Raw genomic sequence first — 57,671 nt, 5'->3', positions numbered from 1 at the left:
GGGATGTCAGTGTCGTCATAATAACGCATGATAAAGACGTTGCAAGCGTCGCAAAAAAACAAATAAAAATAGTGGATGGTACGGTCGTATGAAGATGAGAGGATATAAAAAAGTAGATCGCACTGGCGAAACAAACCCAAGATCCAGGGGGAATAAAGGAGCTAGGATACCTGTCATCAGCATCCTCCTAATGGTTGCATTCGTCGGGATTTTTGCGGCGATGGTTGCAACATATGTGCTCGTGCCAGAGCCGACGCCCATGCCCACCCCAAGACCTACCCCAAAGCCCACACCGCCACCAACGACAGGTGAAATAGAAAGTCTACGCTTTGAAAATCTGGTGGTATATGCAAGTGAACAAAGTACAACAGAACGGAGCCGTGATACCGCTCTTATGGACGTCACTGGCGTTGGAGCAGTAAATCAGTTAGAGGTAGTGGCTACGGTTGATGGTATCGCAACTTATCTTCGTTCCACTGGTGGAACCCCTATACAGCCAGGAGAGCAAGTATTGCTCGTCAGTGTTGAGAGGATTGCGGCATGCGGCTGTCCACAGCCCATAGTTACGATAGACCCTGGCCAGGAGGTCCGCGTAGTGGTAAGGCATATGCCAACCCGCCACGTGTTTGTAGACACCACTGTGACAGCTATAGCGGGAGATCAATTTGATCTAATGTGAAGTTATATAAAAACCGTGGCAGATAAATATAATGGCGTTATTTGAGCCCCTCTCATTTTTTATATACCTTGAAATAACGTTCTGTCTACTCATTAATGGTGTACTATACCTCATCAAGCCTAATACGCTTTATTGCCTCCTCCATTGTGAGCGTTTCCTGTTCGCCCGTCTTCATGCCTTTGAGGGTTACAAATTCTTCTCCTTTTTGCAGTTCTCTCTCTCCGACTATGACCACATGGGTAGCCCCGATTGCATTGGCGCGTGACAATTGACCGTTTATATCACGATCCATTAGGTCTACTTCTGTGGGAAAGTATTTTCTAATGCGGGGTGCAACCTTCGTGCGCGCCCACTCTCTCTGCTCCTTCGTAGAAACGATCATGACTTTTGTCTGCTGAGGTAATTTTATATCTCCCAATGCCATGATCACTCGATCGAAACCAAAGGCAAAACCCGTGGAAGGGGTGTCCTCCCCCCCGAACAGATGTGCCAATCGATAGGATCCCCCACCGCAGATCTGATTTTCCGTACCTAAACCCTCTGCATAGATCTCGAAAACCATGCCTGTATAATACTCCAAGCCTCTGGCAACAGAGAAATCTATTTTGTGTGATATGCCATACAGATCCAACTGGTCCGAGATATCCTCCAGCCGCTCCAACGCGGGAACATCGCCAACTGTTTCACGTGCCTCCTTGATATCTTCGCTTTTGATCAAAGCACGTATGTTTTCCTCCAGTGCGGTAGCTCCGATCTCATCTAAATAGGTTCTTAGCCCTTCATAATCTCTTTTGTCGATAGATCTAATGATCGCATTCTTCTGTTCATCGCTTAGATCTCCTATAAGTGAGCGGAGAGCGCCAAGATGCCCCACATGTAAGTCACCTTTTAGCCCAATATTATCAAGCACAGATGATGCAAGTGCGATGACCTCCACCTCTGCCTCAGGTCTATCGCTGCCTATCAGCTCAACCCCAAACTGCCAGAACTCTCTAAAGCGTCCTTTCTGGGGCCTTTCGTATCTGAAGCAATTAGAAAAATAATATAATTTTAGCGGCTTGGGGTCTGCTTGCAGTTTTTCCACGTACAATCTCGTAACTGGTTCGGTTAACTCGGGGCGAAGTATCAGCTTCCTTCCACCTTTATCATCAAAAATATAGCTCTGGTCTATGATTGTATCTCCTGATCTAAGCGTGAATAAGTATAAACTCTCAAAAATGGGCGTCTGAATCTCTTGATAGCCCCAGCTTTCCACTGTTTTTCGCATTTTGCTCTCGATAAAACGCCTCTTTGCCATCTCCTCTGGTAAAAAATCTTGCGTACCCCTGGGCCTTTGAATTTTCATGTTTTATCCTCTCGACTTCTTTGTTTGCTTTACATATGATTTAATACTTCTGAAGACACTAAACAAATCGGGAAAAATGAGACCTTCGATCGACGACTACTTCCTGGAAATAGCATCTGTTGTGGCCAAGAGGTCAACCTGTTTGAGAAATCAGGTTGGTGCAGTGATAGTGAAAGACAAAAGGATCTTGGCGACTGGTTATAATGGTGCACCTCGTGGTTTAGAACATTGCTTGGATATAGGGTGCATCCGAAAACAAAACGACATTCCGTCAGGAGAGCGGCATGAACTATGCAGGGGGGTTCATGCAGAACAAAATGCGATCATACAAGCTGCCATTCATGGCGTTTCCATAGAGGGGTCAACCTTGTATTCAACGCATCAACCTTGTATTTTATGCGCCAAAATACTCATTAATGCGAAGATTGGCAGAGTGTTATTTATAAATTCTTATCCTGACGACGCCGCCCTGAAATTTTTGAGGCAAGCCAATGTGGAAGTAGAGCAAAAAGCGATTGATTAGAGCTAAATAACCAATTTGCCTCTTACCTTTGAATAAAAACTCTCCCCGGTTTTTACGAACAATGCTGGCTCCTTTGATTTTGTGAACTTGATGACATCGCCCTTTTTGACCACTTTATTATACTGCCCATCTATGACAATCGTCGCCTCCTTTTTTAGACGCAATAATTTGACCACGATTTCACTATTAGCCGGAACAACCCATGGTCTGGCAGATAGTTTAAATGGCGCCAGAGGAACTATCACAAATGCGTCCACCTTTGGATCGACGATGGGGCCTCCCGCACTCATCGCATAAGCGGTTGATCCAGTGGGAGTTGCCAATATCAAACCATCTGCTCTTATGGTATCCAGCTCATTTTCGTCGATGATTATCTGAAATTGAAGAATTTTTGCTGGTCTGGATGTTATAATAGCTGCTTCATTCGTTGCAGTTGGGAGTTTTTCCCCATTAACGCTTACGTCGAGCCTTGCTCTTCGGTCTACCTCAAATCCTTCCAGTGCCTCACATATGACCGTCTCCGCCTTTTCCGGGGTCACTTCTACTAAAAATCCGACCTCTCCAATGTTTATTCCTAAAATGGGGGTCGGCTTGCTTAACAATTGGATCGCTCTCAGTATTGTGCCGTCCCCCCCCACCGTGATGATCAGGTCTACATCCATTTTATCTGTAGGGGTGGAGTACTTTAGCATGCCGAGTTCGGTTGCGCTTCTCGGATCAAATACGACTTCAACCTTGCCTTGAATCTGCTTCATGACTTTTTCCACTATTTCAATTGCATCAGTCGTATCACATCTTGAGATAATACCGACAGTCTTGGGTTTCATCTACACTCCTTCAATTTACCAAGCAATTCTTCGTGTATGCGCCCATTGGATGCAATTATCCTCATTTTTTGTCTTACATCAAGCGGCAATTTCAGTGTCTCACTCATACAGTCCGTTACCATCCCGCCAGCTTCTTCAACGATGAGTTTTCCTGCTGCGATATCCGTTACTCTTAGATTGTTTCTATTGTCAATGACTGCATCTAGTTTTTGGGATGCTACATAGCATAATTCAAGCGCTACACTACCAAAAAGACGAATTTTGCAGTTTTTTTCTAGGGAAATTTGACTGCTTGTGGATACGCAATACTCCTTCGTATTGTTAGAGACATGAATCCGCCTTCCATTTAGATATGCACCTCTGGCTTTTTCCGCCAAGTACACATCCCCTGTCACTAAATCTCTTATATAACCATAGTATGTCTGCGAAAGATCGTTTCCGCATATTGCCATCGAAAAAGAATAAAAGGGTATGCCATGAATTGCATTATGCGTCCCATCCACTGGATCAAGCACGATGGTGAATTCTGCTCCCTCTCCGAGGTTCATGCTGCCCATTTCCTCGCTTATGAGATTAAATGGTTTTCCATCCTCCTTTAAAACTCGAACAGCTGCCCTCTCTGCAACATCATCGATCTTTGTAGTGGGCGTCCCATCTGCACCCATGTAGAGAACAGTTCCACTCTCTATTTTGCCGACGATGTTGGAAACTGCCTCTTGGACGGCATTTGAGACATCCTCACACAACTTTTTCATATATACCATCTTATATTAATTATTGATCGAGATACATTTAAACTATGGTGTTATTAAGAATACTGAATTTGTGGAGGGTATTTAATGAAAGAACAAGTTGAAGTTCGATCCCTTAAACAAGGGCGCTATGTACTCATCGATGATGAGCCGTGTACTATAATCGGCATTACTAGCTCAAAACCAGGTAAACATGGTTCTGCTAAAGCAAGGATAGATGCAATCGGAATATTTGACTCCCAGAAAAGATCGATAACACAGCCTGTCACCGCTAAGATATATGTGCCCATCGTGGAAAGAAAAAGTGGGCAAGTACTATCTTTATCCAATGAGGCCGTACAACTCATGGATACGGTGGATTATTCCACCTTTGAGATGGGGGTTCCCGCTGAGTTCAGGGAAAGGTTAGAGATTGGAAAAGAGGTCACATATATCGAGTCAATGGGTCGCAGGAAAATCGATATGCGGTGATGCTATTGTCCACCGAACTCTTTGCTGATGCCAATTCTGAATATGCAGATGCAGATTTCGTGATTTTTGGAGTGCCATTCGATAAAACGTCCTGTTTTCGGAAAGGCTCCAAGCGAGCATCATCAGCGATAAGAGAAGCATCTTACAATTTTGAAACCTACGATCCTCATTATGATGTCGATTTATGTGATGTGGCTTTTTGCGATCTGGGCGATATCGATGGAAGCGTCTCGGTTGACGAGATGTTAAAAACCACTCGGAATGTGGTAGAGGGAATCTTAAATGACGGCAAAATCCCGATAATGATGGGCGGTGAACACTCTTTAACATATCCGTGCATCCAAGCGTTTCACGATATCGGCACAGTCGTCTTGGATGCGCATCTTGATCTCAGGGACGAATATGAAGGCTGTAAACACAGCCATGCCTGTGTTTCGCGACGCATCATTGAAGTGGTTGGCGCCATGAACTATGTTTCGATCGGCATCAGAAGTGGGGCCAAGGAGGAATATGATTTTGCCAAGGAGAATGACATTCATTTTTACACCATGGAACAGATACGATCAGAGGGCATTGCTCAAATCGTGCGCGATGCAATTGAATATTTAAACACAGATCAAATCTATCTGTCCATAGATGCAGATGTGATCGATCCAGCATATGCGCCTGCTGTTGGAAATCCAGAGCCCTTTGGGATGAATCCCATTGACATCAAATACGTCCTTCAATCACTGGCTCCATATGCCTCCGGGTTCGATTTGGTCGAGATATCTCCAGAATATGATCATGGGCAAACTGCCTTATTGGGTGCGAAATTGATTAGAGAGTTTATTGCAGCAAAGGGGAGCGTCTAAAATGAATGAGCTAAAGCAATCGATCAGACATATGAAAATAAACTCCACCATGACAGTGAACCAATTGGTCAATGAAATGAGTGGAGCTGCTCTAGGTGCGGGACGACTGGCTGAAGCAGTTGACATTTATGAGGCGATGCTACTTGATGAAACCACAAAGTTCTTTGGTCTCTCTGGTGCCATGACTCCTGCGGGAATGCGCTTAATTATCCAAGACCTGATACGGGCGGGTTATATCGATGTGCTTGTCACAACAGGCGCGAATCTGGTCCATGATCTAATCGAGGCTTTTGGCGGATTTCATTATAAGGGAACTTCGGAAATAGATGATGTAGACCTGAGGCACCAGGAAATCAATCGGATATTTGATGTATTTTTGCCAGAGCACCATTTCACCATCTTTGAAAATAGGATTTTGGATATAATGGCGGATATCGATAAAAAGGGCATGGGCATCAGGGAATTTTTGACAGAAATTGGGCTGAGAGTTGAAAATTCGATCCTGGGGGTTGCAGCAAAAAAAGGCGTGCCTGTGTTTTGTCCCGCTATCTCAGACTCAGCGATAGGGCTGCAGGCGTGGCTATACACTCAAACTCAGAAACTAAGCGTTGATACCTTTAAGGATATGCGCGAGTTCATGGACATCTGTTATAACGCACAAAAGACTGGAGCGGTGCTCATAGGGGGCGGCGTTCCAAAGAATTTCATCCTCCAGTCGATGATTGTAACTCCAAAAAGCTTCGACTACGCGATACAGCTCACCACAGATAGTCCAGAGGCCGGCGGTCTTTCTGGAGCGACGCTCAGCGAGGCAAAATCCTGGGGCAAGGTTGCTGAGGAGGCCAGAGAGGTCACAGTCTATGGAGATGCGACAATATTGCTACCGATCATTGTTGCTGCAGTGCTGGAGCGAATGGGGCAGTAGTAATGCTTCATCAAAAAATTAGGGGAATTGCGAGAGATACCCTTCATTTCCTACTCGAAGTCAGCAAGTCATCACATCCAAATGAGTTTGCAGGATTGTTGAGGGCTGAGGAAGGGGTGATTACTGACGTAATCGTTCTTCCAGGTACTGTGGCCTCTTCATCCAATGCAGTCATGCAATTACATATGATGCCCCTCTCACATTGCGTAGGGTCGGTACATAGTCACCCCTCTGCTGATATGCATCCATCTAATGAGGATTTAATGATGTTCGGGCGCAAAGGAGACTACCATATAATAGCGGCTTATCCTTACGATGAAAATAGTTGGGCCTGTTACGATGCAGCCGGCCGTGTCAGGAATTTGCCCGTGTTAGATGTCGAGTTTGAGGAGGAATGATGACAAGAGTGCTTGCAACAGGAACTTTTGAGATACTCCATCCAGGCCACTTGACATATCTTAGGTGTGCTAAATCCTTGGGAGACGAATTAATCGTCATAGTCGCTCGAGATAAAATGGTGAAACATAAACGAGAACCAACGATTCCAGAGCAACAGAGGCTTGAAATGGTCCAATCGTTGAGCATCGTTGATAGGGCCATCCTGGGTAGCGAGAGGGACATCTTTGAGCCGTTGTATGAGATCAAGCCAGATATCATCGCTCTTGGATATGACCAATGCTTTGATGCTGACGAGTTGTTGAGGCAGTTGCATAAAAGGGGCCTAAAAGCAAAAGTGGTTCGCATAAAAGAGTCTCATCCGGGCAAGTTATGTAGTTGTAGTCATATCATGGAACAAATCACCAAGCGACAGGAATCCCATTAATCGACCATGGCCTTTTCTTCAACCTATGCAGACTTTTTCCAATAAAAAACGGAAAGATTAAGAAAAGAGTTGAACTAGTTAGGTAAGATACAAAAGTGAAATAGAAAGTTGCGGTCTTGAAAGGAAAGGATGATACCATGGAATTGATGCTCTTCAAAATGTTACCTCCAACCCTCGTCCATCTTATTGCACCATGTGCTTTGATTCTTATTGGTTTGATCGTAGAGAGAAAGTTTGTAGGGAGAGTTGCCACGTTCTCCAATGTTATGGCAGCCAATGTTTATTTTTATTATTCGCCATCAATTCATCCACTTTTAGCCATATATCTTACCGTTGGATTTATTTTTATCATTATTGAACTTCTTCCAAGTGGATTTAGGGGACCATTATCTAGACCCTACTCTATTGTTAGATATGCTTATTCCTCTCTTGTTATAGGCGCTTTAATTGTACTTAGTATTGAAAGTATGGTCTGACCGATAGTCGCTTTATGCAATATATACCTACATATCAAAGAGACAACAAGTTCTTAACTAATCAATGAAATGAATGACCAAAGATGTCCTATTTAGTCCAAGTTCTTTTTTGATCTTCCCCTTACTTATTCCTATTTTTGTTTTGTCCTATGCATCTGTTAACCTGTTGGCATTAGACAAATATCTACGCAAGCTATTTGTGATTTGAAAGTGTTATTAACCTTGGACGTAATTAAATATGAATCCTACTTATATCGCACGATGCGCACAGCTTGCAATGCTTTTAGAAGTTTCTGCCACGCCAAAGCCCGGGAACGTAGACCGAAATCATGATTTTGATGATGTTAAGTATGAGCACTTTCTGGCATCCGCTATTGGGGTAGGTCCCATATTTGAGAGGGCTGCGATAGCCAAAAAGGGCATCGGGTCTTTCATCAGAGAGTCGGTCGAGGAGAGTATTAGATGGCAGATCGGAGGTAACACCCATTTTGGCGCATTCCTGCTTTTGATTCCCTTGGTGATGGCGGCTGGAAACGATGGTGCCAAAAGCGTAACTAAGGTAGTGCAAGACACCTCCGTGGAAGATGCTGTCGAGTTCTACAAAGCATTTCGCTGCGTCAAAGTCCGCGTAAGCTCCGTAAAAGAACTGAGCATAGATGATCCCAATTCGGTCAACGAGATTAAAAGAAGGGAATTGACATTATATGATCTCATGCACATCTCTGCCAAATATGATGCGATAGCTCGTGAATGGGTCAGTGGTTTTCAGAGGACGTTTAGAGGCGCCTCTGTTCTAGAAGGGGAGTTGGGTCAGATGAGCATGAACGATGCGATCGTGTTCACATACCTGACATTGCTCTCAGAGCGACCAGATACCTTGATCCAGAGGAAGTTCGGAGTGGAGAAGGCAATAAAGGTCTCTGATAAGGCATCTCGGCTGATGGAAACTTGGGACCTTGATGCAATACGTGATTTCGATGAGGAGTTGATCCGAGAAGGAATCAACCCAGGATCCACCGCCGATATGGTGATCGGGTCCTTATTCATGGCTCTTCTAAGGGGAGTGAAACCGTGATGATAAAGGAGTTTGGATTCCGGGGTATATCTGAGGTAATAGCTACCACGATATCCGAATCAGGAGAGCCAAACGCTGCGCCCATCGGGATAATTTCTGACGGCAACCTTTCAGCCCGAATATATACGAACACTCAAACGTATGCCAACATCAAGGCCACAAAAAAAATGGTCGCAAACATAGTGGATGACCCACTGCTATTCGTGTCGTCTGCACTTATGCATCCCTTTCAGGATGAGATTCGCATGGATGGGGGATATCCAGTGCTAAAGGCTGCAAAGGCATGGATTGTATTTGAGTGTAGTATAGTGAACGATCCAAAGTGTGCCACTGTGATCCTAAGACCTCTGAAAAAAAAGATATTAAAAAGGTCCGTACAGCCTGTAAATCGGGGTTTCAACGCCGTCATCGAGGCAACGATATATGCCACGCGATATCTGGCCATGAAAGACCCAAAGTATCTTCGGTGGATCGAACACTGCGAGGAGATTGTGGTGAAATGTGGCGGAGAGCGCGAAAAGGAGGCGATGTGCAAATTAAAGGAGTTCTTGGGGGCAGATGAGGAGAATTGCGGTTAGCGATATCGTTTCGTATGGGTTTTATTTTTTTTTGTAAATTAGAATTTAATTTTTGATGAGTCAATCTCCTAACTTTGGAAATAAAAGGTAACTTTTGGGGATTTGAGCGTAGCGTATGAACATGATAAATCAAAAATCTGGGAATTGTCAGAGAATTTGATTGTGCTAACAGCAGGAGACGCTTTAGATTATGTAGATTTATTTGAGCAGGTAATGACCAAAATACCCCTCAGAGCGAGATTACCTATATTAGAAGTGACAGAAATAGTCAAAGAAGAATATCTTGAGTTGAGGGGAAAAAAGATTGAGGATGAATTTTTCAAACCAAAAGGATTAAGCATGGAATGGTTTTATGAAAATCAAAATATCTTAAACGAAACTTTAGCTCTAACACTGGATAGAAAGATAGAAGAATATGACTTTGATTTATTTCTAATTATAGCTGGAGTGGATCAAAAAGGAGCCCATATTTACTTTGTTCACACCCCTGATATGGAAGAATTGATGGGAACCTATAGTTGTTACGATTCGATGGGCTATTGTACTGTCGGGACAGGCGATAGACATTCAGATATGGTTTTTGTTGCTAGTAGGTACACCTCCTCTTTTTCTTTGAAGAATGCACTTTATGTATGCTATGAAGCGAAGAAGAAAGCGGAACTTGCTGTTGGTGTTGGAAAGAATTTTACAGATATTATTGTTATCGACAAGGAGGGTGTAACGCATTTAAATGAGACAGTGAAAGAACTTGATGAGATATATAAACAGAGCCTCGAATTGGATAATTCAAAACAAAGTGAGCTACGAACATCAATCAGTTCCTTAGATGTTAAAGAACTACAGAAGGAGTAAAAATACGTGATGGAAAATATTATTGTTGGTAGGAAAAAAAGAAAAAAGTTATGCTGATGAAATCTTAGATGCGAGAATTGACGCAATGATTGCTAAGGGTGAATGTAAACCCCAGAAAAGTAAGCGTAAACCCAAGAAATAATGGTCAAAGCTTCTTTTTTGGTCTAATAATTAATCTTCCACCATTTGCCTCTGAACTTAATTCTTGTCCCTCCATCCACCCTAATTTTTCTATCTTTTTTGGGGGGATGACAACCGTATATTTAGGGTACTCTTTGCCTTTATGTTTCCTTGATAGTTGCCTTTGTAATTGCATGGTTTTACTATATTGTCTTACTCCCTTATAAATCTTTAGGTACCGAAAGCTTTATTATACTTTAGGTACCTAATATATATGGTGAGACAAATGCAAATCACAACCACAAGAGAGGAAAGAGGGCTTGAAATCGCCAATGTAGAAGGTCAGATAAAAAGGGTGGATGACTTCACTTATAAGGTAAAATCGCAATCCAAGAAGGACTTTTACAACCTAAAATCAACTGAAATAGGATGGAAGTGTTCATGCCCTGACCATGTTTGTCGTGGTGCAAAATGTAAGCATATATGGGCTGTCGAGTTCAGCTCGGCTATAAGAAAGCAAGTAGAGAGAGTAAGGATTGAGCCTATCGTAAATGTAAATCCAACTGAATGTGTCTTTTGTGGTTCATCAAGCATAGTAAAGGATGGATTGAGACATAACAAATATGGCAATATTCAGATATTCTATTGTAAAGGTTGCTCACAACACTTTACCGCAAATCTCGGTTTTGAAGGGATGAAAAACAATTCAAAGATTGTAACAACTGCAATGCAACTGTATTTCAGCGGTGAATCCTTTAGAGGCGTTGCCAAGTCCTTAAAGCTCTTAAACGTAAAAGTCTCTCATGTCGCTGTTTATAAGTGGATTGAAAAATACACCAATCTGATGAAACAGTATGTAGAGCAGATAAAACCCCAAGTATCAGATACTTGGAGAGCGGATGAACTCTAAGTAAAGATAAACGGTGATATGAAGTATCTGTTTGCATTGATGGATGATGAAACAAGGTATTGGATTGCTCAGGAAGTTGCAGATAGCAAGTATAAGCACGATGCAAGGGCTTTATTCAACAAAGGTAAGGAGATAGCAGATAAAAGACCGAATGTCCTTATAACTGATGGATTAAGGGCATATCACGATGCATTAGTTTTACACGAATACAAGCCCACAATCCAAGCATATTAACACCATTAAACTAAAGGGAGACAAGAATAACAACAAGATGGAAAGGCTAAACGGAGAGGTTAGACAGAGGGAAAAAGTAATGCATGGATTAAAGAAGAAAGATACGGTGATACTCAGTGGCTATCAGATATTCCACAATTACATAAGAGGTCATCAAGGGTTAAACGGTAAAACACCCGCCGAAGCTTGTGGAATAGATGTTGTAGGAGATAATAAGTGGATAACATTAATCCAAAATGCCACCTATCCCACGCAAGTTAACACTCATCCCCATCTCTCGAGAAGTTAACAGAACCAGCTAGTGGAGTTGAGAGGGAAGGTTTTTCTACAGAGCCAGTTAATCATATATATGTTCTTTTTACACCCAATCTAAAATAGAGGGATACCATGGCAGAGGAACAGAAAGAAGAAAAATTTGAAAAGTTAACGAGAAGGGAACTACTTGTGGGTACGGGCGGGTTCGTGGCTGGAGTAGCTGTCGGATCTGGAGGCGTATCTCTCTTATTGCCCCCAAAAGAAGTAGAGGTACAAAAAATAGTAGAGGTACCTGTAGAAGTAATAAAAGAAACAGAAGCAGTCAAGGAAGTAGAAATAAACAGATACGCCTGTCCATACTGCGATGGGACATTCAGTACGTTGGGTGCCTTGAGAGTCCACGTCGATTCAGAACATCGATCCACACCGACATCCCTAAGGGAGAGTGAGGGCAGACCCACTTACATCAATAAGGTCGATAAACCCACCTATGATGATTTTGTGGTAGAGACAATTGAGCAATTTGATCAGAAGAATGAAGTGTTTAGCAGATCTGTGTGGGACGAGGAGTACAAAAAGAGACGTGCAGAGGCTCCTTTAATAGAGGTTGATGAACTGGTGAGGCAGGAGGGAAATGCCCTCAGTGCTGGTGCCATATACGTGGACGATAAGGCTGGCAGTCTTGCCCCTAATTATTCCGGATACCAAGGATACCAGATGGGTTTCGGCGGGCTATACGACAGGGACGAGCCCGTAGCTGAAACAAAATTCCCTGTTTTATATCCCGTAGAGATGTCCAAGAGAATCAAGAAGGTAGCAAAATTTTACGGAGCAGACCTTGTTGGAATATGTGAGCTCGACCAACGCTGGGTGTACTCCAACTATTTCGATAGGTCGACTGGCAACTTTGGTGAACTTGGTATTCCCTATAAATACGCGATAGTGCTTGCGGTCGAAATGGACTGGGAAGGAATCAAAAAGTCTCCTGGCTATGAAGCCTCCGCAGCAACAGCTCTTGGATACTCCGAAATGGCTGAGGTGGCGCCCTCACTTGCCAGGTACATACGTTCACTGGGATACCCTGCCATACCCAGCGGCAACGACACGGCACAGAGCATCCCACTTGCCATTGACGCCGGCCTGGGGGAACTTGGGCGGCTCGGTCTACTCATAACTCCTGAGTTCGGGCCACGAGTTAGGCTCTGCAAGGTGTTAACCGACTTGCCCTTGAAGCCGGACAAGCCGATCGAATTCAGGATACAAAGATTCTGCGAGTCATGTGTCCTCTGCGCCAAAAGCTGCCCTATGGGAGCCATCAAGTTCGGAGAGCGCACCACTGAACCTACTTCCATTTCTAATCGAACAGGCCTACTGAGATGGCCCGTCGACGTTGTAAAATGCCACATCTTTTGGCAAATGAACCGTACGTCTTGTGCCAATTGCATAGCGGCTTGTCCCTGGTCAGACATGGGCATTCGAGGCGAGATAAAGTATAACCTTTGAATGGGAAAATTCCGCGGTTTGGGCTAAGTCTTTAATGGCTTCGTCGATTTAAAATAATATCAAAACCCCAAGACTTTTTCAAATTTCAACATCAATTTTATAATTTTTAATCTCTAATCTTTCTCTAAATTCAAGTAACTCTTCCCCGTTCTGATTCCAGAAATCATGATCCGAATAATGATAGTCTAACTCTTGTCTATTACTGATGATATATCCTAAGATTACAGTCGTTGGTTCAAAATGACTTGTATCTGAATTGCTCGCTACTCTCTTAATATTCTTCAAATTTTTCTGAAACCTTCTTTTCGAAATCTGGTAATGATTTAATATTATTTGCAAATTTATCCAGACTTTCTTTCAGCTTTTCCACTTCTTCGTCATGCTTTTCTATTTTTCAGCTATCTTTGGAGATTGTTTCTTAAAATCATCATAGACGATCTTTGTTCTCCTATACGATGGGTCACTTCTCCCATATGATGGGTCACTAATAAGTGTGAGCTTGGTAGGATGACGTAAAGAAGATGTTTGATTTTCTATTTAGCACCAAACTACTTCTCCTTTTTTAAGTATTTTTTCATGCTAAGTCTTCTAGCTTGGGTCTATCCTCCATTGTTTCGTAGCTGATTCCGTATTTATTATTATATGTCTTACAAACACCCTCTAAGTCTCCTAAAATCTCATCAGTCAATTCAAGTAACTTTTTACAGCTCGTTTCAACAGCAATGGTATAATTTTTAATTTCTGGCCTTTCCCTTATCTCAAGTAACTCTTTTCCGTTCTGATTCCAGAAATCCTGATAGACATTAATCCGATAGACACTATCCCCGCCTAAATCTTGTTTATTACTTACGATACATTCTAGGATATATACTAAATTTTCAATCGTTGGTTCAAAATGACTTGCATCTGAACTGCTTGTCACTCTTTTGTATTCCTCAAATTGTTCTGACACCTTCTTTTCGAAATCCGGTAATGACTTAATTTTATCTGCAAGTGTATTCAGGCTTTCTTCCAACTTTTCCATTGCTTCGTCATGCTTTTCTATTTTTTCAGTTATCTTTGGAGATTTTTCCTTAAAATCACTATAAACTAATTTCATTTTTCTATTTACTAAGTCCCAATCTCCAATGAGCTTCTGAGGATATATTAAACAGGGTGGTTGATGTAGTATTGCCCGTGACCATTCGACTTCCACCTTTTTTAGGTACTCTTTCTGAGCATCTAACTGCTCAAATAATGGACGAATTAAAACGTCTGCAATTTCCTGAAAACGTTTCTTATTTCTTTCTGTTCGTTGTTCACGTAGTAGAAAATAAGTTAAAGTTGCATAGGTTACAGTAGCGGCAGCTATAATCACTGAAGATATGATTTGCACTAATGTTTCCATTCCAATTGCCATCTACTTTTCCCCTTTATGTAAACTTCCTAAATATTTTAAATCATATATGCTAATCAACCTTTCCAAAAAAAATCATGATGTAATGGGGCCTTTGATTATCGCAATCGCAAGAATAATACCCTTAGAGACCTAATTGTCTCTCATCATGAAATTTATCGAGTTCGCTGAGATATGCGAGAAGCTTGAAAGCATTACGAGCAATCTGGAGATAACCAAAGTAGTTTCCCAACTTTTGCAGGATACGGATGAGCTAGATATCGTGCCCCGTTTCATCATGGGTCGCATCTTCCCAGCGTGGAGTGCCGAAGAGCTTGGCATGGGCCCCAGTCTTCTCTACGATGCCATAGCCATGGCAACGGGCACTAAGAGGGGGGAGATCAAAGGGGTCGTCAGGCAGAAGGGTGATGTTGGCATGGCCTGCGAGGACCTATGTGCAAGAAGAGTGCAGCAACCACTTTTCTCCGGTGAGTTGACAGTAAAGCAGGTTTACCGAAATTTCAAGAGCATTGCTCAACTTGATGGCAAAAAGTCTCAGAAAAGAAAAGTTAGGATGCTAGCGGAGCTGTTTATTTCTGCAAAGCCAAAGGAGGCACGATATATAGCCCGACTAGTTTTAGAGGAGTTACGCATAGGGGTGGGGGAAGGCACCGTTCGGGATGCAATCGCAAATGCGTTTGGCATTCCTGTTGGCTTAGTGGAAAGAGGGTATATGCTGACAAACGATTTCGGACTGGTTGCAGTGACCGCAAAAGAAGGAGTGGAAGGGCTAGAGTGCTTGGACATAAAACCCGGTCGGCCAGTCAAGATGATGCTGGCGCAAGTGGCCGAGAGCAAAGAGGCGGCAATAGAAGAAATGGGTGAAGCTGCCATAGAATGGAAATACGATGGGGCACGTATGCAGATTCATAAAATGGATGATGAGATACAGCTATACTCCAGGAAGTTGGAAAACATCACCAAATCCCTACCAGACATTGTGAATTTGATCAAAAAGGATGTGACCTTTAAACGAGCCATTCTCGATGGGGAAGTGATCGCAATAGGCGAAGATGGTAAACCGAGACCTTTTCAGGATATTTTGAGGAGATTTAGAAGAAAATATGACGTGGAGCAAATGGCAAAGGAAATCCCATTTCTACTGAGCTTATTTGATGTTTTGTACGATGGCAAAGGTTTGATCGATTTTACTTTGAGCGAAAGGCGCAAAGTCCTCGAGGGTAGCCTAAAAACGAAACACTCATCAAAGATCATCGTAGCGCCGCAGACCATCACAAGTGATCTCGCTGTCATCGAGAGCATTTATCAAGAGGCACTGTCTGCTGGACACGAGGGCGTGATGATCAAAAACCCCAAATCAACATACACTCCTGGCAAGAGAGGAAAAAATTGGTTGAAAATAAAACCAGTAATGGAGACATTAGATCTAGCTGTGATAGGGGCTGGGTGGGGGGAAGGCAGAAGGGCAAACCTCATCGGCTCATATTCGTTGGCTTGCAGGGATGAGGACACAAATGAGCTTCTCGGCATAGGGAGGGTCGGAACTGGAATTACCGATGAAAAACTAGCAGAACTAACCGAGCTTTTTAAGGAGCTTATAATATCAGAAATCGGAAAAGAAATCGATATCAAACCAGAAATTGTGTTTGAAATAGCCTATGAGGAGATTCAGAAAAGCCAGAATTACGAATCAGGTTTTGCCCTTAGGTTCCCAAGACTGATCAGCATAAGAAGCGATAAATCAGTGGAAGATGTAGATTCCGTGCGGAGAGTGCAAGAATTATACGGAAAACAGAAAGGTCGCGGAGTCGATAGATAAAATAAAAGAGGTTTCTGCTCAGCCCGCTCTTGGGCAATGTAATGTTACATTCGTTCTATTAGGTTAGATGCCCCCAAAGATGAACAGGGTTATAATGTCTCTGTAGTTATTGTTATGTTATATCAAGGAATCCCATAAATTTTTGGAAATAGCCTTAAAATGCCTGCCAAGGCAGTACATGAGATCAAAAATTAGGTTGGAGATTGTTTGCCTTCCAGCATTCTTATGTATGCAGATAGTCCAACTCCGATGAAGGCTATAATCACTGCACCAACTATAGAGATCATAAGGTATTGAATTGCAGCAGAGCGAAATCCCTGGTTGAGCAATAAGGCACAGGCAGATCCACCCCAAAGAGTCACGCCTGCCGCTGATAGGAAAAATGGTAGAACCCAATATCGCCCGACTCGTTCTTTGCTTAGGTATGAATCGATGATCCTCCCCACCCAAGAGAGAAGCCCGCTGGCTACAAACCACCAGACTGAGGCATTGATGAAAATTACGACGAGCAACAACCCTTGAGATTCAAGCTCCCAACATTTGGCCAGTCCTTGGGTGATGCCTATGAAGACAAGGATCGCTGCAGCTACATAGGTAACAAACGAAATTCTCCCCCCATAGAAAGACCGTTTCAAATTTTCTGTGAAATCCTCTATTATATCCTCCAGCCCAAACCCCCTAAATAGCAGATAAACTCCGACAAAAGCCAGGATGGCTATGATAGCCCCTTGGGGATATCCTGCAAACACCGAAATGGCATAGATGAGACAGGCGAGCCCAAGGGGTATGAAAAAAGGTCTGGAGATCTTGGGGTCACTGAACAACTCCTTGATGATGTAATAAATGCTCTCCAGATTCTGGCTCTGTTTGACTACAACTCTACGCACCGAGTCAACCTTGAACCTGGATTCGATGAGAGGGAGCACAAATTCGTCCTCGGCTCCGTCTGTCACGACGATTGCATTTTTTACACCATATTTATTTGAGAGTTCATCAAGCTGGTCCGCTATGAACGTATCCGACTTTACTCCAATATCCTGATCACCGCAAATGGATACGATCTCAACATCAACCCCCTCTGCCTTGAGTTTATCATAAATCTGGATTGCACCAAAGATGGTGTTGGTATCAGAATCCTCTGGGTCATATAATGCTAACCTAGTTGCAGCATCAAGATTATCAGCTCTACCCACAACTGGACCCTTGATTCCAACTTTATGTCCTATGTCATCATCCCTATCAATACAGATTATGAGGGTATGCATCATGCTAAGATATTGAAAAAAAGGATATAAAAACCTTGGCTCTTCAATCAATAATTCAATATTTTGACATCATCCAAAGAAAGGAGACCGGCATCTTTGGCGGTTCTCTCCATTCCAAGGGGCACGTTCTTTTCCATTACGATTATGTATGCATCCATCGCATCTATACCAAGTCTTTTTGCCGCGATGACCCGATGGTGTCCATCCACAAGCAGCATTTTATTTGGTTTTTTGATAACTACTATGGGTTCCGTCAGCCCTCTTTTTAGTTCATAGATCCTACCCTCCAGTTCATCCAAATGTATTTTTGGCTGCGTTGGAACAAGTTGGTCGATGAGAACCTTATCGTGTTTCACGCTTACCTTTATATCGTGAATGATTTCTAATGTCTTTTTGAGCTTCCACACTTTTTGAGGGTCCGCTCTCTCTATCTGGGAACGTATGACATCCGCATTAGAAAGAATGCCTTCCAAGTACCCATCATCGTTGACAACCATCAACTTTGAAACGCCCTTTCTGAACATCACTCTTGCTGCATCTGTCAGATACATGTCTGGATGTGCCACCACGAGGTCTTTTGACATGACCTTTGACACCTGATCTGCCTGATCTGAAGATAAAAGGTCCATCGAAGCTATATACCCCTCTACTTTGCCATTTTTGACTACTGGGAAGCCATCATGGTCTGTTTTATGAATGAGATCTATGACTTCCGCAATAGTATCTTCTGGAGATACTGTAATGACGTCTTGGGTCATATAGTCCTCTACCTTAAGTTTGTCTGCCATCGGAATCGTCTTCTATTGAGACATATTACCACTTATTCTTTATGCCTTTTTGTGATTGTGAAGCCAAGCCTCAAGAGGTGATAAAAAGTTTTAAGTCCTAAACTGTTTTATTCAGTGGGAAGGGATATGACCATCAAGATAATACAAGAAATAAGGGCATCTGAGCTAAAGGCGGACGAAGTTATAAAACAGGCTCAACTTGAGGCAGAGGGCATCTTGTCACATGCCAGACTCAAAGCCAGTAAAATTCTTGAAAAAGCTGAAGGAGAGGCTAAGAAAGAGTACACTTCCATAATTAACAAGGCAGAGGAGGAGGCAAGAGAGGAATCCCTTGCCATAAATAGGGATAATGAAAAGGATATCAAAGCCATAAAGCATGTTGCCCAAGAAAACATGGATAAAGCGGTCAACCTAATCGTCAGTAGGATGGTAACCTAATGCCAGTAGCCGATATTAAAAGAATCCATATTATTTCGCATGAATCCCAGAAAGAAAAGATCGTCAGCGAGCTACAAAAAGTTGGGCTCATAGAGGTCACCGACCTACGTGAAAGACTGGCTACTACTGACTGGAGATTACTGTTAAAAGAGGGGAGAGAGCCAGAACTTCGAGAGTTGGACCAAAAACTCTTGGAGCTGGATCATGCAATAGATTTCCTTTCCAATTTTGAAGAAACTGGTAAGGGCTTCATCGATGGTTTTTTTAGCTCAAAGACGCCCATGAAAAGGACAGAATTTGAGAGAGCTGGCGATTTTTCTGAGTATAAAAAAATATGCGATAGATGTAATAGCTTAGAACGCAGGCTAAATGAGCTGAAAAATGAGAAAAATAAGCTTTTGTGCACATTAGATCAGCTTTCAGGTTGGACCGGCTTAGATATTCCCTTGGAAGAGATGGGGAGAACGGAAAAGACAAACATAGTGCTTGGGACCGTAAATGCTTTTGAGGAAATGAGGGAGGACCTCACAGAATTGGCACCTGAAACATACCTCAAAGCTGTGTCGGAAAGTGAGGAGGGGTACCACATCCTTGCAATCTATATGAAGGACAAAGAGGAGGAGGTCACTCAAGCAATGAGAAAATATGATTTTGCTAGAGTGACATTTCCAGAACTAACCGGAACGCCTTCAGAGGTTCAAGCAAGAATAAATGAAGAGCTGTCGATTATCGAGAAAGAAAAAGGAGACATCAAAGCTGAGATCTCAGACCTGCTCAGGCATAAGTCCGGTCTTTTGGCAATGTATGACCACATCCATATCGATAGAGAACGAGAAGAGATAATAAAGAACTTTGCAAAAACTGAGACATCATTCCTGATAGAGGGATGGATCAAGGAGAAAAACATAGAGACCTTAAGAAACCTGCTGAAAAGCGTATCAAATACCGTAGAGATATTTACGAGAGATCCGGAAGATGGTGAAAATCCCCCGATCGCTCTAGAAAATACAACCCTAGCAGATCCGTTTGAGGCCATCATAGATATGTATAGTCTGCCAAAATACAGCGAGATGGATCCCACACCACTCGTGACAGCTTTTTTCATCGTATTCTTTGGCGTATGTCTATCTGATGCTTGCTACGGGATTATGCTCTCAATATTATCAATACTAATGACGAAAAAATATGTCATGGGGCCCACAGGTAAAAAATTTCTGAGGTTGTTGGCAATCTGCGGTATTTCCAGCGTCTTCTTCGGAGTATTGGGTGGAAGTTGGTTTGGAGATTTATTGAAAATGCCAGCACTATGGGTAAACCCTGTAGACGATCCGATGACGATGCTGATATTCGCTCTAATTTTGGGTATAACCCACATCTTCGTCGGCATAGGGGCGAAGATGTATAATAACATACGAAGGGGGAACATCAAAGATGCAGTCTTTGACCAACTCACATGGTTCACTCTCTTAAGTGGATTGGTGCTCATAATTTTGGCAGAGATGAATATCATATCCCTCGGCAAAATACCCTATGGTGTGGCTGGATTGGGTGCGATGACCCTCGTTCTAACGCATGGTCGGTCTCAAAAGGGGATGGTGAAAAAACTAGTTTTCGGGCTGGCAAGCCTCTATGGGATGGTTGGGTATCTTGGCGATGTGCTGTCATACTCAAGGCTCATGGCACTTGGATTGGCTACAGGGGTAATCGCCATGGTCTTCAACAATATGGCATTAATGACAAGAGGCATACCTCTTATCGGCGTCCTTATTGCAGCGATAGTGCTCATAGTTGGTCATCTTTTTAATTTGCTCGTAAGCACACTAGGCGCATTTATTCATACTTGTAGGCTGAACTACGTGGAGTTTTTCAGCAAGTTTTATGAAGGTGGTGGGAAAAGGTTTTCACCCTTTAGAGTTAGTACGAAATATGTCGAAATAGAGGAGGTATAAAGAATGGTAGAGATAGGATTGGGTTTAGCTTTAGCGACATTGGGTGCCGCCTTGGCAGTAGCTCTGCCTGGGACTGGCTCAGCAATAGGAACGCGCATAGTAGGACAGGCAGGCGCTGGTGTGGCAACGGAGTCCCCAGAAAAATTTGGTATGATCCTGCTCCTACAAGCGCTTCCAGGAACGCAGGGCATATATGGCTTGTTAACAGGCTTCCTTGTGATAATGGGCATCGGACTGCTCTCGGGATTGCAACCAGTTGGAGCAGCGCAGGGGTTAGCCATACTTTTTGCGTGTTTACCGGTAGCAATAGCAGGTGGCCTTTCAGCGCCTGCACAAGGAATGGTTGCAGCTGCTGGTGTTAGCCTGATCGCAAAGAGACCAGAAGAAGTTGGAAAAGCGATCATATTTGCTGCCATGGTGGAAACATTCGCAGTTTTTGGCTTGCTAGCTTCGATTCTACTGCTCAGAGGGGTGTTATAGGTTGGGCATCGAAGAGATAAAACAGAAGATCCTCGCTGATGCGAACGAGAGAGCCAAAAAAATAGTGGAAGAGGCTGAAAAAAAAGTCAAGCCAATCGTCGATGAGGCAGAGGATAAAGCTAAGCAAATCAAAAAGGAGTCCAAAGAAAAAGCCGAATCAGAGGCTGAATCGAAAAAGAAAAGAATCCTTGCATTAGCTAGGCTAGAGGCGAGAAAAAGCTTACTAGCGGCGAGGCACGATATGACAGAGGAGGCATTTGTTGAGGCAGTGAATAGGCTAAGTGGACTGGATGATGGGGAGTATCTGGCGATCGTAAAGGGGATGTTTCTCTCAGTGGACATGCCAGAGGGGGATGTTGAGGTAATTCTTTCCCCAAATGATAAAAAAAGAGTGAGCAATAAGTTTCTCAAAGATGTTGAAAAAGAATTAGCCCTGAAAGGTAAAAAAGTGAAATTAACGTTATCCAAAGATACCAGAGACATCTCTGGCGGTTTTGTGCTCAGAAAAGGGAGGATTGAATTCAACAACTCCTTTGATGCCCTCATAAAAACGCAAAGAGATGCGAGGGAGGCAGAAATAGCGAGAATATTATTCGGTGAAGATGTATGGAAGCCAAAGCGGTCAGCAAATATGCCTACTCAGTAGGAAGGGTCAGGGCATTAGAAACGAAGCTCCTCGATGGAGACAAGATAGAGAAGATGATCGAGGCTGAGGATGCAGAGGCCGTTTTACGCATATTGAGCGAAACAGAATATGGAGACATGATTGCAGAGGCCAAAAGTGCCGAGGAGTTTGAGGAGACTTTATACAGGGAGCTAAAGAGGAAATATGCGATTGCCAAGAGATTCTACCCTGATCCAGAACTTGTAGACCTGTTCACGCTCAAGTACGATTTCCATAATCTAAAGGTATTGCTCAAATCCAAATTGAGTGACCAGAGAGCAGAGATGATCGATCTCGGAGCGATCGCAGACGTGGTTCCTGAGCTGATGAAAGAAGACCTTGCTGAGATCCCAAAGAAATTACCAGAAGGCTATGCAAGAGCGATCGAAAGGGTGCTGAATGAGTTTAACATTTCAAAAGATCCACAGGTAATTGATGCGGGTTTAGATGTCGAAATGTTTAATCTGATGTTTGAGTTTGCTTCTAAGAGCGAGTTTTTGCTAAAACTGCTACAGATGCATGTCGATCTGGCTAATATAAAAATGTTGATCAGGTCGAAGAAGCTCGGTAAGAGCAAAAAATTCCTGGGATATGCCCTTTTAGAGAGGGGCAGTTTACCCAAAGATGTTCTGCTTAAGATTTATGACGGAACATTGGATGCCATGGTAAGCGAGCTCTGCAAATCAGAATATGGCGAGATCATAGCTGCTGGGGCTGAGCACTATAAAAAAGAGGGGTCTTTGCTTTGGTTTGAAAAATTGTTTGACGACTTCATAACAGAGCGTGTGAAAAAAGCTAAATATATAACATTCGGTCTGGAGCCCCTGGCTGGATACATCATCGCAAAGGAAAACGAGGTAAAACTGATCAGGACGATACTGATTGGAAAATTGAATGAAATTCCAAGTGAACAGATAAAAAAAATGGTTCGTGAGGGGTATGTATAAAATAGGCATCATAGGCGATAAGGATGAAATCTTATGTTTCAAGGCGTTAGGGGTGGTCACCTATGGGGCCAAAGATGTTGAGGAGGCTTCAAACATGCTGAGTAAAGCATGTGACGAGAATTTTGGCATCATATTCATCTCAGAATATTTTGCTAAAAATCTAGATGAGCAAATCTCAGGCATAGAAATGCCCATCATCATTGAGATTCCAGACAAGAAGGGAATCACGGGATTTGGAATTGAACAGCTTAGGAAAACGGTTGAAAAAGCGGTCGGCACTGATATATTGTCTAAAAAAGGTGAGTAAATGGGGAAGATAATAAAGGTCTCAGGCCCAGTCGTTATCGCAGAAGGGCTGAGCAATGAAAAGATGTACGATGTCGTGAAGGTCGGAGAGAAAGAGTTGGTGGGGGAGATCATAGAGCTTCGAAAAGATAAGTCAACTATCCAGGTATATGAGGAGACCTCCGGCATAGGCCCCGGGGAGCCTGTTTTTCCCACGGGTCAACCGCTGAGCGTCGAGCTGGCACCAGGACTAATGGGAGCGATATACGATGGCATTCAGCGCCCATTGAACGTCATAAGCAGCATTGCAGGTGACTATATGACAAGGGGTATCTCGGCAGATGCAGTTGATAGAAAAAAAGAATGGAACTTTCAGCCTAAGTTGAAGGAGGGAAGCAGAGTAACCCAAGGGGATATCCTGGGAGTGGTAAAGGAGACTGAGCTAGTGGAGCACAGGGTAATGGTTCCAGTTGGTTTAGAGGGAGAGGTAATCGATATTTACGAGGGACCAGCGAAAGTTGAAGACGTCATTGCGAAGATCAAAACGAAAGATGGCCCCAAGGAGGTAACGATGCTTCAGCGGTGGCCGGTTCGCATTCCTAGACCTTCCAAAGAGAAGCTCCACCCAGAAATACCCATGATAACCGGTCAGAGGATTTTAGATACGTTCTTTCCCATCGCGAAGGGTGGCACAGCCTGCGTGCCTGGCCCGTTCGGCTCGGGAAAAACCGTCGTTCAGCACCAATTATCGAAGTGGAGCGACACCGACATCATCGTTTTCATCGGATGCGGTGAAAGGGGGAATGAAATGGCAGAGGTTTTGCTGGAGTTCCCAGAGCTCAAAGATCCTCGCTCAGGCCTTCCGCTGATGGATAGGACCATTCTGGTTGCCAATACGTCAAATATGCCATTCGCGGCGAGGGAGGCAAGCGTCTACACTGGAATAACGTTAGCAGAATATTATAGGGACATGGGATATAACGTCTCTTTGATGGCTGACTCCACCTCGAGATGGGCAGAAGCCCTAAGAGAGATCTCCGGTAGATTGGAGGAAATGCCCGGCGAAGAAGGTTATCCTGCCTATTTATCGTCTAGAGCAGCAATGTTCTATGAAAGAGCTGGCAGGGTGATAACCCTCGGATCAGAAAAGAGAGAGGGCTCATTAACGGTAATAGGGGCAGTATCTCCCCCAGGGGGCGATTTCTCCGAGCCGGTAACACAAGCAACGCTCCGTATAACCAAGGTTTTCTGGGCACTGGACGCCCCCTTAGCATATAGAAGACACTTTCCTGCCATTCACTGGCTTCTTAGCTACTCGCTCTACCTAGATGACGTAGAAAATTGGTGGCGTAGCAACGTTGGGGATGATTGGCGCAGCATGAGGGATGCTGCCATGGAACTCTTGCAAAAGGAGTCGGAGTTGGAGGAAATAGTCCGTCTGGTAGGGGTGGAGTCTCTCTCTTCCAAGGATAGGCTTCTTTTGGAGACCACAAAATCGATAAGGGAGGATTTCCTCTATCAAAATGCATACCATGAAATAGATACGTATTCTTCCGCCAAGAAGCAATATGCGCTCTTAAAACTCATCCTGAATTTCCATGGGTTGGCGATGAAGGCACTTGATGACGGCATCCAGCTAAAAGATATCCTAGCCCTACCCATTCGGGGGGACATAGTAAAAGCAAGATTTGTGCCCGAGGATGAATTCAAGATCACTTTTGGCAAAATAGAGGATGGAATGAAGGCTCAATTCACAAAGTTAGGTGATTAGAATGCTCAAAGATTATCTGACGATTTCCGAAATTACGGGACCCCTCATGTTCGTTGAGGGCGTGGAAGGTGTGAAGTATGATGAACTGGTGGAGATAGAAACTCCCACCGGCGAGGTAAGGCGAGGAAAGGTTCTTGAGATAGCCAGCGACAAGGCATTGTTGCAAGTTTTCGAGGGCACCAGTGGAATAGACGTTTCCACCAGCAGGGTCAGATTCCTCGGCAAGGGGATCGAATTGCCGTTATCATTGGACATCACTGGAAGGATCTTTGATGGTTTCGGAGATCCAATAGATGGTGGACCAAAAATAGTGCCAGAGGACAGAATCGACATTGGCGGAAATCCGATCAATCCCTACTCAAGGAACTATCCACTCGATTTCATCCAGACCGGGATATCTGCAATAGATGGCATGAATCCCTTGATCAGGGGGCAGAAACTGCCCCTCTTCTCTGGAGCAGGATTGCCCCATGCGGACATAGGGGCCCAAATTGCCAGGCAAGCAAAGCTAATTCGAGAGGAAGAGGAGTTTGCAGTCATATTCGCTGCGATGGGCATTACTTTCGAGGAGGCAAATTATTTCATATCTGATTTTCGCCGCACTGGTGCAATAGAGAAAGCGGTTTTGTTCATGAACCTGGCTGATGACCCAGTAATAGAGCGGATTGCAACTCCCAGAATTGCACTGACTGCTGCCGAATATTTGGCATTTGAGCATGATATGCACATACTTGTCATCATGACCGATATGACAAATTACTGCGAAGCGCTTAGAGAAGTCTCAGCATCACGAAAAGAGATTCCGGGGCGGAGAGGGTACCCGGGCTACATGTACACAGACCTGGCGACAATATATGAGCGAGCTGGGAGAGTTAAAGGTAAAAAAGGCTCAATAACGCAAATTCCGATATTGAGCATGCCTGAGGATGATATAACGCACCCGATCCCGGATCTGACTGGCTATATCACCGAAGGTCAAATATTTTTGAGCAGAGAGCTGCATCGAAAGGGAATCTACCCCCCAATCGATGTTTTGCCGTCTTTATCAAGGCTCAAAGACAAGGGAATCGGAGAGGGCAAGACAAGAGAGGATCACGCTGGCGTCCTAAACCAGCTCTATGCAGCCTATGCCAGAGGAAAGGAGGTCAGAGAGCTGGCGATAATCTTAGGGGAAGCGGCATTGACAGATGTCGATAAGAACTTCCTTGATTTCGCAGAGACTTTTGAACGAAAGTTCATATCCCAAGGGAAAAATGAGGACAGAAGCATAGGAAAAACCCTGGACATTGGTTGGGAATTGATGGCCGCCCTTCCTGAGACTGAGCTGAAGAGAGTTAGACCAGAGCATATCGAAAAATACATGCGAAAGGCTTATAGTACCTGATTAATAATGAACATTTGTTTAATTGAAGGTTGAAGGATGATCAACGTCAAAGCAACAAGGATGGAACTCCTCAACATAAAAAAGAGGATAAAAATAGCGAAGAGAGGCCACAAACTGCTGAAAGACAAACGAGACGGACTCATGAAGCAGTTTTTGAGCATTGTAAACGAAAGTATGGAGACAAGAAGACGTGTTGATAGTAAGCTCAATATGGCACATAGGAGCTTTCTACTGACGAGGGCGATGATGAGCGTTGAGGAGATTGAGGGGGCAATCTTTTACCCAAAAAAAGAGTCCCTACTTGCCATCTCTTATCAGAACATCATGGGCGTGAACGTGCCTAAGATAAAGACGCAGATTGAAAAAGAAAGGAATAGTGCATACAGCTTGGTCAGCACCACAAGCGAGCTGGATCATTCACTGGAGCTCTTTGACGAGGCATTGGTGGATATGATTCGGCTTGCAGAGATACAGAAATCGGTCGAGCTGTTGGCGCTCGAGATAGGTAAGACCCGAAGAAGGGTAAATGCACTGGAACATGTGCTCATACCGCAGCTGGAGGATGCTGCAAGATACATCAGCATGAAGCTGGACGAAATGGAAAGGTCGAACTTCTGTAATCTGATGAGGATAAAAGAAATCATGGAAGTATGATGTATGAAAAATATCGTGGACTTATTGAGGAGTAAAAAACCAGAAAGGAGCTTCGACTTCAAGCTATCGGACATGGTCGGAAAGGTTGAATATGTTTTCGCAGATGAAAATATAGAGGTCAAGAAGGGCGATGTACATTATATCAAAATAAAGCCCTTCACGATTCCTCCTGAGTGGCTGGCTGTTCCTTGTTCGTATATACAAAACCCACTTGGTAAAGTCGTCGGTGTGGGAGAGAAATTTGCTAAGCCAGTAGCACTCAAAAGACATGCAACTGATGCAATATTTACTGCATTCGCAGACGGCAAGATACAGATAGGTGAGATAGTGGGTGCCGTTGTTATGCTGTATACCCATATCGAATCATAGGAAATACCTTATAGCCAGATATACAAGAAATACTGCAAATACTATAAATGCTATGAATAGGTCAGAGCTGATGCTTCTAGCGTCTCCACCGGGGGGTCCATGCTCAATTAGTTCCTTATAGAATACTCTTTGTTTCTCGGCCCTATCTCTTGCCTTTTCAATTGCACTGGAGATCTTGAGTAAGCCCTTTGAAACCATTGCAAAAGCTAGATGAAGTCCACCATAAAACCCACTAACAAGTATTGAAACTGGATTCTCAGAGAACCAGATAAAGCCATTGTAAAACATTACGAATGCCGTGTCCATCCACAGGCCAAGCGTTGGGATTGGATTTCTGCAGAACCATATAAAACCCCTTGCTCCTTTTAAGAAAGCCTGATCTATCCACATGTTAAATTTCGCAGCAGGATGATTGCAGAACCACATGAAACCCCTTCCAGCTTTCCTATAGAACCAGTCTGTATCGAGATTAGTAGACCTTTCTTCCTTAGGATAGAAACCATATGTTATGAGGAACAGAAATGCCAAACCAGCGAAGAACAGTAGCTGGAGTTGACTCAGAACATGACCTGACGTGTAGGGAACAAAATCAACTGGATATGGAAGAATCCGATAAAGTACACCAGGAAATATGCCAATAAGAATGCATAAAAAGGCAACAATTCCCATAGAAAGGAGCATATTAAATGGTGGCTCATCTGGTCTTTTACCAGAGTCCTCGGCAAAAAATATGAAATAGGGGATTTTGATACCAGCATAGTGGAAGACACCAGCCGAGGCAAATAATAAAGCCAGCCATATGATGAACATATGCCCATCAGCGGCTGCCTGGATAACCATTGACTTACTTACAAAACCCGTAAAGAGGGGGAACGCAGAGATTGAGGCAGCGCCTACAAGACATAACATAAGGGTTATGGGCATAGTCCTATATAGTCCGCCAAGCTCTGTGCACTTGCTTGTTCCCGTCACATAGAGCACAGCCCCCGTACACATGAAAAGAAGACCCTCAAAAAGAATATTGCAGAAGGCGTGAGAAACGGCACCATTCAGAGATAGCTCCGTACCTATACCTATACCTACTATCATGAATCCAACTTGCTCGATGAGACTATAGGCAAGTACCCTCCTCGTGTCATTCTCAATGACGGCATAGAAAATGGGGAATACCGTCATTATTGCCCCCAGAAATATCAGAATCTCAGTGCCTGGGAAAGCTCTCGCCAAAACATACACTGCGGTCTTGGTGGTAAAGATGCTCAAAATTACTGTACCTGTAACAGTTGACTCAGGATAGGCATCTGGAAGCCATGCATGTAGTGGCGGAATTGCTGCATTAATAATAAAACCAAGAAAGATTAGTCTGGAGGCGATTCCATTAATGCCTATAAAACTGAATTCAAGGGACCCTGTGGTATAAAGGTACATCATAATACCAGCCAATAGACATGTACCACCAAACGTATGTACTAAGAGATATCTCAACCCCGCCTTTAATGCCCTCTTATCCTTTTTATACCAGATAAGGAAAGTAGAAGCAAAAGCCATAATCTCCCAGAATATGAATAAAGAGAAGAGGTCACCAGAAAAGACAACGCCAAGAGAGCTCCCGACGTATAAGAAGACGGCTAAATGATGTCCCCCCTCCTTTACATGAATGCCATAGAGAGTGCCCAAAAAGCCCATTATAACGAAAATGTATCCGAAAACCATACTTAGTTTATCAACTCTGCAAAATATGAGATTATAATCTAAGAAACCGACTATCCAGCTTGTGCCTTCCGACAGATTAAGAAGATTTATGATGGCAATAATAGGTAGGAGCAACAAATAGGCTGTTTTTAGCTTTCCTTTTAGAAATGGGATGAGAAATGCACCGATGATAAATATTGCTGCTGGCGGAACACTAGTAATCATAATAATCCTCCTTCCTTTTAATGAATTTGCGCAATAGTTTTGCCATAAAAACAAGGCTTACACATGCCACAAACCCATATATCGCATAAAATGCTGGAATCCTTTCCAATGAAAAATGAGGATGCTTAGGAACGATAAAATCAATAAGAACTAGGATTGCAAGACAGGTAAAGAACACCTTTTTCAGCTTCTTTATGTTCTCTGGATCATCCAAGTATCCCATATCATGTCCTCCAATTAGATTCCAAATCACGTTTCTGATGAATCGACTCTTTTTTGTGCATGTGAAACCCTTCTTAAGTTTTATAGTGAGATTAAAGACCCTTTTATACCCCCAAGAAAGTCCGAGCCAGTTGCAAAGGCGTATAGGGCACCATCGACACCATGCCAAATATCAAAGAGATTAACGCACATAGCAATATCGGACCCAACAGCCACCAAGATGCTTCCTTGCTCTCGATCAGATCGCCCTCCGGCTCTTTGAAGAAGGCATTATATATCGGTGGTATGAAGTATGCCGTATTCAGCAGTGTACTAGCCATTAGCACTGCGATGAATATGGGATGCCCTGCTTCCAGAGCCCCCAGACCAAGATACCATTTAGATATGAACCCGCAAATCGGGGGTGCACCTATCATTCCAAGCGCCCCTATGGTGAACCCAATCATCGTTAGGGGCATCCTGCGACCAATGCCGTGCATCTCGCTCATATTCTTTTTGCCGGTTTGAACAAGTATAGCGCCTGCACAGAAGAATAGTGTAATCTTCATGAACCCTTGATGAGCAATGTGAGCAACTCCCCCTGAGAGGGAGCTAGGACTCAACAATGCGGCGCCCAATATGATATAGGATAGTTGGCTTACGGTAGAATATGCCAGCATCCGTTTGAGATTGTCCTGCGCTAATGCAAAAATTGATCCAAAGATGATTGTGATCGAGGCCACTATTGCGAGTGGCAGTAAAAATCCGAGATCTGCCACTAGCTCTATGCCATAGACGTTGGTCACTACTCGCACAATTCCGAATATGCCAGCGTTAACCACTGCTACGGCATGCAGTAATGCGCTTACTGGTGTAGGCGCAACCATAGCGCTAGGCAACCAAGAGTGTAAAGGTATGATAGCCGACTTGACGCCAAATCCCATGATAAATATCACAAATAGCATCTTTAATATTTGCTCAGAGCCGTGACCTGCCAAGAATCCATGGCTGGCGAAGGTGAGAGTGCCTGTTAGAGTAAACGTTATGGCCACCCCAAAAAGGACAAGTGCACCCCCACTCAGCGTATATGCCAAATACTTCTTCCCGGCCTCCAACGCATCTGACGTTTCCTCGTGCATGACCAGTGGAAAGGCAGACATCGTCAATATCTCATAGAATACAAATAAGGTGACGAGATTGCCTGCCAACGCTATGCCCACTGCAGAGGCAATGCATGCAGCAAAACAAAAATAGTATCTGGTTTGTGCATGCTCTTTTAGAGCCCTCATATAACCTATGGAATAAACAGAGGTTACGATCCATAGAAAAGAGGATAAAAACGCGAAGAACATACCAAAAGCATCCACCCTGAAGCCAAGTTCTACACCCGGCACGATTTGGGTTATGGTGAAGACGTATTTTCCCCCATTATAAATATGCGGAAACATCGATACGACTATCATGCATCCAAGAACAGACGCAGCAAGAGTCCAAAACTCTCTCAAATTCCTATTCTTTTCGCCCGTTACGGCGATCAAAAGAGCACATATAAATGGGATTACTACAGCAAGAATGGGTTTTATTGAATATAATTCCATGTGATGCTCCCTCACACTCCTATCATCGCATTAACCGTTGGTTTTATTATGACCACAGAGGTTGTAGCTGAAATTACTCCAAATACAATGATTCCTATCGCCAGTAGCACCATGGGCACCGCCATGGATAGCGGAACATCATCAGGCCTTACTTCTTTGTGTTCACCGTGCTCAGACTCCTTGGTGAAGAAGGCGTTGATGATTATCGGTATAAAATAGATTGCGTTCATCAAACTGCTCAGCATCAAGACTAACCCGAATCCAATGGCAACTGGTCTTCCTGCTTCAAGGGCACCAAGGACGATATACCACTTGCTAGCGAAACCCACTAGTGGAGGTACCCCTATCATCGAGCAGGCAGCTATCGTAAATACCATCATCGTAATCGGCATTTTCTTTCCTATCCCAGCCAGATGATCGATGTCCCTGATACCTGCCTTATATATAAAAGCACCAGCACAGAGGAACAAGGCGCTTTTAGCCATCAAGTGATGGAAGATGTGTACCATCGCCCCCTGCAGGCCTGCTGGCGTCAGCAAAGCTGCACCCAGAAAGATGTAACCCACCTTGCTGACAGTCGAATAAGCTAGCATCGTTTTCAGGTCGTGTTGTCTGATTGCCATCGCTGACCCGAAGAATATGGATAACCCGCCAAGTAAAATCAACCAATTGCTCACCAACATAGTCTTCAGCAGATTCACGCCAAATATATCATACAGGATTCTTATCATGACATAGCAACCCTCTTTGACCACCACACCAGATAGTACCGCACTAGCCGGAGACGGCGCTATGGGATGCGCAGAAGGCAACCATACATGAAGGGGGAACATGCCAGCTTTGAACAGAGCACCAACCAAAAGAGTGAAGAGCATGACATAAAGAATGTTGCCCTGGACTCCGTCAAGTATTCCTCTTTTGCCAAGATCCAAGGTGCCGACTTGTAGGTATACGAGGAGTATGCCAACAAACATGACAAGGCCTGTAGCAAGACCCAAAAACAGATACTTCTTTCCTGCAGCCATGGCTTCAGGTGTTTCCTCATGGATGACGAGCACATAGGACGTAAAAAGCGTTATCTCAAAGAATATGAACAACACCAACATGTTTTTTGCGAACAGGGTGCCTATCACCGCACTGAGCGTCAGAGACATGAAGAGAGAGAACCTGTTTCTTGAATGTAGATGTTCCATGTACCTGTGCGAGTAGACCGCAGACAGTATCCAAGCGAAAGAGATTACCAAACCTATAAAAAGAGGGAGTGGGCCCACCCTAAATGCCATGGGTAAAGTTGAGACAGCACTATAAGAGAAAATATATTCTATGGTATTGCCCTCCAATATGGTAGGAGCCATTGCCACGATAACAATAAAGGAGATGATGGCTGCTGAGACTGAGATAAGGTCTCGGGCAGTTTCAGATATCTTTCCTGCTTGATATGCTATGATGCCTGCTATTAGCGGTGAAAGTAAAGCTATGACAGGTAAACAAGAAATTACAATCATCTTTCATTCCTCCTCCCAAATTTGTACGAGATGACACGATGTGCTTGCATATATATCCTCTGTTTTCATATTCCCAACAACAATTTAGCTGCTGGCTCCGCCAAAGACAAGGGTATCCTTGGGAATAGGCCGAAGACCACGCACCCCCCAGCTAAGATCAAGATAGGTATGAGCATTCCAAGAGGGATTTCATCTCTTTGGATCTCTTCTTTGAGCAGGGGTTCTTTGAAGTATATGTTGTTAATGACCCTCATGTAGAACACGGCAGTCAAGAGGCTGCCAAGCAGTATGGCCCCAATAAACATCCATCCTGACCGCGTTCCGGTTTCTAGAGCGCCCAGACCGAGATAAAATTTACTGACAAACCCTGCAGTCGGTGGAATTCCAATCATCGATAATGAAGCTATCGTAAATGCAGCCATTGTGAATGGCATTTTTTCCCCTAACCCGGCAAGGTCATCAATATTCCTTATCCCAGTTTTGTAGATGATTGCACCAGCGCAAAGGAATAAACATCCTTTCGCCATCGCGTGATTAAATATATGCAATATGCCTCCTGTTGTCCCATATCCTGTAGTCAATCCTATGCCCAATATTATGAAACCTATGTGGGCTACGCTGGAGTATGCCAACATCCGCTTTAGGTCAACCTGAGATATCGCAAACAATGAGCCCACGATGATTGCTGCTGCAGCCATCCATGAGAGCATAGATGTAACAGGAATCGTTTCGACGACAAATTCTGGGTGAAATATGTTGAATAGCACTCGAATGATGGCTAAGGCTCCCACTTTTATTAATACTCCTGAAAGAACAGCGCTTATCGATGATGGCGCCATGGAATGAGCATCTGGCAACCAGGTATGTAGTGGGAACAGTGCAGCTTTGATGCTGTAGCCCACCATGAAGAAGGCTAACGCCACTAGGAGGGTCCAAGAACTTCTACCGACGCCATATACGCTTGGCAACCTTACTGACAAATCTGCCATATTCAGCGTGCCAGTGAGTATATATAAATAGGCGATGCCGACCAGCGTAAAACTGGTGCCTATTGCCCCTAATAGCAAGTATTTATAACTTGCCAGGATAGCAACTTTTTTCCCCGTGATCGCCACCAATGCATAGGAGGATATCGACAGTATCTCGAAGAAGACGAATAGGTTGAACAAGTCCCCAGTGACCGATGCACCCATCATACCGCCCGTCATTAGCATCAAGAGAGTGTAATAGGGGGTGGTCTTGGATTCATGCAATTCCTTAGCAATATATTCCCTGGAGTATATCGTGGCCATCAAAGTGATAAATGAGATTACGATGCACATGTATACGCCGAAGAAGTCAATGACCAGCTCTATTCCAAACGGAGGCATAAATCCACCCATATGATAAGAGATTACCCCCCCAGTTAGCACCGATCTTGCCAGGAAGAGGGATGCAAGAAATGTGAGAGTCATAGAAACCATCACCAGTGGATTGCAGATCCTCTTGTCCATCCATCCAAGTATGGGAGTTATGTATGCTGTTACCAGTGGCAGCAGAACTACAAGTATTGGTAGATGTGAAGCCCCTACCATCACATCAACTCCACCAATCTCTCTGAGTCAAGCGTCCCATATTCCTCATAGATCCTGATTATTAGGCTAAGCGCAAGGGCTGTCGTGCTAACGGCCACCACTATTGCAGTGAGGATGAGTACGGAGGGCAAGGGATTCACATAGATGGCCTCTGCACCTTCATGTGCAATGATCGGCGAAACCCCCCCTTCAACATCCCCCATGGAGATGTAAAACAGGAAAATCGACGTGTCCATGATGTTTAGTCCCATGAATTTCTTGATCAAATTCTTCTTCACGACCATCGCGTAAAGCCCGATCAGGAAAAGGACAACCACAGCCCAATAATTATAGTGTCCAAGCAAGAACCCAAAGTCGACCACCTAATCACCTGCCATCGAGTAAAAAATCGTTACAATCACTGCCATGACAGTGATTCCGATGCCGATCTCAACTGCCGAGATCAGTATCGCACTGACCACAGGAGGGGGAAACAGAAACGCTATCCCATATTGCAAGTAATATCCCCCGGCCAAAATGCATGTTACCCCAATCGATGCATAGATTAAAGGGCCAGAGCTCTCCATGGGCAACCGTACAGTCTTTTTGAATCTCTCCTTCGACTCAGGCAAGCCAAGTGCCAGAGCGAGCAAGATGAAGCTGGATGCGATGATCACGCCAGCCTGAAAGCCACCTCCAGGAGATACATGACCATGCATGAGAACATAGAGTCCGAACAACTGTATAAAGGGAGCCACTATTCTTGCAATCGTTCTAACGATTACATCCTCTCCAAAAAGCGACTCTGGCAAGCTACTTCCTCCCGAGGAGCGCTATAACTCCCGTTCCGGCTGTAAATATCACCGTGACCTCACCGAATGTATCGTATCCCCTGTAGGAAACAACGATTGCTGTCACTATTTCAGTGACACCCGTCTCTTCGAGGCAATGCTCCTTATAATATGGTACGACATGCGTGTTCGCTGGAGCATTAGGGTCACCAAACTCTGGCATGCCTGCCACAGCTACCGCGAGCATTGCCCCGATGAGCAATATGAATATAGACGGCATGACTTTCAACTTCAGTCCTCCTCCATTCTAGCTGTCCTAGCGATAGTTAGGATAAACAAGACGGTCGTCACCCCAGCCCCAACCGCTGCCTCCGTGAAACCCACATCAGGGGAATTAAGCTGAACGTATGCCACTGCCATGAGCAAACTGTAGCCAGAGAAGATGACCGTTGCGACAAGCAAGTCCTTGCTGATGACTGCTGCCATAGCGAGGACCACTAAGATGGCCAGGATAAAGAGGTCAGGCCCCCATATCATGATAACATCTCCTCTGCTTTTTCTTTGTACATGTCTGGATAGGTCTGGTCACATGGTTTTACCCCATACAGGTATGCACCTTTCGCCAGAGCATGTGCAGCGGTTGGGTTTGTTACTAAGACGAATACTATTATCACGAAGAGCTTGATGCTTACGAGCGTCCACCCCTCATATAACATAACCCCAATCAAGACCAATGCCTGCCCCAGCGTATCACATTTGGTAGTAGCATGTAGTCTTGTATACACGTCTACCATTCTATTCAGGCCTATCGACCCGGCCATGAAGAAGAATACCCCTGCGAAGAGGAAGATAATAGACATGATGTCAAACATAACCGACACGATGCCAGGCAGCATCATCCAAATACCCTCCCCGTCCCCAGGTATCTTGCGGCAACAATCGACAGCATGAAGTTCAGTAATGCATAGGTTAGTGCGATATCGATGAAAAACAACTGCGCATTACTGATGTAGGCAACGAGAACTAACGAGACCAAGGCATAAGTGCCAATCACATTCACGGCAACGATCCGATCTGCGAGGGTCGGCCCATTTAGGACCCTATAGAGGGACAAAGCTGCTGCCAAGGATAGCAACAGGCCTGTCAACTGAAAGGCCTCGATCATCATCTAGGATCCACCACCATAGATAGCGGCTACCCTCGCCTGCATATCCCCTTCTAAAAGCTGGTCTCCCTGTCTTTTTGTGAGACAATGGATATAATACGTCCCATTTTCATCGATATCTATAGTTAAAGTGCCTGGAGTTAGTGTGATTGAGTTTGCCAGCGTGGCGAGTGCAACATCGTGCGGAAGGTCTGAGTTAAACTTTATGATCTGGGGGGATATCGGCAGTTTTGGATCCAACACTATGCGCACGACATCGATGTTGGAGTGGATGACCTGGCCTAGGAGCCAGAAAGTATACATGAAGAATCTGAGAGAATTTCTCAATATATCTGAGACATGTTTGACACTCCCACTAGGTCTCATCAGCAGATCATAAGAAAAGTAAGCTACAAGCAGGGAGCAGAGGACGCCTAAGGAAAGATGGACTATATCAAAAAGCGTTGACAATACCGCCCAAAGTGCGAACATGATGATGAAGGTCAGCAGAATGCCTGCCTTATCTTGCTTCAAGTTCCTGACCACATTTATCATCTCCGCCAAAGTGCGCCAATTTTTGAATCTCTTGATTTCGAATATACTTAAAGCTTTTGAGACATTAGCAAAGTTTTGAGCGATTTAATTTTTCCAGAGGGAATATCATTTTTTACTTTTGATGTAGGTGCTTGCTTTAAGTATAATATATAAAGTCGCTGGCAAATAAATGAAAGATGCCTTTGTCATCTAAAAACAACCATTCTCAACTCAAAATGCATTCGTACCGCGATGTACAAATAAGTTAAATCGATAAAGAGCCCTGCCAAACGTGTGTGCATTATTCACCAAACGCTTTAACCGAATTGGGCGCTTTTAACCCATTAACCAAAGCCAAAAATCATTTTATCACCTTTCTGAACCGCCCAGGCAATAATGGCAATTATCATACCCATCTTTCCGAGCTTCGTCTAAGAAAAAGTAAGGGACTTTATGCTTTTCCAACATCTTGCCCACCCAGGCACAATCTCTTTTATGGACTTCAAGACATGCGCGGTTCCTATTTGCAATATATAGCGGACTGCAATAGTTCTCCAGCCCCTTGATTCTAAGAGTGGCATTAACGATGGCTTCATCATCAGTTCCTTCAAGTTTTGCTGAGTCAATACCCAAGGACAACTGAGTACCTGGAATGTCTAAAGAAACCAACGACGACGATAACACTATTGGCGGCAATTCGTCAACCATTTTATCAGCTAACCATTTCAGTACCAATTCAATTAAAAACGCGGGAGCGCCCATGAGCCACTCCATAACTCCCAACGAGATATCCATATCTTCAATATCCGCCATTAACCTGTTTTGATTATCGAGGTATACAGTCCCCAGTGCCGAATAGTTTATCGACATATTTCTAACGCTAAAACTTCCGATGTTCTTGTTGTAGGTATCACTTCCAAATAGATAGTTTATGACAATTTTCACGAAAAGTCCAACACTAATATCTGCCCTAACTTTACCCGAAACGCGTATTTTATTCCCGTTCAGCAAATCGAGTTCTGGTTTCCCGAAATTAATTTTTCCACCATACTCTACCCTTAATTCATCAATATCAATCATCTGACTCGCTACAGCAGATATGATGGTGCCAAGGCCCGGAAATAACACAGCAATGGTAGTCAAAATCCAGTCAAACCAGAAATCATATTCTGACGTATCCAAAGACTGGCTTTCAGCTTTGGCGATGCTTTTCGGATAGGTCGTATGCTTCCACCAAAAATCAAAGACTTGATGCATTGCGCTTTCGCTAATTCCGGCCGAAAAATCGCTTCCACCGGTAAAATCAGCGACATCATGGATACTGCCGCCATTGTAACCTAAAAAGTTAAAACTCACTGCAGCGATATCGTTTGTAGTCTTTATATTGCCCAAGCCAATTGTCAACTCATTACTGGTGTGGGGCAATGATAACGCATAAAGAACAGGGCTGATGGATATGGTTGATACGTCCTCAGTCAGATACTCGTCAATCGCGATTGAAAGTATTTCATTCAGTTTATCCAGTACATTTTGGGGAAAACGAGCATCATTTATTTCAATGTCCACATTAGGGTGGTCGAAATCGATGGACAACTGTCTTGTGGTTTGATCATATGTCACCGAGGTTTCAATCGAAAAAAGTACATCCAATTTAAGCTCAATGCCACCCAATACAGTGAGATAAGTTTCCGCAGAAAGTAATATTTTTGTTGCATCCTTACTGATAAAATCAATAGTGGGCACTTTGAATTCAAGGTCATAATCGACGGTTATAAATTCAACCAAGGATGCCGGAACATTCGGAATGGGCAGGGTATATGATCCGGACTTGCTTTTTGGAAATTTACCCATACAATAGGCCGCCAGAAGTAATTTATTAACAAATCTTTCATTTGTTTCCAGAACCAAATCATAGCCACCAGTTCTCATCGCTTTGACCTCCCATCTTATTTTATTTTTATGTCTTTAGTTTTCTTTTCCCTGTCAATTTTCACTTTTACTTTTATTTCCTCTCCGCTCTCTATTTTCTTGTTGAGCTTTTTATCACTTGCAGGAATTTTTTTCAGGGCATTTTTCATTTTGCTTTCAGCTTCCATAGCTAACTTTTTCCGAAATTCTTCAGTGAGAAAATAGCCCTGAGATGCCAAGCCCCCCTCAAAATCCCTCGCAAATTCTCCTGCCAATTTCGGGTCCTTTTTTATTTTCTCATGAAGTTCTTCCATAGCCTTTTTTGTCAAGGGCTTTTTCTCTCCATCTTTTTTCGTTTTAATCACCCCCTTCTTCTCTCAATGCGCCGTTTTACTTATCAAATCCATTTTTCATGTTAACATAGTCATGTTACTATATTATACTATATATTACTGTACTGCCCTCAACCCTTTAGATATACATTGCTTTGTGTAAGTTGCTTGCTTTACTTTCGGAGATGTTACATAGCGAAAGTTAAAGGGGATTAATCGAATTTGGGATTGATTTCTCTATTTAAAAGCTGTTATGTGCAACGATAAAGGAGCGCACCAAAAGTTTTATAAAGAAGATTATTTAAACCTACTTATATTAACCAGAGGTTAAAAATGACCGAAGAAAAAAAGAGTGTAAAAAAATATAATCCTGACCAAACGATTCGGATTAGAAATAAAAAACCTGAAAAACAGCATATTCAAAAAATCAAACCTGATAAGAGTTCAGATGGTAAAAAATGAGTTGGGATATTTCCTTAATTGCCGTAGTCTTTGCATCGTCAGTTGCAGGTTTGGGTCTTATCCTAAATGGGATTGCCTTAATAGAGAATAGTAAAACAAGACAATTGCAATTATTAAATGAAGTTTTTAGAAGTATCAAAGAAACAGAATTAGAGCTTTACAAAGATTATAAAAACAAAGATCAGGAAACAAAAAGAGAGTGGGATAGCTTATTATTTAATTCCATCGAAGAATATGCGTTTTTCGTTAATGAGCGATTTATAAAAAATAAAAAGATATCAGGTTTTTTTGATGATGCTGTTGTGAAGTGGTATGAACAGATATATCTAGAACACTATTCAAAAGAAGAAATTGAGGACCCTAAAAATTTTCCAGAGTTTAAGAAGTTATATAAATCCATAAAATCAAAACAATAAATATAATTTCTCACGAAAAAAGAAGGATATGCGCCTACATTGTAAGAAATATCAAGTAAGCGCATATAGATGAATTGCCTAGATATTTATGTCCCTAGATATTTAGGTCTCTTGATATATTTGGGGTTTCATAGAATGGCATATCTCTCTTTTATTAATTCGACTATTTTTTGATGTAGCTCATCAGTGGCAATAAGTTCTCTTTTTTGATATTCTAACGTATCTTGGTCGTTAATCAAATGATCTGTACCAAATATAATTTTTCCAGAGGTAGTTTGCGGATGTTTTGGTTTTCCTTTGTAAACTATATCAAGCTTTTTACACCACATTTCTAATGAACACATAGTACCATTATTCAAAAAAGTCAAAATACAAAACAAATCAACAATATTAGATTTAAAAAGCCTTTGATATAGCTCTTTGGTTTTACCTACTGATTGTGACTTAAGCAGTAAAAGAGGCATATCAGATTTTAGAATGTTAAAACCAATGATTTCTCTCTCTTTATTTATCACGAACCACTCAAGAAAATCCTTTAACATCTTTTCTTCGCCATTATAATCCTTTCTATGCCATATTTTGATACCATCATCTGTTTTGACACCTATGGTTATTAGCCATTTCTTTAGCAAATCATAACCAGAATCCCCCCATGTGTTAACATCTAATATCATCGTTAGCTCTCTTATATTTTTTATAGTATTAACGATCTTAAGATATAATTCCTAATTACTTAATATTTATTTACCGCTCTTGATATGGCACCTTTGACTTGACGACCTTTGATCTTTCTGCTAATGCTTTCTTGTAGAGTTATGAGTTCAATTTTTAATGGAGAAAAAGTGGTGCTAACAGGGTTAAAATCTCAGAGTAGTCAAAAAGACCGAAAAGACTCACAAATCCATACTATAAAACCTCTTCCGCAAATCTGAGCGAATCCCTGATCTGGGCATTGACATCTTTGTTGGTCACATCACCATGCCCAGGGTATAGAGTCTCAACATCCAGTGTCGTCAACAGCTTGATCGATTTTATTAATTGATTTGAATCTCCTCCTTCTAAGTCAGTTCTCCCAACACTGCCATTTGGGAAAATGGTGTCGCCGGAAAACAACTGCTTTGATCCATATAGACAGATGCCTCCTGGAGTGTGTCCGGGCGTATGAATAACCTCCAACTCTACATCACCCAGATTTAAGATTTCACCGCCCTGCAATATCACATCTGGCTTGATGTTTGGCGATCGCACGCCAAAAAGGTCTGAAACCGTTGCACGATCATCGCCCAGTAGCTCAGCATCATTCTCATGAATCGCTATTCTGGCACCGGTTTGCTCTGCCAGCTCTAAGGCTCCGAATGTGTGATCATAGTGGCAGTGCGTTAAAACGATATATTCAAGAGCATTCGGTGCAATTATTTTCTCTATAGATCGAAGTGCCAACTCGCAATGCATTCCAACGTCCACTAAGATCGGTCGTTTTGCGGCAATGAGATATGAATTCGCATTGTAGGCGATTTTATGCACTTGAGCCATTGACACGTTAAATGTTTATCAAGAGGTGGCACATTAAACTTTGGAGGGCTCGACAATAATAGAAGCAGCACGTAAAGGACTAATAACGCCAGAAATGGAGCATGTCGCCAAAGCGGAGGGAATCGACCCCCAGAAAATCAGAAGCTTGGTTGCATCTGGCAGGGTCGTCATACTGAAGAATGCATCTAGAAACACGATACCTGTGGGTATCGGCGAATCCATGAGCGTCAAAGTAAACGTCAATGTAGGCACCTCAAAAGATTTCATCGATATGCAAGAAGAGTTGAAAAAAGCGTTGATTGCAGTGCAATATGGTGCTGACACGATCATGGACCTTTCCACCGGAGGAGACCTTGATGATATCCGAAGGAACATCCTCGAGTCCGTAAAAGTGCCAGTTGGCTCCGTCCCAATATACCAGGCAGCGCAGGACTCGATAGCTGACATGACCTCTGACGACATGTTCAACGCAGTTCGAAAACATGCAGAGGACGGTATTGACTTTGTAACGATCCATGCGGGGGTTACGTCGGATGCACTTGAGCAACTGAAGAAGAGTGACAGAATCTTGAACGTCGTGAGTAGAGGCGGTGCCTTTACGATTGCCTGGATGATTCACAACGAAAAAGAGAATCCTTTTTATGAGGAATATGATTATCTGTTAGAGATTGCGCACGAACACGATCTTACGATCAGTTTGGGAGATGGCATGAGACCTGGATGCATAGCTGATGCATCAGATAGAGCAGAGTTCATGGAATTCATGACGCTTGGTGAGCTTACACGCGAAGCACGCAGAAAAGGCGTACAAACGCTGGTCGAAGGGCCGGGACACGTCCCCTTGGAGGATATCGATCTAAGCGTAAGAACGATGAAAAGCCTTACAGATGGAGCCCCGGTATATTTGCTCGGCCCTCTTGTGACAGATATAGCACCAGGCTATGACCATATAACTGGCGCCATAGGGGGTTCCGTGGCAGGAATGCACGGAGCGGACTTTCTGTGCATGACCTCTCCGTCAGAACATTTATCCCTTCCCACCGTGGAAGATGTCAAGGAGGGCACCATCGTAACAAAGATTGCAGCGCATATCGCAGACCTGGTTAGGATAAAAGATCGAGCTAAAAAAATGGACGATCAAATGGCAATCGCCAGAAAAAATCTTGACTGGGAGAAGCAATTCGAACTCTCCATCGATTCGGAAAGAGCGAGAAGGATTAAATGCTCTCGCAAGTCGAAAAGCGATGCCTGCTCCATGTGTGGGGACTTGTGCGCAATTAAGATCATAAAAGATGCACTGAGGTGAAAAATATGAATCCACTATTGATGATACCTGGACCTGTGACTCTACACCAGAGGGTGTTGAGCGCGATGTCAAAGCCGATGATCAATCACCGGAGCAAGGAATTTGCCGGGATATATGATGAATGCGTTTCCATTCTAAAAGATGTATTTAGCACTAAAAACGATTTATTCGTCATCAGCGGCTCTGGAACAGCTGGAATGGAGGCAGCTGTCAGCAATGTCGTTGATGGTGACGATGTCATCACGATTGTCAACGGAAAATTTGGCGAAAGGTTCAAAGATATCGCTGAATTGTATGGAAATGCGATACCAGTAGAGTATCAGTGGGGTAACTCCATAGAACTTGATGATGTCGAAGTGGCGTTGGAGGGCGGAGCAAAAGTTGTGACGATGGTCCATAATGAGACTTCGACTGGCATATTAAATCCTGTTAAGGAAATCGCTACTCTGGCTAGGAAGTACGATGCCCTGGTCATCATGGACGGCATTACATCAATTGGCGGCGTGGACGTTCCGATAGATAAGTGGGGAATCGACATCGCCATCGCCGGATCGCAGAAATGCGTCGCTGCACCGCCCGGGCTGGTTGCCATCTCTGTCAGCGAGAGAGCGTGGGAACGCATGGAAGATAGCAGGGCTCCCTATTACCTTGACTTGAGAGAATATCAAAAATATGCGAATAAAGAGGTCACTCAGACTCCGTATACGCCCGCTGTACCCCTGTTTTTCGCTTTGCATGAGGCGCTACGCATGTTGAAAGAAGAGGGCATGGAGGAAAGAATAAAGCGGCATAGACGATACGCAGAGGCGGTCCGAAATGCCATGAGGGCGATGAGATTGGAGCTGTTTCCGCGCCTAAATGACATAAGCGAGTATTCCAATACGGTCACAGCAGTGAATATGCCCGAGGGAATTACCGACAAGCAACTGCGGGATGGCGTGAAGGAAAAAGGAGTGCTCATCGCGGGTGGTCAAGGGCAGTTATCAGGAAAGATATTCAGAATAGGGAATATGGGCTCTATATCCGAAAAAGAGATTTTGTTCACCATAAGGGCAGTAGAGTCTGTCTTGGCTGAGCAGGGATTGAAAACAAAGGATATGGGTGTAACTGCTGCAGAGCAAATATTGAAATCGTGGAGTTATATGCATCCGTAAGAATCGGAAATACCTTCATCCATACATAATACCTTTCATATATAACAACTGAAGACCATCAAGAATAAAATTAGTAGATACTAATTACCATTTTTTAGAGCCGTCTCTAGGTGTACCGTCGAATTTTCGATTGTTAATTTCAACAAGATTATCAACTTAAGGCACAAGCGCGTAATATATCCAAAGCTAAATACAATCTTTGGCTAGCTGTTCAGGGTTTATTTATATACTCTCCATCTAAGATAAGATATTAATTAATACTGGTTTTTATGTGACACATTGGTCACAATAATAAGATAAATTTAAGTAAACGCATGAAAACATGACATTTATCGGACGCGTAATCAACCAGTGATAAAATTAGGTTGAATGTTAAAAAAAGGTAAGTCCTTTTGAAGGGTGCAGCCTATGAAAAACAAAATCACAAAGCTTTATGCTTTGTTTATAATTTTGGCTGTTGTGGGCAGTTCACTTAACGGTATAGCTATCGCAGCGAATAATCCAGTGAGTCCAACAGGCGATACCCAGAATGGAATGGTGAATGATAAGAGACCCGACCTAACGACATCTTCAGTATCTATAATCTACGTCCCTGATGATTATCCAACGATCCAAGCGGCCATTGATAATGCAAGTCATGGAGACACCATAATCGTGAGGGACGGGACCTACACTGAAAACATAGTTGTGGACAAGCGTTTAACCATAGAATCTGAGAATGGTTCTGATTTTACTCTAGTTCAGGCTCAAAATTCAAATGACCATGTATTTGACGTAACCGCAGATTACGTAAACCTAAGTGGATTCACTTTAATAGGTGCTACTGGAGTTATTAGTGCAGGTATATACCTCGATGAAGCAAATTACTGCAATATTTCGAGCAACAATGTCTCGAACAACTACTATGGAATCCGCCTCTCCTCCAGCAGCAACACCCTATCAAACAACACCGCCTCGAACAACAACTATGGAATCTACCTCTACTCTTCCCGCAACAACACCTTGTCTGGCAACACCATGAGGGACGATGGAATAGGTATATGGGGTGGCTCAGTATCTGATTATAACAGCCATGAAATCGACACATCTAATAAAGTTAATGACAAGCCGGTCTACTACTGGAAGGATAAAGTAGGTGGAACAGTGCCAGCTGGTGCCGGCCAGGTGATACTGGCCAACAGTACGGGGGTTACGGTATCTGGTCAGAATGTCAGCGATGGTTCGGTGGGTGTTTTGCTCGCCTATTCTTCTGGTTGCACCATCTCAAACAACACCGCCAACTCGAATAACGACAATGGCATCTATCTCTACTTTTCCAGTAGCAACACCCTATCAAGCAACAACGCCTCGAACAACGGCGATGGAATCGTCCTCTCTTCTTCCAGCAACAACACCATATCAAACAACACCGCTAACTCGAACAGTGACTACGGAATCTACCTCTACTCTTCCAGCAACAACACCCTATCAAACAACACTGCCTCGAACAACGGCTATGGGATCTGGCTCATCCTTTTCAGCAACGACAACACGATATCAAACAACACCGCCAACTCGAACAGCTACTATGGAATCTGGCTTATCCTTTCCTACAACAACACCATATCAAACAACACTGCCTCGGACAACGACTATGGAATCTACCTCTACTATCTCGGCAAAAACGCCATATCAAACAACACTGCCTCGGACAACGACTATGGAATCTACCTCGAGTTTTCCAGCAACAACACCATATCAAACAACACTGCCTCGGACAACGACTATGGAATCTACCTATACTCTTCCAGCAACAACACCATATCAAACAACACTGCCTCGGACAACGACTATGGAATCTACCTCTATATTTCCAGCAACAGCAACACCATCTACAACAACTACCTAAACAACACGAACAATGCCTATGACGATGGAAACAACACTTGGAACATCAGTAAAACCGAGGGAACAAACATAATTGGAGAATCCTATCTTGGAGGGAACCACTGGAGCGATTATGTTGGTGAGGATTTGGATGGAGATGGACTGGGGGATACACCTTACGACATCCCAGGTGGCACAAACAAGGATTACTTGCCACTTGTAACACCAACTGCGACTTCTGCAAAAGAGTTAGCTCTGGAACACCTAAAAGAGATAATGGATAAATACAACGAGTTTTTTGATGTATATACTGATAGAGATGCAGCAGGCAATCACTATACGCCTGGTTATTATAACGGCGATAGTAATATGGAATTCAATGACAACTGGCTGGATAATCCACACTCAGGTACAAGTTGCATAAAGGTTACATGGAATGGAGCTGCAGGAAACGATGGCTATAAGTGGAATGGTGTTATGTGGCAGCATCCTGAAGGCAATTGGGGTGACACCCCGGGTTATGGTTATAACTTAACTGGTGCAACAAAATTAACCTTTTGGGCAAGAACAGATGAGCCTGGACTAAAGGTGCAATTTTTAGTGGGGTATGAAAACGATGCATCTGGTGTAGTGTTAATTAATGAGACAACAGATGGGTGGGTTGAATTATATCCAAATTGGACAGAGTATGAGATTAACTTATCAGGTAGGGATCTATCAGATATTGCCGGAGGATTTGCTTTCCTTTTCAATATGGAGAATGATCCCGATCCCGACGGCTGTACATTTTATTTGGACGACATAAAATACGACAAAGTTACACTTTATGATCCCGACAAACCATATAAGGACTCATGCGGTCCAGTGAGTTCAGGACTCATTACTTTAGCCAATAGCTGGACACGGTATGCCATTAACTTGACTGATGAAAATCTAAGTCATATAATAGGAGGATTCTGCTGGGTTGCAAACAAAGATAATAATCCAGATGGTTGCACTTTCTACATAGATGATATAAAATATGAATATGAGGATAGAAATTTTAATGTCTACACCGATGCACAACAAAACTGGGCTGGCGTTTATTGGCAGGATCCAGAGAACAACTGGGGAAATTGTTCTACAGGTGGATACAATCTAACAGATGCAACTAACTTGAGTTTTTGGGCGAAAGGAGATAACGGCACAGAAAAAATAGAATTTAAAATTGGTGGCATAGGTCGGGATCCAGATACCGATCAACAAATCGCACTATATCCCGACTCGCTACATCCGGCAGTTTCAACAGGTATTATCAATCTAACAAATGAATGGGAGCAGTATACTATTAATTTAACAGGTAAAAATTTGAGCCATGTTATAGGGGGATTTTGTTGGGTTACCAATACTACCCTCAATCCTAATGGCTGTACTTTTTATTTGGATGATGTAAAATACAACAAACAACGTTTGGATGAGTTAAGATTTTTAGTGAGTTACGAAACTACCTCCGCTTCAGAAGACAAGTATATGAAAAATGTTGCTTATACATACGACAATGCTTTGGTAATGTTAGCCTTTATGGAAAGAGGTTCGGAAGAAGACTGGAGGAGGGCAAAAATTTTAGGGGAGAGTTTTATTTACTGCCAAAATCATGACCGGTACTTTAATGACGGACGTTTAAGAAATGCATACCAAGCAGGAGATATTGCTGATCATCAGGGAAAAGCACGCCTGCCAGGTTGGTGGAACGACTCAGAACAAAAATGGTTTGAAGATACTGGTTCGGTTGGCTCCGGCACCGGCAACATGGCATGGGCCATGATTGCCTTGCTTTGTTACTACGAAGCTACTGGCAATACCACCTACTTAGAATCTGCTGAACGGTTGGGAGACTGGATATACAATAACACGTATGATACCAGATACTATGGCGGGTACACAGGCGGCTACGAGGGGTGGGGAGCTAATCAAACGAACCTATCATTGAAATCCACTGAGCATAATCTTGATGTCTATGTTGCTTTTATGAAACTTTATAATGCAACAAACGATTCTGTGTGGCAAAGCAGAGCGATACACGCAAAAAACTTTGTAATGTCTATGTGGAATGAAGATGATGAGCACTTTTGGACTGGGACAAAAGATGATGAAACGATCAACAAAGATGTTCTGCCTGCCGATGTAAATACCTGGGGAGTAATGGTTTTGGGTGAAGAGTATGGTGCTGGCGTAAAATGGGTTGAAGATAATTGTAAGGTAACTTCATGTCCAGAGGGTTGTGGATTTAAAGGTTTTGATTTCAATAACGACAAGGATGGTGTGTGGTTCGAGGGAACTGCTCACATGTGCATCGCATATCAGATCATGAATGAAACAAATAAATCAGATGATTATATCTCAGAAATTCGCAAAGCCCAAACCTCTGCCAATAATAGCAATGGAAAAGGGATCGTAGCTGCTTGTCACGATGGAGTCACCACAGGTTTTGATGAAGTTTACAATAATAGGCTGCATATCGGAGCAACTTCTTGGTACATCTTTGCTGAGCAAAAGTATAATCCATACTGGCAGATAAATACAAGCGATACGATTCCCTATCAATTTTTTGATACGGGTCCGGGGACTTATCCAAGCATCTCCGGTACTCACAACGGCACGATCACCCCATCACATGATATCGACGTTTCCTACATGTACACATATCCATGTAATGGAACAGGCGGACACACTAGATACGTTAAAATATGGAATTCGACGTGGAATACGACTGCAACCTGGAGCGGTTACAGCGGAGATTATCACAACATAACCTTTGATTCCTCCTTTGTGCTCAGAGCAGGCGAGACATACAACTACACGATCAGGACGGGCTCCTATCCGCAGATAATACATGCAACCAGTAAGGCAGTGACAGGTGGAACGATCACCTGCGCGCAGTTCACCGATGCAAATGGTCGCACTTACAACGACTGGATTCCTGCGATTAGGTTAGAGTAAAAAAGAAAAAAGACCAGTCAACGACTAATGGTATCCATGTTTTTTTAGTTCATAGTTATTTTATTGTAGTTTTGTAAAAAAAATTGCAAACCACAATTAAAGGAACAGTGAAAACTTCACTGGCTTGCTTCATGGGAATCTCAGCTGCTTAGGGTAGAGAGGATATACCTTGCTGGATTACATATTAATTAATTAGGTATAATCCATATTTTGAGATACTTAGGAGTGAAAATTGATAGAAATTGCAAAAAGCAGATTCGTGGATGCGTCATTTATCCTGAGAGATAACGTATATGTGGTTGCGTCCGTCGAGCTTGGAAATACTACGATCAAATCGATATTAACTGCCACCGATCTGATCGAAGGGAGAACATACTTCCTTGACAAGACGGTTGAACTGACCAAATCCCTCAGACCACCCAAGGAAAACGAATACGTTTTCGGGAGAACGGTTAGAGGACAACCACTGTCAAGAGAGGCTATATCCGAAGCCATCAAAAACATACTCCTACGATCCATGACGAAGGCGATGATCAGCGTGAATGATCTGGACTTCGTCGTGAGGTCTACAGGAGTGGTAGCAGGATTTGAGACCCCAGAGGAGGTGGGCGAGATCATCAAGGCACTGGCTGATGGTTGCCTGAAAGCAGGAGTGCCACCACGAAAGATGACAGGAGCGATGAGAAAGGTCGATTTGCCGGAATCGCTGCAAAGATTCTCATTCATGGACGACATAATATTTGACGGTGCGGTAGCTGGTGTGGAATGCACCATGCCGATCGTTGCCAATGAGATGGAGAGCGAACTGGTGCTGGCGGGAATCAAAGAGGGAGCTAAGTGGACCCATGTGGACTTCCGGAGTCCCTGCATAGGGCTCGACTTCGGGACGACGCTGGCAGGAAGAGCCACCAACGCTGAGGTCCCGTATGCGAGCGTTGTCGGGAGCTACTGCGGATTGGCTGGCGCGATATTCGATGCCCTTGCCCAGCCAGTTGCAGATACGGCACTCCAGTTGTTAGGTTCCTCTGAGGGGAACATTCCAGAGAGCTACGTAGAGGATGTGATGCGCCTGATCAAGATCAAACGGGTAACCTCTGAAAAGAGATTTGGCACCGTCCCGGTCAACCCAAAAGGGCTCAAAGAGTCCGGCATCGTCCTCCTCGGAGTGGATGTCGGAACGAACGGAGACCGATTAAACGAGCTGAGTGAAATAAGCGCCGAGCTGTTGGAGGAGGATCGCCGAAATATCGGCGGACTTATAGACAAGGTCTCCTCAGAATTGGTGAAGAGCCTCATTGAAATTTCATGGGATTATGGGCTCAAAGGAGCGATCGGAATTACCGGGAGGGGTGCCATCACCGGTGCCAAACCCGCAATGATCCGAGAGAAGCTGGGTATACAAGATTTAGTCTTCGTGGACGATGGACTGGCCAGAGGGGCGGCTGTGCTTGCAAGGTGTCTGCATTCACTGGGCACCCCAAAATCGCCCATCGGCGGCATAAGAGGGGGGAAATGCGTGATGAGCATGAGGAGATGATATGGTGATGAAAATTGGAAGGTTTATCAGAGCTGACACGATCAGCGATGCCTGGTACAGGGGATTAAACCTGATCTGGAACAACGGCGAAGAGATAACGGATGAAAGAAGCAGCAGGATCAAGGAGCTGCTTGATCTGATGATCGTAATCCAGAATCCCTATGCGGATCAGATCCCAAAGGATACCGCATGGAACGCAGAGCGCCTGGAGGAATACTCTAAGCAGTTAATTTTTGGCACCGAGCAGGACTTCGTGTATACCTACGGTCAACGCCTGCGTAATTGGAATGGAATAGATCAGATCGATTTCGTGATCAGGAAGCTCAAGGAAAGCCCGAACTCGAGGAGGGCAACCTGTGTCACCTGGATGCCGTCAAAGGACACCAAGGCAGAGGAAGTGCCCTGCATGGTCGTACTGGATTTCAAGCTTCGGGGCGAGCTGAATTTAACAGCGGTGTTCCGATCGCATGACTTCTACGGTGCAGCAGCTGCCAACTGGTATGCCCTTGCAAGATTGCTGGAGCATGTTTCAAAGCAAGTTGGTGTAACTCCTGGAAAGATAACCTCGGTAAGCGTCTCAGCGCACATATATGAGTATGACTGGGATGATGTGAGCGGGATAGTAGGATGATGTCTGGGATTATTTGTATTCGGTTCTAAATAGCTCTATGATAGCTTTTATTAGAGGTCAGAAATGATCTCTGATATATTCGAGAAGTATCGTAATAGAAAATATATTAATATCAATGAGACCTATGCTCATGTAAGCAATAAAGAACTGAGCAAGACAAAAAAAATCCTCCGAATTCTCTGTGCTTAAAGGGGGAAAAGATGAGAACAAACAAAGACCTACTAAAAGTAAGTAACGATAATAATGTCAGATATAAACGAGGTGGGCGACATTATTCATCCAAAACTCAATAAAAAGAGATGAAAAAATGAGACATATAAATGCGTGGTTTAATAAAATGGACCAATTATTTTTACTCTCTCCTTCCTTCTATATAATTCTTTCAGGAGCTTTGATTGGTGCATCGATAAATTTGCTAACTGGTCTAATCTTTACAAAAGAAGTCTCATCAATATATGTAAAATTGGTAATTACTTTTCTGCTAGGCTCTTCGGGATTATTGGCTTATATAGGTCTTATTCTTGAAGACTTGCGCAGCAAAGTTGGGGAAGATACTGATTCTTTACGACGTATGGTTCTTCATCGACGAATAAAACTTTATCCAATAGCCATTATGGGTTTTACTTTTCTGCTAGTTAGTGTATGTTTACTAATAAATATTTTAGGATTTATAGATTAATGAGGATGGAAAATGGTATCCCTAAAAGTGTTTAAAATATTTGAGAAGGAAGTAATCCCAAAAGAGTCAGAGTATAAATGGACTACTAGGAGAATTAAAGAACGAGAGTTAAAACCAAGCTGGAAAGATCTTACCGATGAACGTATTGATGTTCCTAGTCATCTACTTAAAGACATATTAGACTACCTTGAACAAAAACATTTTGTAATACTTATAGGGGACAAGAATACAGGGAAAACGTGGTTATCTTATGCAGTAGGATATAATCTTGTAAAAAACGAGAAAGAGGTATTGTATTCTAATGTAGATGATAACTTTGAAGCAGATACTGCTTGGAGCGAAATCGTTCTTAGAGAAGTAAGATTCGAAAAAGGACCGCTGAGATATATTATCATTGATGATTGTCATATAAATCGTGAAGAAAGCGAAACTTTTTTTCAGAAAATTTTAGATGAGGGTGAACAAAATCTCAGATTTTTGTTTACTATGCGAAAGACTGGTAAAGTTTTTTTAGAGGATATAGAGGACGAGGATATCTTCTACAATGAAGGGACTAAACGAGAGTGTGTAGTACATTTATTACCAGATGAAATGAGTAGAGAACACGTCAAAAATATTATCAAGAAGTTTATAAAAGTAGAAGAAATACGTTATGAAATATCAGAAACAGAATTAGATGACGTAGCCGAAAGATGGGGCACCGATCTCTTCTGGTGTTGGTTGCGTCTTATTTCATGGAACTATTCTGAAGGTCAGAGATTATCCGATATTACTGATGATCACGTGTGTAATTTTATATGGTATCATAAGGGTGAAATAAGATTATCCATACCAAAACGTAGAAAAGTCTTGTTCCCTTTATCAGCACTTTGTCAGTTTGAATATTTGAAGGTTTATGATCTTACAAATTTTTTAGAAGACAATAGAGAAACATTATATGAGTTAATTGATGAGGGGCTTGTAGGGTTATCCAGTTGGAGAGGGCATGATTTTGTAAGCATTCCAGAAAATTTTGCTGAACTTATTTTAAAAACTATGTCACAAAAAGTCACATCTTATAGAGAAAATGAGTTATCTGAGCAAATAAAAATATTCAAAGATTATCTAAAGTCAAAACCGAAACCGCCTAACTGGTATAGTGTTTTCTATTACCCCTATTTGATAAGAGAAACTGAAAAGTCTAACTTTGCAAAAGAAGTTCTGACCTCTCTTTGGAATGATATTGATATCCAGAGAATCGTAAAAGAAAATGTGAAAGACAGGACATTAGGACAAATACACTCTTTGATTAATGGCTTGCTATGGGTTGAAGGAAAGAACTCTTGGATGGAAAGTCCAAAAGCACAGGAAATTAGGTCACTTTATCTCAAGGATAACTACAAAAACATACAAGACAAAATGAAATCTTCATCTGCCAGAACTATAGAGCGTTATCTGCCTTTATTGAGTCGTATTGTTGAACTAAATAAATTTTTCGATGTCTTTGAAATCTCTGATTATAAAAGTATCATAAATCTCTCCACTATAAGTACCATTCGTAGATTATTTTTCAGTTTTCAGAAGCAAAACTGGAATGTTCCTTCTGCTGCAGAGAAAATGGCAAAGGCATTGTCTGAGGCCGATTTAGCTCGATTAATATCTCAAGAAAATGCTTCTCTTTATAGGCTTGGTGGACTTATTGGAAATGTTATGCAGGTTGATCTTTTAGAGGCTAAAAGATTTGTTGAAAAATTGAGTGAAATAGATTTAAGTGATTTGATTTCTCGAAAGGATTCAATAGCTGAAGAAAAGAGATATACCAAGGTAGAAAATATAAATTACTTTTTATCAAAATGGCTTTCGTTCGCTCCCAATGATAGGAAAAGAATCGTGGACAATATCAGTGATGATGTGTGGTATCGTCTTATTCAATCTGCATCCTATGACCAAGGTTTTTGGCTTCTTTGGAACATTTATGTAAATAGTTCAAACAAAGCAAAGTGCATCGTTAAAAATAGTGTAGGAGATTTTTTACTTCAGAAGTATATTGAAGAGCCAAAAGAAATGTTTTTCTTGCCGTTACTAGGTATTCTGCATCTCTGTGATTTTGTAATTCACAATATATCACTTGAGACAAACATTACAAGAATTAAGCAAATGCTTTTGAAGCTTAAAGAAGAGAGAAGACTTACTCTCTTGGTTCTGTCACTGGTAGCTCTTAAGGTTAAATTACCTTCACAACAATTTGGAAATGTTAAAGGAGTGCTCGATGAAAAATTGGCAAACTTTATTCGAAATGCTCCGGATATCCGAATAAGAGAGGTTCTTAGCAATCTAATAAAAGGATATTGTAATTAACGTATAAATTTAAGAAAAATGAACAACATCGCCTAACAGAGCTTATCTGGCTTCGCTATGCTTCGCTCAAATTCATCGCTACGCTCGGAACTTCAGCTAAACGTAAATATTATACACGATACGTTTCACTTTGAAAATGAAAAATATCAGAGTGCAAGTTTGATCGACCATAAAAAATAAAACCCCACTCTCTAAAACGACCTACCCACAAACCCTTACAACCTGCCCGATTCCCTTGCTCTTTCCCTCTCGGAAGATGAACTTCTGGCCCTCGTAGATGTAGTAGGGATGGAACTTGAACCTCATCCGCACTCGGCCACTCTGCCCGGCCATCATGTAATCCCTGTCCAGCTGCTCGAATACCGTGGCTTCAGCTATGGTCTCCAGGTGCGTCACCGGCTCATAGCCTTTTTTTATCCTGGTAGGGTGATTCAGGATGAAAATTTCTGCCTCAAACTCTCTTACCGCTTTGGGATGCCCCTTGCACAGGACCATTCCCCGCCTTACTTCCTTTGGGGGGACTCCCTTGAGAGCTATCCCGACGATGTCGCCCGAACTGGCTTTATCAGTCCTGTAATAATGCATTTCAATGGACTGAGCCCTTACGGATATGAAGTCCCCCTCAGCCATGGGGCCCAATTGCAGCATATCACCCGATCTAACCTCTCCCTGCTTTATAGAGCCGCTCACCACGAGGCCTGTCCCCGCTATGTGATATATGTTGTCTATGTAGAGCTGGAACGGCTTTTTACTCTCAAGATTGCGTTTGGGCAGATGGAAAAAGAGCTTATCCAGCATATCCAAGCCCTCTCTTGTGACCGCCGATGTACGCAGGACGGGGGAGATGACACCTTCACTTAATTTATTTGACACCATATGCAGATCGGATGTTGACTTCAGGCGCAAGGGTATCTTGCCCACCGTTCTCAGCACATCTGATATCTGCTTTTCCGCTTCCGCTATTCGACCTTCCTCCACTTCATCTACCTTTGTTATGACAATGATCGTAGGCAAATCCATGGCAAGCAATATGCCAAGATGCTCCCTCGTTGAGTGAGTGACGCCATCGTTTGCAGCTACCGTTAAGAGGCCGTAGTCCAGCTTCTGGCCTACTATCCCTCTTATTGTCGTTCGCAACCAGGGTTCATGCCCTACCGTATCAACAAAAGAAACCAATTTCTCAGCAGATTCAACGATGGAGGCTTTTTCCTTTTTACTCAAGGGGTTTTTCAAGTGGATAGTATTGCCTGATTTGAAGCCGTAAACTCCGTAGGATAGATCAGCAGATAATCCACGCTCTATCTCATGGGGCTGCACATCCAAAAATATGCGGGTCTTGCCAGAGCCGTCATCGCACATGCCCGTAATCAGGGAACCGATCAGGGTGCTCTTCCCATGGTCCACATGACCGGCACTTCCAACTAGAATATGCTCCTTCATGACAGAGCGATTTTTGATCGTAACCAGACCAACATATCCATCGCCCACCACATACTCCTTACAATCCACTATATCAGCACCAACTTCGAGGACAATGCAATTCAAAACAGAAAGGGTCTCATCAAACATTTTGCGGGATATTCCCTTGAAGGCCCCCCCGTCGGTCACCCCTATGACGTATAATGCCGTGCCACTCCCCATGATCATGCGGTGTTTCATCTGGCAGGCTAAACTTTGCCTCCGATCCTCCCTGAGATGCACATCTTCAAGCAGAAATTCCTTGAATTCGATGTTCTCCCTTTCACCGTTGTCAACTATGGTTGCTATGTTCATCGTGTCATTTTATACATCCAATTTCTGCTTAAAATACTTGTGCATCGACTACCACATGCCAAACGCCAGGAGAATATTTCTTTATCTTGTTCAGTCCGATTACCTCCGCTGATCGGCCCAATTTTTCAGCGGATTCCACAACCCTTCTGACCGGACGTTCAAAAACGAGCTTTTCCGGCGTGGTCTCATGATAGTGAAGAATTCCGCCTGACTTTAATGCATTAATTCCCTGCGTCAGATAGTGAAAAGCCTCAAAACTGCCCATGATAACACGGTTTGCTACGCCAACTGGCGTCACAGACAGGCAATCCCCATATATCGGTTGAACTATGCCCTCCACACCGTTAAGTGCGATATTCTCGCACAAATAATTGTAAGCGAGGGGGTTGACCTCGATCGCAAGGACCTTTTCTGGATTGGAGTGGACAGCCATGGGAATTGAGAAGTACCCGATTCCAGCAAACATGTCCACAACAATTCCCTGGCCAAACCTGCTCAACCTCCTCCTTTCTTCCAAATTTCCTTTGGAAAACATTATTTTAGATGCATCCAACTTAAACAAGCAGCCATTCTCTTTATGGATGGTTTGTGTGTCCTCACCAGCTATTATTTCAACATCTGGCTCCCGATATTGGCCGGTCACACCCTTTATCATCAATGCAGTCTTGCACCTGGGGTGTAATTCGAGAAGTGCCCCTCCAATCTCGTATTTTCTTTTTTGTAATGCAGTAGGGATATTCACAATGATTATATCCCCAATGATCTGCCATCCATGCGGCATTTTCACTAGCTCTTCCCTACTGAGCACATTGGCGAGAAGCTGGATGAGCGTTGCTTTGGTATTGCGCATTATCGGCTGATCTTGCTCGATCACATCATATTCTGTGGTGTTTGTGATCGGCAACTCGATGAACTCTCCATTCTGAATGATCTTCCTGGAAGAATCAAAGACGCCAAGACTCAACAATCTTTTCCTAACCATCTCTGCTTCTTCTTTGGGAATTCGTAAAGCTTTCATGACAAGGATAGAGCATATATAATATATATAAGAGTGAAAAGGTATTTATACTGTTAATGCCACAAATTTAGGCATACCTAAATATTTGGGGGATAGGATGAACATGATGAAAATTAACATTCTGTGCATTTTTTTGGCCGTTATGCTTCTCATGCCGGTAATAGGGGCGGCTGACAACCCAACGATCGTGATCACAGATTATCAAGTATATCCTGATGTGCTGATGCCCGGCGATGTGGGCACTATCACGATAACCATAAAAAATACAGCTACAACGGCGACCCAGACAGATACAACCACATACACATCTGTAGGGACCACGACTTCTACAACTACCACCAAAAGCATAAACGCGGATATTGAGAGGGTGTATTTATCGGGGAAAGGCATTGAGGTGATCAGTGGGGACTATGGGCACCCAGGTGAACTGGGTCCGGGCCAAAGTACTACGATCACATTTGAGATAAAAGCTCCAACTAAGGAAGGCACATACTTCCCAGAGGTCCTGATAGACGTTCTTGAGGGCGGAAGTGTCAAGTACCCAATCCCGATAAAAGTGGATGATTCCAGCGTGAATATTTTAGCCTCGAAGCTCCCGTTGGCGATTCCAAAAGGGGATTTGACAGAGATAGAGCTGAGCATAGCAAACCTAAGACCGAATTCTATCAACAGCGTGAGCATCACTCCAAAGGCAGAGGGAATTGAGTTCACCCCAAATGAAATTTTCTTGGGCACGATGACGCCTGATGAGACATCAACGGTCGAGTTCACCTTGCATCCGGTATCCCTGGATCGAAAGGATATCTCCTTCGAGTTGACATATAAAAACGGGGATAACATGCACTCCACGATACTGGCGTCATCCATCGATGTGGAGGAAAATCCCGGTGTAGAGCTAATATTAGTAGATCGCCCGACTTCAGTATTGAAGGGGGAGAAGATCGATATCGAACTGGATATCGCAAATAGGATGTCCCAGAGCATTTCGAGCGTCCGTGTGGTACCCATGATGGATGGAGACATCAATCCATCTGAATATTTCATAGGAGAGATTAACTCCGAGCAGAAGGCGACCACCCAGTTCAA

General features: G+C 43.2%; 62 protein-coding genes (1 of these 62 only partly in view). 37 read left to right on the top strand and 25 right to left on the bottom strand.

Annotation, left to right across the window (positions count from 1 at the left end):
• Positions 1 to 92 carry the final stretch of an ABC transporter ATP-binding protein gene (locus tag PHI74_02405; protein MDD5484867.1) on the top strand. The gene continues 568 nt to the left of window position 1, outside the view, so only the last 92 of its 660 coding nucleotides appear in the window; its start codon lies off the left edge, out of view; the stop codon is at positions 90 to 92.
• 2 nt (positions 93 to 94) lie between these two features.
• A complete protein-coding gene (locus PHI74_02400; GenBank protein MDD5484866.1) occupies positions 95 to 679 on the top strand; it encodes a hypothetical protein in 585 nt (194 codons plus the stop codon).
• 103 nt (positions 680 to 782) lie between these two features.
• On the opposite strand, the gene hisS is transcribed toward PHI74_02400, so the two are convergent.
• Complete coding sequence (hisS, locus tag PHI74_02395; GenBank protein MDD5484865.1) at positions 783 to 2,024, bottom strand: histidine--tRNA ligase; 1,242 nt, start codon at positions 2,022 to 2,024, stop codon at positions 783 to 785.
• A gap of 76 nt (positions 2,025 to 2,100) precedes the next feature.
• Between hisS and PHI74_02390 the strand changes: the two genes are divergently transcribed.
• Complete coding sequence (locus PHI74_02390) at positions 2,101 to 2,547, top strand: cytidine/deoxycytidylate deaminase family protein (protein MDD5484864.1); 447 nt, start codon at positions 2,101 to 2,103, stop codon at positions 2,545 to 2,547.
• Positions 2,548 to 2,549: 2 nt separating this feature from the next.
• On the opposite strand, the gene PHI74_02385 is transcribed toward PHI74_02390, so the two are convergent.
• Together PHI74_02385 and PHI74_02380 are read right to left on the bottom strand one after the other, a co-directional pair.
• Positions 2,550 to 3,374 carry an NAD(+)/NADH kinase gene (locus PHI74_02385; protein ID MDD5484863.1) on the bottom strand — a complete coding sequence of 275 codons (825 nt, stop codon included), beginning with the start codon at positions 3,372 to 3,374 and terminating at the stop codon, positions 2,550 to 2,552.
• Positions 3,371 to 4,129 (bottom strand): bifunctional fructose-bisphosphatase/inositol-phosphate phosphatase, encoded by a 759-nt coding sequence (locus tag PHI74_02380; GenBank protein MDD5484862.1) that lies wholly within the window; start codon positions 4,127 to 4,129, stop codon positions 3,371 to 3,373. Before PHI74_02380 ends, PHI74_02385 begins: the two co-directional genes overlap by 4 nt.
• 84 nt (positions 4,130 to 4,213) lie before the next feature.
• Here PHI74_02380 and PHI74_02375 point away from each other — a divergent pair, with 84 nt between their 5' ends.
• The 9 genes from PHI74_02375 (at position 4,214) to PHI74_02335 (ending at position 10,180) form a co-directional block, all read left to right on the top strand.
• Complete coding sequence (locus PHI74_02375; protein MDD5484861.1) at positions 4,214 to 4,597, top strand: translation initiation factor IF-5A; 384 nt, start codon at positions 4,214 to 4,216, stop codon at positions 4,595 to 4,597.
• Positions 4,597 to 5,451: an agmatinase gene (gene speB, locus PHI74_02370; protein MDD5484860.1), complete on the top strand. Its 855-nt coding sequence runs from the start codon at positions 4,597 to 4,599 to the stop codon at positions 5,449 to 5,451. Before PHI74_02375 ends, speB begins: the two co-directional genes overlap by 1 nt.
• A gap of 1 nt (position 5,452) precedes the next feature.
• Entirely contained in the window at positions 5,453 to 6,376 is a 924-nt protein-coding gene (locus PHI74_02365) for a deoxyhypusine synthase (GenBank protein ID MDD5484859.1), read from the top strand.
• 2 nt (positions 6,377 to 6,378) lie between these two features.
• Positions 6,379 to 6,774, top strand: coding sequence for a Mov34/MPN/PAD-1 family protein (locus PHI74_02360; GenBank protein ID MDD5484858.1), 396 nt, complete (start codon positions 6,379 to 6,381; stop codon positions 6,772 to 6,774).
• Complete coding sequence (locus PHI74_02355; protein MDD5484857.1) at positions 6,774 to 7,199, top strand: FAD synthase; 426 nt, start codon at positions 6,774 to 6,776, stop codon at positions 7,197 to 7,199. Before PHI74_02360 ends, PHI74_02355 begins: the two co-directional genes overlap by 1 nt.
• Before the next feature lie 116 nt (positions 7,200 to 7,315).
• Positions 7,316 to 7,675 (top strand): hypothetical protein, encoded by a 360-nt coding sequence (locus tag PHI74_02350; GenBank protein ID MDD5484856.1) that lies wholly within the window; start codon positions 7,316 to 7,318, stop codon positions 7,673 to 7,675.
• Between the two features lie 238 nt (positions 7,676 to 7,913).
• Positions 7,914 to 8,750 (top strand): triphosphoribosyl-dephospho-CoA synthase, encoded by an 837-nt coding sequence (locus PHI74_02345; protein MDD5484855.1) that lies wholly within the window; start codon positions 7,914 to 7,916, stop codon positions 8,748 to 8,750.
• Positions 8,750 to 9,328 (top strand): DUF447 family protein, encoded by a 579-nt coding sequence (locus PHI74_02340; protein MDD5484854.1) that lies wholly within the window; start codon positions 8,750 to 8,752, stop codon positions 9,326 to 9,328. The genes PHI74_02345 and PHI74_02340 overlap by 1 nt, the downstream gene beginning before the upstream one ends.
• A gap of 102 nt (positions 9,329 to 9,430) precedes the next feature.
• Positions 9,431 to 10,180, top strand: coding sequence for a hypothetical protein (locus PHI74_02335; GenBank protein ID MDD5484853.1), 750 nt, complete (start codon positions 9,431 to 9,433; stop codon positions 10,178 to 10,180).
• Between the two features lie 145 nt (positions 10,181 to 10,325).
• On the opposite strand, the gene PHI74_02330 is transcribed toward PHI74_02335, so the two are convergent.
• Complete coding sequence (locus PHI74_02330; GenBank protein ID MDD5484852.1) at positions 10,326 to 10,496, bottom strand: AbrB/MazE/SpoVT family DNA-binding domain-containing protein; 171 nt, start codon at positions 10,494 to 10,496, stop codon at positions 10,326 to 10,328.
• Between the two features lie 81 nt (positions 10,497 to 10,577).
• Between PHI74_02330 and PHI74_02325 the strand changes: the two genes are divergently transcribed.
• From PHI74_02325 to PHI74_02310, 4 genes are all read left to right on the top strand, one after another.
• Positions 10,578 to 11,210: a hypothetical protein gene (locus tag PHI74_02325; protein MDD5484851.1), complete on the top strand. Its 633-nt coding sequence runs from the start codon at positions 10,578 to 10,580 to the stop codon at positions 11,208 to 11,210.
• 6 nt (positions 11,211 to 11,216) lie between these two features.
• The gene (locus tag PHI74_02320; protein ID MDD5484850.1) at positions 11,217 to 11,444 is read left to right on the top strand and encodes a DDE-type integrase/transposase/recombinase; all 228 of its coding nucleotides are present in this window, start codon (positions 11,217 to 11,219) and stop codon (positions 11,442 to 11,444) included.
• Positions 11,445 to 11,481: 37 nt separating this feature from the next.
• Entirely contained in the window at positions 11,482 to 11,733 is a 252-nt protein-coding gene (locus tag PHI74_02315; protein MDD5484849.1) for a hypothetical protein, read from the top strand.
• 98 nt (positions 11,734 to 11,831) lie between these two features.
• Positions 11,832 to 13,202 carry a reductive dehalogenase gene (locus tag PHI74_02310; protein MDD5484848.1) on the top strand — a complete coding sequence of 457 codons (1,371 nt, stop codon included), beginning with the start codon at positions 11,832 to 11,834 and terminating at the stop codon, positions 13,200 to 13,202.
• Between the two features lie 574 nt (positions 13,203 to 13,776).
• Here the strand turns inward: PHI74_02310 and PHI74_02305 are convergent.
• Positions 13,777 to 14,601: a hypothetical protein gene (locus PHI74_02305; protein MDD5484847.1), complete on the bottom strand. Its 825-nt coding sequence runs from the start codon at positions 14,599 to 14,601 to the stop codon at positions 13,777 to 13,779.
• Positions 14,602 to 14,746: 145 nt separating this feature from the next.
• Between PHI74_02305 and PHI74_02300 the strand changes: the two genes are divergently transcribed.
• Complete coding sequence (locus PHI74_02300; protein ID MDD5484846.1) at positions 14,747 to 16,417, top strand: ATP-dependent DNA ligase; 1,671 nt, start codon at positions 14,747 to 14,749, stop codon at positions 16,415 to 16,417.
• Between the two features lie 191 nt (positions 16,418 to 16,608).
• Here PHI74_02300 and PHI74_02295 read toward each other — a convergent pair whose 3' ends face one another.
• Both PHI74_02295 and PHI74_02290 read right to left on the bottom strand, forming a co-directional pair.
• Positions 16,609 to 17,682 carry a DUF373 family protein gene (locus tag PHI74_02295; protein ID MDD5484845.1) on the bottom strand — a complete coding sequence of 358 codons (1,074 nt, stop codon included), beginning with the start codon at positions 17,680 to 17,682 and terminating at the stop codon, positions 16,609 to 16,611.
• Positions 17,683 to 17,729: 47 nt separating this feature from the next.
• Positions 17,730 to 18,470, bottom strand: coding sequence for a CBS domain-containing protein (locus PHI74_02290; protein MDD5484844.1), 741 nt, complete (start codon positions 18,468 to 18,470; stop codon positions 17,730 to 17,732).
• Positions 18,471 to 18,596: 126 nt separating this feature from the next.
• Between PHI74_02290 and ahaH the strand changes: the two genes are divergently transcribed.
• The 10 genes from ahaH to PHI74_02240 are packed head-to-tail and all read left to right on the top strand — an operon-like array spanning position 18,597 to position 27,411.
• Positions 18,597 to 18,908: an ATP synthase archaeal subunit H gene (gene ahaH, locus PHI74_02285; protein ID MDD5484843.1), complete on the top strand. Its 312-nt coding sequence runs from the start codon at positions 18,597 to 18,599 to the stop codon at positions 18,906 to 18,908.
• Positions 18,908 to 20,857, top strand: coding sequence for a V-type ATP synthase subunit I (locus PHI74_02280; GenBank protein ID MDD5484842.1), 1,950 nt, complete (start codon positions 18,908 to 18,910; stop codon positions 20,855 to 20,857). Before ahaH ends, PHI74_02280 begins: the two co-directional genes overlap by 1 nt.
• A gap of 3 nt (positions 20,858 to 20,860) precedes the next feature.
• Positions 20,861 to 21,337, top strand: a complete 477-nt coding sequence (locus tag PHI74_02275) for a V-type ATP synthase subunit K (protein MDD5484841.1) — start codon at positions 20,861 to 20,863, stop codon at positions 21,335 to 21,337.
• 1 nt (position 21,338) lies between these two features.
• Positions 21,339 to 21,983, top strand: coding sequence for a V-type ATP synthase subunit E family protein (locus tag PHI74_02270; protein ID MDD5484840.1), 645 nt, complete (start codon positions 21,339 to 21,341; stop codon positions 21,981 to 21,983).
• The gene (locus PHI74_02265) at positions 21,944 to 22,948 is read left to right on the top strand and encodes a V-type ATP synthase subunit C (protein ID MDD5484839.1); all 1,005 of its coding nucleotides are present in this window, start codon (positions 21,944 to 21,946) and stop codon (positions 22,946 to 22,948) included. Before PHI74_02270 ends, PHI74_02265 begins: the two co-directional genes overlap by 40 nt.
• Positions 22,941 to 23,255 carry a V-type ATP synthase subunit F gene (locus PHI74_02260; protein MDD5484838.1) on the top strand — a complete coding sequence of 105 codons (315 nt, stop codon included), beginning with the start codon at positions 22,941 to 22,943 and terminating at the stop codon, positions 23,253 to 23,255. Before PHI74_02265 ends, PHI74_02260 begins: the two co-directional genes overlap by 8 nt.
• Positions 23,256 to 25,004: a V-type ATP synthase subunit A gene (locus tag PHI74_02255; protein MDD5484837.1), complete on the top strand. Its 1,749-nt coding sequence runs from the start codon at positions 23,256 to 23,258 to the stop codon at positions 25,002 to 25,004.
• A gap of 1 nt (position 25,005) precedes the next feature.
• Positions 25,006 to 26,388: a V-type ATP synthase subunit B gene (locus PHI74_02250; GenBank protein ID MDD5484836.1), complete on the top strand. Its 1,383-nt coding sequence runs from the start codon at positions 25,006 to 25,008 to the stop codon at positions 26,386 to 26,388.
• A 36-nt stretch (positions 26,389 to 26,424) separates the two neighbouring features.
• Positions 26,425 to 27,042, top strand: coding sequence for a V-type ATP synthase subunit D (locus PHI74_02245; protein MDD5484835.1), 618 nt, complete (start codon positions 26,425 to 26,427; stop codon positions 27,040 to 27,042).
• Positions 27,043 to 27,045: 3 nt separating this feature from the next.
• Positions 27,046 to 27,411 carry a DUF22 domain-containing protein gene (locus tag PHI74_02240; GenBank protein ID MDD5484834.1) on the top strand — a complete coding sequence of 122 codons (366 nt, stop codon included), beginning with the start codon at positions 27,046 to 27,048 and terminating at the stop codon, positions 27,409 to 27,411.
• Here PHI74_02240 and PHI74_02235 read toward each other — a convergent pair.
• The 14 genes from PHI74_02235 to PHI74_02170 form a co-directional block, all read right to left on the bottom strand.
• Positions 27,406 to 29,328 carry a Na(+)/H(+) antiporter subunit D gene (locus PHI74_02235; GenBank protein ID MDD5484833.1) on the bottom strand — a complete coding sequence of 641 codons (1,923 nt, stop codon included), beginning with the start codon at positions 29,326 to 29,328 and terminating at the stop codon, positions 27,406 to 27,408. The two genes, PHI74_02240 and PHI74_02235, sit on opposite strands and share 6 nt — an antisense overlap.
• Positions 29,318 to 29,551, bottom strand: coding sequence for a hypothetical protein (locus PHI74_02230; GenBank protein ID MDD5484832.1), 234 nt, complete (start codon positions 29,549 to 29,551; stop codon positions 29,318 to 29,320). Before PHI74_02230 ends, PHI74_02235 begins: the two co-directional genes overlap by 11 nt.
• A 103-nt stretch (positions 29,552 to 29,654) precedes the next feature.
• The gene (locus PHI74_02225; GenBank protein MDD5484831.1) at positions 29,655 to 31,127 is read right to left on the bottom strand and encodes a monovalent cation/H+ antiporter subunit D family protein; all 1,473 of its coding nucleotides are present in this window, start codon (positions 31,125 to 31,127) and stop codon (positions 29,655 to 29,657) included.
• 11 nt (positions 31,128 to 31,138) lie between these two features.
• A complete protein-coding gene (locus PHI74_02220) occupies positions 31,139 to 32,632 on the bottom strand; it encodes a proton-conducting transporter membrane subunit (protein ID MDD5484830.1) in 1,494 nt (497 codons plus the stop codon).
• Positions 32,633 to 32,697: 65 nt separating this feature from the next.
• Positions 32,698 to 34,206 (bottom strand): monovalent cation/H+ antiporter subunit D family protein, encoded by a 1,509-nt coding sequence (locus PHI74_02215; GenBank protein ID MDD5484829.1) that lies wholly within the window; start codon positions 34,204 to 34,206, stop codon positions 32,698 to 32,700.
• Positions 34,206 to 34,568, bottom strand: a complete 363-nt coding sequence (locus tag PHI74_02210; protein ID MDD5484828.1) for a cation:proton antiporter subunit C — start codon at positions 34,566 to 34,568, stop codon at positions 34,206 to 34,208. Before PHI74_02210 ends, PHI74_02215 begins: the two co-directional genes overlap by 1 nt.
• Positions 34,569 to 34,997 (bottom strand): MnhB domain-containing protein, encoded by a 429-nt coding sequence (locus PHI74_02205; protein MDD5484827.1) that lies wholly within the window; start codon positions 34,995 to 34,997, stop codon positions 34,569 to 34,571.
• Position 34,998: 1 nt separating this feature from the next.
• A complete protein-coding gene (locus PHI74_02200) occupies positions 34,999 to 35,256 on the bottom strand; it encodes a hypothetical protein (GenBank protein ID MDD5484826.1) in 258 nt (85 codons plus the stop codon).
• An 11-nt stretch (positions 35,257 to 35,267) separates the two neighbouring features.
• A complete protein-coding gene (locus tag PHI74_02195) occupies positions 35,268 to 35,513 on the bottom strand; it encodes a DUF4040 domain-containing protein (GenBank protein MDD5484825.1) in 246 nt (81 codons plus the stop codon).
• Entirely contained in the window at positions 35,510 to 35,875 is a 366-nt protein-coding gene (gene mnhG / locus PHI74_02190; GenBank protein ID MDD5484824.1) for a monovalent cation/H(+) antiporter subunit G, read from the bottom strand. The genes PHI74_02195 and mnhG overlap by 4 nt, the downstream gene beginning before the upstream one ends.
• Positions 35,872 to 36,144, bottom strand: a complete 273-nt coding sequence (locus PHI74_02185; protein MDD5484823.1) for a monovalent cation/H+ antiporter complex subunit F — start codon at positions 36,142 to 36,144, stop codon at positions 35,872 to 35,874. Before PHI74_02185 ends, mnhG begins: the two co-directional genes overlap by 4 nt.
• Entirely contained in the window at positions 36,145 to 36,654 is a 510-nt protein-coding gene (locus PHI74_02180) for a Na+/H+ antiporter subunit E (protein MDD5484822.1), read from the bottom strand.
• A gap of 369 nt (positions 36,655 to 37,023) precedes the next feature.
• Positions 37,024 to 38,583 carry a hypothetical protein gene (locus tag PHI74_02175; GenBank protein MDD5484821.1) on the bottom strand — a complete coding sequence of 520 codons (1,560 nt, stop codon included), beginning with the start codon at positions 38,581 to 38,583 and terminating at the stop codon, positions 37,024 to 37,026.
• A 17-nt stretch (positions 38,584 to 38,600) separates the two neighbouring features.
• On the bottom strand, positions 38,601 to 38,891 hold the full coding sequence (locus tag PHI74_02170) for a hypothetical protein (GenBank protein MDD5484820.1): 291 nt from the start codon (positions 38,889 to 38,891) through the stop codon (positions 38,601 to 38,603).
• 336 nt (positions 38,892 to 39,227) lie between these two features.
• Between PHI74_02170 and PHI74_02165 the strand changes: the two genes are divergently transcribed.
• Both PHI74_02165 and PHI74_02160 read left to right on the top strand, forming a co-directional pair.
• Positions 39,228 to 39,356, top strand: a complete 129-nt coding sequence (locus PHI74_02165; GenBank protein ID MDD5484819.1) for a hypothetical protein — start codon at positions 39,228 to 39,230, stop codon at positions 39,354 to 39,356.
• The gene (locus tag PHI74_02160) at positions 39,353 to 39,772 is read left to right on the top strand and encodes a hypothetical protein (protein ID MDD5484818.1); all 420 of its coding nucleotides are present in this window, start codon (positions 39,353 to 39,355) and stop codon (positions 39,770 to 39,772) included. Before PHI74_02165 ends, PHI74_02160 begins: the two co-directional genes overlap by 4 nt.
• A gap of 128 nt (positions 39,773 to 39,900) precedes the next feature.
• Here the strand turns inward: PHI74_02160 and PHI74_02155 are convergent, their stop codons facing one another.
• Together PHI74_02155 and PHI74_02150 are read right to left on the bottom strand one after the other, a co-directional pair.
• Complete coding sequence (locus PHI74_02155; GenBank protein ID MDD5484817.1) at positions 39,901 to 40,446, bottom strand: hypothetical protein; 546 nt, start codon at positions 40,444 to 40,446, stop codon at positions 39,901 to 39,903.
• A gap of 232 nt (positions 40,447 to 40,678) precedes the next feature.
• On the bottom strand, positions 40,679 to 41,305 hold the full coding sequence (locus tag PHI74_02150) for an MBL fold metallo-hydrolase (GenBank protein MDD5484816.1): 627 nt from the start codon (positions 41,303 to 41,305) through the stop codon (positions 40,679 to 40,681).
• Between the two features lie 40 nt (positions 41,306 to 41,345).
• Here PHI74_02150 and thiC point away from each other — a divergent pair, with 40 nt between their 5' ends.
• From thiC to PHI74_02115, 7 genes are all read left to right on the top strand, one after another.
• Positions 41,346 to 42,611, top strand: a complete 1,266-nt coding sequence (gene thiC / locus PHI74_02145) for a phosphomethylpyrimidine synthase ThiC (protein MDD5484815.1) — start codon at positions 41,346 to 41,348, stop codon at positions 42,609 to 42,611.
• 5 nt (positions 42,612 to 42,616) lie between these two features.
• Positions 42,617 to 43,765 carry an alanine--glyoxylate aminotransferase family protein gene (locus PHI74_02140; protein ID MDD5484814.1) on the top strand — a complete coding sequence of 383 codons (1,149 nt, stop codon included), beginning with the start codon at positions 42,617 to 42,619 and terminating at the stop codon, positions 43,763 to 43,765.
• Positions 43,766 to 44,173: 408 nt separating this feature from the next.
• The gene (locus tag PHI74_02135; protein ID MDD5484813.1) at positions 44,174 to 48,610 is read left to right on the top strand and encodes a NosD domain-containing protein; all 4,437 of its coding nucleotides are present in this window, start codon (positions 44,174 to 44,176) and stop codon (positions 48,608 to 48,610) included.
• A 232-nt stretch (positions 48,611 to 48,842) separates the two neighbouring features.
• The gene (locus PHI74_02130) at positions 48,843 to 50,147 is read left to right on the top strand and encodes a methanogenesis marker 14 protein (GenBank protein MDD5484812.1); all 1,305 of its coding nucleotides are present in this window, start codon (positions 48,843 to 48,845) and stop codon (positions 50,145 to 50,147) included.
• Between the two features lie 7 nt (positions 50,148 to 50,154).
• Entirely contained in the window at positions 50,155 to 50,778 is a 624-nt protein-coding gene (locus PHI74_02125; GenBank protein MDD5484811.1) for a thymidylate synthase, read from the top strand.
• A gap of 307 nt (positions 50,779 to 51,085) precedes the next feature.
• Complete coding sequence (locus tag PHI74_02120; protein MDD5484810.1) at positions 51,086 to 51,457, top strand: hypothetical protein; 372 nt, start codon at positions 51,086 to 51,088, stop codon at positions 51,455 to 51,457.
• A gap of 12 nt (positions 51,458 to 51,469) precedes the next feature.
• Positions 51,470 to 53,794: a hypothetical protein gene (locus PHI74_02115; protein MDD5484809.1), complete on the top strand. Its 2,325-nt coding sequence runs from the start codon at positions 51,470 to 51,472 to the stop codon at positions 53,792 to 53,794.
• A 201-nt stretch (positions 53,795 to 53,995) separates the two neighbouring features.
• On the opposite strand, the gene PHI74_02110 is transcribed toward PHI74_02115, so the two are convergent.
• Positions 53,996 to 55,567 carry a GTP-binding protein gene (locus tag PHI74_02110; GenBank protein ID MDD5484808.1) on the bottom strand — a complete coding sequence of 524 codons (1,572 nt, stop codon included), beginning with the start codon at positions 55,565 to 55,567 and terminating at the stop codon, positions 53,996 to 53,998.
• A gap of 28 nt (positions 55,568 to 55,595) precedes the next feature.
• Positions 55,596 to 56,585: a class I SAM-dependent methyltransferase family protein gene (locus PHI74_02105; GenBank protein MDD5484807.1), complete on the bottom strand. Its 990-nt coding sequence runs from the start codon at positions 56,583 to 56,585 to the stop codon at positions 55,596 to 55,598.
• A 97-nt stretch (positions 56,586 to 56,682) separates the two neighbouring features.
• Between PHI74_02105 and PHI74_02100 the strand changes: the two genes are divergently transcribed.
• Positions 56,683 to 57,671: hypothetical protein (locus tag PHI74_02100; protein MDD5484806.1), on the top strand; the 989-nt coding region annotated here is incomplete at its 3' end.

Source organism: Methanocellales archaeon, assembly GCA_028715985.1.
In the GTDB taxonomy this organism is placed as follows: domain Archaea; phylum Halobacteriota; class UBA148; order UBA148; family UBA148; genus UBA148.
This window is presented reverse-complemented; position numbering and strand designations above follow the sequence as displayed.

Coding starts and splice junctions, on each gene's coding strand:
- PHI74_02240 (MDD5484834.1), top strand. CDS start 27,046: ATGAAAAATATCGTGGACTTATTGAGGAGTAAAAAACCAGAAAGGAGC.
- PHI74_02125 (MDD5484811.1), top strand. CDS start 50,155: ATGAAAATTGGAAGGTTTATCAGAGCTGACACGATCAGCGATGCCTGG.
- PHI74_02215 (MDD5484829.1), bottom strand. CDS start 34,206: ATGGTAGGGGCTTCACATCTACCAATACTTGTAGTTCTGCTGCCACTG.
- PHI74_02305 (MDD5484847.1), bottom strand. CDS start 14,601: ATGGCAATTGGAATGGAAACATTAGTGCAAATCATATCTTCAGTGATT.
- PHI74_02175 (MDD5484821.1), bottom strand. CDS start 38,583: ATGAGAACTGGTGGCTATGATTTGGTTCTGGAAACAAATGAAAGATTT.
- PHI74_02355 (MDD5484857.1), top strand. CDS start 6,774: ATGACAAGAGTGCTTGCAACAGGAACTTTTGAGATACTCCATCCAGGC.
- PHI74_02275 (MDD5484841.1), top strand. CDS start 20,861: ATGGTAGAGATAGGATTGGGTTTAGCTTTAGCGACATTGGGTGCCGCC.
- PHI74_02380 (MDD5484862.1), bottom strand. CDS start 4,129: ATGAAAAAGTTGTGTGAGGATGTCTCAAATGCCGTCCAAGAGGCAGTT.
- PHI74_02220 (MDD5484830.1), bottom strand. CDS start 32,632: ATGATTGTAATTTCTTGTTTACCTGTCATAGCTTTACTTTCACCGCTA.
- PHI74_02150 (MDD5484816.1), bottom strand. CDS start 41,305: ATGGCTCAAGTGCATAAAATCGCCTACAATGCGAATTCATATCTCATT.
- PHI74_02250 (MDD5484836.1), top strand. CDS start 25,006: ATGCTCAAAGATTATCTGACGATTTCCGAAATTACGGGACCCCTCATG.
- PHI74_02245 (MDD5484835.1), top strand. CDS start 26,425: ATGATCAACGTCAAAGCAACAAGGATGGAACTCCTCAACATAAAAAAG.
- PHI74_02195 (MDD5484825.1), bottom strand. CDS start 35,513: ATGATATGGGGGCCTGACCTCTTTATCCTGGCCATCTTAGTGGTCCTC.
- PHI74_02140 (MDD5484814.1), top strand. CDS start 42,617: ATGAATCCACTATTGATGATACCTGGACCTGTGACTCTACACCAGAGG.
- PHI74_02225 (MDD5484831.1), bottom strand. CDS start 31,127: ATGGAATTATATTCAATAAAACCCATTCTTGCTGTAGTAATCCCATTT.
- PHI74_02230 (MDD5484832.1), bottom strand. CDS start 29,551: ATGGGATACTTGGATGATCCAGAGAACATAAAGAAGCTGAAAAAGGTG.
- PHI74_02155 (MDD5484817.1), bottom strand. CDS start 40,446: ATGATATTAGATGTTAACACATGGGGGGATTCTGGTTATGATTTGCTA.
- PHI74_02330 (MDD5484852.1), bottom strand. CDS start 10,496: ATGCAATTACAAAGGCAACTATCAAGGAAACATAAAGGCAAAGAGTAC.
- ahaH (MDD5484843.1), top strand. CDS start 18,597: ATGACCATCAAGATAATACAAGAAATAAGGGCATCTGAGCTAAAGGCG.
- PHI74_02110 (MDD5484808.1), bottom strand. CDS start 55,567: ATGAACATAGCAACCATAGTTGACAACGGTGAAAGGGAGAACATCGAA.
- PHI74_02105 (MDD5484807.1), bottom strand. CDS start 56,585: ATGAAAGCTTTACGAATTCCCAAAGAAGAAGCAGAGATGGTTAGGAAA.
- PHI74_02135 (MDD5484813.1), top strand. CDS start 44,174: ATGAAAAACAAAATCACAAAGCTTTATGCTTTGTTTATAATTTTGGCT.
- PHI74_02360 (MDD5484858.1), top strand. CDS start 6,379: ATGCTTCATCAAAAAATTAGGGGAATTGCGAGAGATACCCTTCATTTC.
- PHI74_02385 (MDD5484863.1), bottom strand. CDS start 3,374: ATGAAACCCAAGACTGTCGGTATTATCTCAAGATGTGATACGACTGAT.
- PHI74_02200 (MDD5484826.1), bottom strand. CDS start 35,256: ATGCCGTCTATATTCATATTGCTCATCGGGGCAATGCTCGCGGTAGCT.
- PHI74_02390 (MDD5484864.1), top strand. CDS start 2,101: ATGAGACCTTCGATCGACGACTACTTCCTGGAAATAGCATCTGTTGTG.
- PHI74_02120 (MDD5484810.1), top strand. CDS start 51,086: ATGAGACATATAAATGCGTGGTTTAATAAAATGGACCAATTATTTTTA.
- speB (MDD5484860.1), top strand. CDS start 4,597: ATGCTATTGTCCACCGAACTCTTTGCTGATGCCAATTCTGAATATGCA.
- PHI74_02165 (MDD5484819.1), top strand. CDS start 39,228: ATGACCGAAGAAAAAAAGAGTGTAAAAAAATATAATCCTGACCAAACG.
- PHI74_02365 (MDD5484859.1), top strand. CDS start 5,453: ATGAATGAGCTAAAGCAATCGATCAGACATATGAAAATAAACTCCACC.
- PHI74_02345 (MDD5484855.1), top strand. CDS start 7,914: ATGAATCCTACTTATATCGCACGATGCGCACAGCTTGCAATGCTTTTA.
- PHI74_02295 (MDD5484845.1), bottom strand. CDS start 17,682: ATGCATACCCTCATAATCTGTATTGATAGGGATGATGACATAGGACAT.
- PHI74_02160 (MDD5484818.1), top strand. CDS start 39,353: ATGAGTTGGGATATTTCCTTAATTGCCGTAGTCTTTGCATCGTCAGTT.
- PHI74_02290 (MDD5484844.1), bottom strand. CDS start 18,470: ATGGCAGACAAACTTAAGGTAGAGGACTATATGACCCAAGACGTCATT.
- PHI74_02265 (MDD5484839.1), top strand. CDS start 21,944: ATGGAAGCCAAAGCGGTCAGCAAATATGCCTACTCAGTAGGAAGGGTC.
- PHI74_02315 (MDD5484849.1), top strand. CDS start 11,482: ATGGAAAGGCTAAACGGAGAGGTTAGACAGAGGGAAAAAGTAATGCAT.
- PHI74_02375 (MDD5484861.1), top strand. CDS start 4,214: ATGAAAGAACAAGTTGAAGTTCGATCCCTTAAACAAGGGCGCTATGTA.
- PHI74_02280 (MDD5484842.1), top strand. CDS start 18,908: ATGCCAGTAGCCGATATTAAAAGAATCCATATTATTTCGCATGAATCC.
- PHI74_02400 (MDD5484866.1), top strand. CDS start 95: ATGAGAGGATATAAAAAAGTAGATCGCACTGGCGAAACAAACCCAAGA.
- mnhG (MDD5484824.1), bottom strand. CDS start 35,875: ATGATGCTGCCTGGCATCGTGTCGGTTATGTTTGACATCATGTCTATT.
- hisS (MDD5484865.1), bottom strand. CDS start 2,024: ATGAAAATTCAAAGGCCCAGGGGTACGCAAGATTTTTTACCAGAGGAG.
- PHI74_02340 (MDD5484854.1), top strand. CDS start 8,750: ATGATAAAGGAGTTTGGATTCCGGGGTATATCTGAGGTAATAGCTACC.
- PHI74_02185 (MDD5484823.1), bottom strand. CDS start 36,144: ATGATGATCGAGGCCTTTCAGTTGACAGGCCTGTTGCTATCCTTGGCA.
- PHI74_02260 (MDD5484838.1), top strand. CDS start 22,941: ATGTATAAAATAGGCATCATAGGCGATAAGGATGAAATCTTATGTTTC.
- PHI74_02255 (MDD5484837.1), top strand. CDS start 23,256: ATGGGGAAGATAATAAAGGTCTCAGGCCCAGTCGTTATCGCAGAAGGG.
- PHI74_02300 (MDD5484846.1), top strand. CDS start 14,747: ATGAAATTTATCGAGTTCGCTGAGATATGCGAGAAGCTTGAAAGCATT.
- PHI74_02235 (MDD5484833.1), bottom strand. CDS start 29,328: ATGATTACTAGTGTTCCGCCAGCAGCAATATTTATCATCGGTGCATTT.
- PHI74_02310 (MDD5484848.1), top strand. CDS start 11,832: ATGGCAGAGGAACAGAAAGAAGAAAAATTTGAAAAGTTAACGAGAAGG.
- PHI74_02115 (MDD5484809.1), top strand. CDS start 51,470: ATGGTATCCCTAAAAGTGTTTAAAATATTTGAGAAGGAAGTAATCCCA.